Consider the following 57,671-nt stretch of genomic DNA (forward strand, 5'->3'; position numbering starts at 1 on the left):
CGGCGACGCATTCAGGGCTAGGCAGCATGGGGCTCACGGGGCAATAGGTGGAAAGCGAGGGCGCGATTATACCGGGCTGCCGGCAGACCACCAGTCACCTGCCTTGATATGCGTCAAGACCCGCGCTTGCGACCAGCATCTATAGTTGTGAAACGACCCTATGTTCATCCAGTGGAGATCCCGACCATGCAAGACGTCCGCAGCATTCTGGTGGTGATTGAGCCCTCGCCCGACGAAAGCCTGGCCCTCAAGCGCGCCAAGCTGATTGCCGGGGTCACCCAGGCCCATCTGCATTTGCTGATCTGCGACAAGAAGCATGATCACGCCTCAATGTTGAGTGTGCTGAAGTCCGGCCTGCTGGCCGACGGTTTCAGCGTCACCACCGAACAGGCGTGGAACGACACCCTGCATGACACCATCATCGAGGTGCAGCAGGCAGAAGGCTGCAACCTGGTGATCAAGCAGCACTTCAACGACAACCCGCTGAAAAAATTCCTGCTCACCCCCGACGACTGGAAGCTCCTGCGCCAGTGCCCAAGTGCGGTGCTGCTGGTAAAAACCAAGAAACCCTGGACAGGCGGCACCATCCTCGCGGCCATCGACGTCGGCAACAGCGACCCTGAGCACCGTCAGTTGCACGCCACCATCATCGATCATGGTTTTGACATCGCTGCTCTGGCCAAGGCGCAGCTGCATGTGGTCACCGCGCACCCCTCGCCGATGCTATCGTCCGCCGACCCGGTGTTCCAGCTCAAGGAAACCATCGAGAAGCGCTACCGCGAACAGTGCATGGCGTTCCAGGCCGAGTTCGATATCGACAACGAACACCTGCATATAGAAGAAGGCCCGGCGGATGTGCTGATTCCGCACATGGCACATAAACTGGAGGCTGCGGTGACGGTGATCGGCACGGTGGCACGCACCGGCTTCTCCGGAACGCTGATTGGCAATACCGCAGAAGTGGTGCTGGATGCGCTGGAGAGTGATGTGCTGGTGCTCAAGACCGATGAAATCATCGATCACCTGGTGGAGTTGGCCAATCGCGAAGGCTGACAGCGCCAACCTAATGTAGGAGCGAGCCTGCTCGCGATAAGGCCTCTAGCAACACCGCATCAACTTCATCGCGAGCAGGCTCGCTCCTACAGGGTTACGGCCGCTGCCCAAGGGCTCAACCCCCAATCCCATCCTTGAGAAACCCCGGCGCGATGTAGCGCTGGTAGTGGGCTTCGGACAGCAGGAAAAATTCCCGATCAATGGCATCGCGCAGTTCCGGCAGGTTCCAGTCGCGAAACTCCGGGAGCAGGACCATGCCGTAAGCTTCCAGGTTGTTGATCACCCGGGCGCCCCGGGCAATCAGCTGGTAGGCCCAGCAATAGGCCGACTGGTGGGGCACGAAACGGATCTTGCGCGACTCCAGTTGCTGGCGCAGGCGCCCGGCATCGAAAATTTCCAGCTTGCCGGCCATTACCTGCACCAACAGTTGCTCAAGACGCAACCACACCGCGGTTTTCTGCTCCTCGTTGTAGCCGTTCCAGTGGATCACTTCATGGTGGAAACGCTTGCAGCCGCGGCACACCAGGTCGCCGTAGACCGTGGAGCAGAGGCCGATGCAAGGGGTCTTGATAGTCTGATTGGGCATAGGTAGGCAGGACGCGAAAAAGCAGAACAGGCCGGCATGTTAGCCCTTTGTCGGGCATTGATCACCCCTCAAACTTCAGGGCCTAAGCCACTCGGGTGCTGTCAGCGGGAAACCTATGCGGCGTCATTCTCCACCAAAGTCCAATAAGCGCCGACTTACCTTTAAATTTTTTTTGCCGTAGAATCAGCCTGCCTTTTTAGGCGCCAATGTCCGTTAGAAGCTGTTTTCAAAGCGTCACGAGCACAGTCGTTCCTTCAGAGCGGTGTTGGCGAAGGGTTTTTCCAGCGGGGAAAAGCCTGACGCCAACCCTCATCAGCTCCCCGTTCTGCAGGCGTAAAACTTTGAAAGCAGCTTCTGTAAGGAATTGTCGGTAATTCTGGCTAAGTGGCCCACAACGTCACGCAGCGCATGAGTACGGCAATTTCGGGATGAGCGTCCCGGACACCCATTTGGGACCACTGATGAGGGTAATAACTGTGCTTGAAGCCTACCGCAAACATATCGAAGAGCGCGCAGCACTGGGTATCGTTCCCCAGCCGCTTAACGCCGAACAAACTGCAGGCCTGGTCGAGCTGCTGAAGAATCCCCCGGCTGGCGAAGAAGCATTCCTCGTTGACCTGATCACCAATCGCGTTCCACCAGGAGTGGACGAAGCGGCCTACGTCAAGGCTGGCTTCCTGTCCGCCATCGCCAAAGGCGAAGCCTCTTCCCCCCTGATCAGCAAGCAGCGCGCCGTTGAACTGCTGGGCACCATGCAGGGCGGCTACAACATCGAGACCCTGGTCAACCTGCTGGACGACGCCGAGCTGGCGCCAGTCGCGGCCCAGGAACTCAAGCACACCCTGCTGATGTTCGATTCGTTCCACGATGTGGCCGAACGCGCCAAAAAAGGCAACGTTCACGCTCAAGGCGTCCTGCAATCCTGGGCTGACGGCGAGTGGTTCCTCAAGCGTCCGACCCTGGCCGACAAGATCAGCCTGCGCGTGTTCAAGGTGACTGGCGAAACCAACACCGACGACCTGTCCCCTGCTCCTGATGCCTGGTCCCGCCCAGACATCCCGCTGCACGCCCTGGCCATGCTGAAAATGGCCCGTGAAGGCATCGTGCCGGACGTTCAAGGCGTCACCGGTCCGATGAAGCAGATCGAAGAAATGCGCGGCCAAGGCTTCCCGATCGCCTACGTGGGCGACGTGGTCGGTACCGGTTCCTCGCGTAAATCGGCCACCAACTCCGTACTGTGGTTCTTCGGCGACGACGTTCCTTACGTGCCGAACAAGCGCGGCGGCGGTTTCTGCTTCGGCAGCAAGATCGCTCCAATCTTCTACAACACCATGGAAGATGCCGGCGCACTGCCAATCGAATTCGACGTATCCAACATGCACATGGGCGACGTGATCGACCTGTACCCGCATGCTGGCAAAGTCTGCAAGCACGGCACTGACGAAGTCCTCACCACCTTCGAAATGAAGACCCCTGTGCTGTTGGACGAAGTCCGTGCTGGCGGCCGCATCCCACTGATCATCGGCCGCGGCCTGACCGAGAAGGCTCGCGCCGAACTGGGTCTGCCTGCGTTCGACCTGTTCAAGAAGCCGGAAGCTCCGGCTGAAAGCACCAAGGGCTACACCCTGGCGCAGAAAATGGTCGGCAAGGCGTGCGGCGTAGAAGGCGTGCGTCCTGGCACCTACTGCGAACCGAAGATGACCACCGTAGGTTCTCAGGACACCACCGGTCCAATGACCCGTGACGAACTGAAAGACCTGGCGTGCCTGGGCTTCTCGGCTGACCTGGTAATGCAGTCGTTCTGCCACACCGCGGCTTATCCAAAGCCGATCGACGTGACCACCCACCACACCCTGCCTGACTTCATCATGACCCGTGGCGGCGTATCCCTGCGTCCGGGCGACGGCATCATCCACTCGTGGCTGAACCGCATGCTGCTGCCAGACACCGTCGGTACCGGTGGTGACTCCCACACCCGTTTCCCGATGGGCATTTCGTTCCCGGCCGGCTCCGGCCTGGTAGCGTTCGCCGCAGCCACTGGCGTGATGCCACTGGACATGCCGGAATCGATCCTGGTGCGCTTCAAAGGCGAAATGCAACCGGGCGTCACCCTGCGTGACCTGGTTCACGCCATTCCTTACTACGCGATCCAGGCTGGCCTGCTGACCGTAGAGAAGAAAGGCAAGAAGAACGCCTTCTCCGGCCGCATCCTGGAAATCGAGGGCCTGGACAACCTGAGCATCGAGCAAGCCTTCGAGCTGTCCGACGCCTCGGCTGAACGTTCGGCTGCCGGTTGCACCATCAAGCTGTCGAAAGAGTCGATCACCGAGTACCTGCAGTCCAACATCACCCTGCTGCGCTGGATGATCGGCGAAGGCTACGGCGATGTACGTACCCTGGAACGTCGCGCCCAAGCGATGGAAGCCTGGATTGCCAACCCTGAACTGATGGTTGCCGATGCCGACGCGGAATACGCCGAAATCATCGAAATCGACCTGGCCGAGATCAAGGAGCCAGTTCTCTGCGCGCCGAACGATCCGGACGACGCCCGTCTGCTGTCCAGCGTTGCTGGCGAGAAGATCGACGAAGTGTTCATCGGTTCGTGCATGACCAACATCGGTCACTTCCGCGCTGCCGGTAAACTGCTGGATCAGGTCAAAGGTCAGCTGCCAACCCGTCTGTGGCTGTCGCCGCCGACCAAGATGGACGCTCACCAACTGACCGAAGAAGGCTACTACGGCATCTATGGCAAGGCTGGCGCGCGCATGGAAATGCCGGGCTGCTCGCTGTGCATGGGTAACCAGGCACGTGTAGAGCCGAACTCGACAGTTGTGTCGACGTCGACCCGTAACTTCCCGAACCGTCTGGGTGACGGCGCGAACGTCTACCTGGCCTCGGCTGAGCTGGCGTCGGTGGCTTCGATCCTGGGTCGCCTGCCGACCGTCGAGGAGTACATGGAATACGCGGGCAAGATTGACAGCATGGCGGCCGACGTTTACCGCTACCTGTCCTTCGACCAAATCGCCGAGTTCCGTGAAGCTGCAGCGAACGCCAAGATTCCGGTCGTTCAAGCCTAAGGCTGACTCGTTGTAGAAAACGCCGCGCGCCGTGAGGTACGCGGCGTTTTTTATGCCTGCAGTTTCAGCGCGTGCTCGACGGCCCCATCCACACTCAAGCCACTGAGGATCACCCCATTGCCCTCCACCTCTGGCAGCGCCGAAAGTGCCGTCAGCGCATCGTGTTTGAGCCGTGCGAGGATCAGCCGCTGGCCTTGCTGATGCATCTGCCGGAAGAAATCCTGCATCGCCTCGATGCTGGTGCCGTCCAGGTTCGGTGACTCTTCCAGGCTGAGGATGACCGTGTGCAGCGGCACTGCTGAATGACGAACCAGACGCAGGGCGCCACCGAGGATACGTTCGACGTTGGCGAAGAACAGCGCTTCGCTGGGCCGCACGATGAGGATGCCCGGCTCGGTTTTCGCGCTCGGGTGACGCTGCAGGTCGACGAAGTCGTGGCCGTCATCGATGCGACCGAGGATCTGAATATCCGCCGCCGACAGCTGCTTGAGCATCAACAACACGCTGATCGCCACCGATACCAGCAGGCCGTCGAGCACGCCGAGGGTCAAGACCGCCCCCACCGCGCAAATTACCAGCAACCGATCACGACGCCAGACAAAGTAGCGACCCAACGGCTGCAGACTCAAACCGCGTCCCAACGCATGCATGACAATCGCCGCCAGCACCGGCTCGGGCGTCAAGGCGATCCACGGCAACACCGTCAGCACGATGATCAGCACCACCAACGCCGCTACGCCGCCGGCCCAACGCGACATGGCGCCCGCCGCTTCGTTGGCCGAAGTGGCCGAATACCCGGCGCCGGTCGGCATGCCATGGAACAGGCCGGACAGCAGATTGCTGGCGCCGAGCGCCAACAGGTCGCGGTTGGAGGTGACACGGTCGCCATGCTTCAGCGCATAGGCACTGATCGAGCCATAGGACTCCGCATACAGGATCATCACCAGCGCCAACCCCACCTCCCCCAGCCGCAACCAGTCGGCGAACGGCAACACCGGCAGGTTTGGCACTTCGAGGCTGAGTTCGATCACCCCGATCAGCTTCACGCCGTGAGCAGGCAAGTCCAGCCACTGCCCGGCGGCGATGCCGATCACCACCACCAACAGGCCACCGGGCACCCGTGGGAAGCGTGAAAACAGGCCGAGCAGCAACAGGGCCGAGCCGGCCACCGCCGCAGCCGTCCAGTTCCATTGCGGCACTTGTTCCAGCAGTTGCGGGGCGAAGCGCACCAGGTTGGCGTCGGTCAAGTGCACGCCGACCACACTCGCCACCTGCTTGAGGATGATGGTCAGTGCCAGGCCGAAGGCAAAGCCGCGCAGCACCGGCTTGGCGATAAACGAGGTGACGCTACCGAAGCGAAAGATCCCGGCCAGCACAAATAACCCGCCCGTCACCAGCACCAGGCCGACCGCCAGGGTTGACCGCAGTTGCGGGTCACCGTTGGCCAGGGTTGCCGTCGCCGCAGCCAGCACCGCCGCCGAGGATGAGGTAGCGGAGACGATGGCAAAGCGGCTGGTGCCCAGCAGGCCGTAACACAGAAGACCGGCAAACAGCGCGATCACCCCGGCCTGGGGTGCCAGCGCGGCAATGGTCGAGTAAGCCACCGCTTCCGGCAGCAGCAGGCCGGCAATCGATAATCCGGCGAGCACATCGCGCCAGCGGTTGGCGGTTTCGATAGTTTGAGGGGGGTTGGACAATCCACTGTCTCCAGACGAAAAAAAACCGCTGCGCGTGTGATACGCGCAGCGGCCACTGTAGCTTAAAGCGCAGGATCGCCTGGAGCGGATCCTGCTCAATAATCGGTATTTGCGCCGATCACGCGGTCAGCGAGTAGATCAGTGCGGTGATCGCCACCAGACCGACTGCGGTGACAAACACGTTGGACGCCTGGCCACGGTACTTGGCCATCGCCGGCACCTTGCGCACCGCGTACATCGGCATCAGGAACAGGATTGCCGCGATCACCGGGCCACCGAGGGTCTCGATCATGCCGAGGATGCTCGGGTTGAGGGTGGCAACGATCCAGCAGACCACCAGCATGAACGCTGCGGTCATGCGATCCAGTGCCTTGGCACCTGGGCGCTTGCCGCTTTTCACGATCAGGCCCTTGAGGCCTTCGCTGGCGCCGATGTAGTGGCCGAGGAACGACTTGGAGATCGCCACGAAGGCAATCAACGGCGCCGCGAAGGCAATGGTCGGATTGCTGAAGTGGTTGGCCAGGTACGACAGGATCGACAGGTTCTGTGCCTTGGCTTCAGCCAGTTGTGCCGGCGACAGGGTCAGCACGCAGCTGAAGACGAAGAACAGCACCATCGCCACCATCAGCAGATGGGCACGCGAGAGGATCTGCGAACTGCGTTCTTCGGCATGGCCGCCGTAGCGACGCTTCTGGTCCACGGCGAAGGCCGAGATGATCGGCGAGTGGTTGAACGAGAACACCATCACCGGGATCGCCAGCCACAGGGTATGCAGCAGCGCCGAAGGCTCCGGCACAGTGGAGGCGGTGCTGAGGATGCCGCCGTTCCAGTGCGGCACCAGGAACACCGCGAGGAACAGCAGCGCGACGATGAACGGGTAGACCATCAGGCTCATGGCCTTGACGATGACCTGCTCGCCGCAGCGGACCACGGCCAGCAGGCCGAGGATCAGCACAAAGGAGAGCACGGCCCGTGGCGGCGGCATGATGTGCAACTGGTGCTCAAGGAAGCTGCCGACGGTGTTAGTCAGGGCCACGCTGTAGATCAGCAGGATCGGGAAGATCGCGAAGAAATACAGCAGCGTGATCAGGGCACCGGCCTTGATCCCGAAATGCTCTTCGACCACTTCGGTGATGTCGGCGCCTTCGCGACCGGACAACACGAAGCGGGTCAGGCCACGGTGCGCGTAATAGGTCATGGGGAATGCCAGCAGCGCCAGGATCAGTAGCGGCCAGAAACCGCCAAGGCCTGCGTTGATCGGCAAAAACAAGGTACCCGCACCAATCGCCGTGCCAAACAGCCCGAGCATCCACGTGGTGTCCTGACGATTCCAGCCGCTGACACTGACTGGTACCGCCGCTTCATAGCGTTCATCAACGCTATTGGCCTGATCATTCATCCGGTCGGATCTCCGCATTCCGGTATTTGCCACTCGGTCAGGACGAGTCAGAAAATGCTGACAGGCAGCGCCCTGGCCGAAACAGGGCGCGATTGTCCGGTATTAATCAACAGAAGCAAAGACTTAGCTGAGGAGCGGTGGTGCGGATCAGATCAATGACAGGGGTTCTATTCTGCGGAAGCGGAGGCGGAGGCGGAGGCGTTGGCGTTGATACTGAAATTTGTAGCAGCGGCGTTTAAATGCTGGGCTCAGCCAATAGCTGCACATTTCTGGCTCGTTGCGGGCAATCGGCGACGACGTTCAGGATCGAGAGCAGGCGCTGATAAAGTATTCGCCAATGCTAGATGCAACCACCTTGGCCCGAGCCACTCAGGGGAAACCGTTATTCGATGAAATCCTTGAGCAACACGGTGCTTTCTAAATCGGGACTGAACGAATTACAACGCAACATCATCTATCAATTTATATAGACAGGGACAACCCGACAATCCGAACACAACTAAAACAAGACAAAACATTACTTAAAATAAAAAGCACTTATTTGTTACAAGCCACCACCCCACTATTGAGCAACAGGTCTTCCAGGACTATATTTTTTGCGCTTTTAATGCTGACAGCTAATAAACAGCAATCTGCAAAATCCTGAGAAGGCGATAACCTCATGCAAAAAAACAAGATGACGTTTAAATGCCTGCTTCTCGCGGCGCTGCTATGTCCACTTAGTAGCTTTGCGCAGCAACCCCCGGCCACTGCTGATATCCAGGAACTGGCCTCCTCTGCTCGATGGCTGACAACCAAGGTGTATATCGAGGGCGCCCCTCAAACGGACGTGAAAGAGCATTATCCAGGCGCGGTTGGAATATCGACGTGGGACCCGAAACTAAATCGCTACGAGTTTTTTTACACTGACACAGGCGAATCCAAGTACAGCAATGGCGGCGGCGGGTACTTTTTCATCACCGGCGATCATAAGACCCACATCCTGGTACCCGATGTCGGGCCAACCAAGACAGTGGTCAGGCGCTTGGAAACCTTGAATCGAAGTGAGTTCACTTACTCTCGTGAAGTCCCCCACCACACGGGAAAAGACACCCCCCCTGTGCGCATCTATGTCGTTCATGCCCCTTACACTGGCTCAGTAGAAACTAAATCCGCGCTTAAGCCAGGCACACCTGCCACCAACTAATATCAATCGATCACCTTTGTGCTATCGACCTGAGAGCCCCCAGCCGAATTGCAACTTCCTTTGAAATTTCTCAACTACCAAAACAAAACATGGAGAGTCACCGTGCAGAAAACAATCAGAGCACTGCTGGTACCCACACTACTTGTTACTTCGGTCTTCTGCAGTGCGGCCAGCGCACAGCCCACAACAACTCCCGCCGCAAAACATGCCGCTGCTACGCCAGAAAATGCAGTTATGCTGACTGTTTTTTTAAAACATGATCAATCAAGACCCTTGGGCGAACTGAAAGCTCAGCTTGCCAGCCAAGGATTTTACAAGACATTTCCACCTGCGGGAGTCGAAGTTGTCAGTTGGAACATCATGATGGGCATCGGGCAAGTGGTCACAATACGACTTCCAGCCTCTCGCTTGGCTGAAGTAAATCTCGCACTCGAAAATACGGCGTGGGGAGCATACAGGACCGAGTTTTATCCGACCTATGATTTCAAAGCCATTGCACTGGCGGAGCAAAACAGGGCAAACCAGTCGCCAACAGCCCAGTGACATTGCAGCAGCACACTGCCTTTGCAGTGTGCTGCGCATAGACGTCACTGCGCTTGCGGTAGACCAGCGTCATGAATTTGCTTCTTGCGCGAAGCAGGCCAGACTGGAAAACACCGCAACTGCGATTAACCACCATTGCCAAGTGGTTCTGGAATCAGCACTCTGAAACGACGCATGACGCCCGCCACGCAGCCGACTACAGGAGTAAAGCAATGCCCGCAACCGTCCTGGTACTGGTTGAAACCATCAACGACTACCTGCCGATTCTCGAACACCAAGGCTTTCACCTGATCCTCGCCCCCACCCCCACCGAACGCACCCAGGCCATCAGCACCTACGGCGGGCAAATCGATGCCGTGCTGACTCGCGGGCCATTGGGGCTGTATGCCGAAGAAATCGCCGCCCTGCCCAACCTGAAGATCATCTGCGTGATCGGCGCCGGCTACGAGCAGGTCGATCTGCAGGCCGCCAGCAACCGGGGCATTCGCGTGACCAATGGTGCGGGGGTCAACGCCTCATCGGTGGCAGACCATGCCATGGCCCTGTTGTTGGCACTGGTGCGTGACATTCCCCGGGCCGATTCGGCAGTGCGCCGCGGTGAATGGCCGAAAATCATGCGCCCGTCCCTCGCTGGCAAGCGCCTGGGCATACTCGGGCTCGGTGCGGTAGGCATGGCTATCGCCAAGCGCGCGGCCAGCGGTTTTGACATGAGCGTCAGTTATCACAACCGCCAGGTACGCAACGACGTGCCCTATGACTTCTGCTCCACTCCCACCGAACTGGCGCGGGCTTCGGACTTTCTGATGGTCTGCACCCCGGGCGGCCTCGGCACCCAGCACCTGATCAACAAGCAGGCGCTGGACGCCCTCGGCCCCCACGGTTTTATCGTCAACATCGCCCGCGCCAGCGTGATCGTCACCAGCGACTTGATCAGCGCCCTGGAACACCGCCGGATCGCCGGCGCCGCCCTGGATGTGTTCGATGACGAACCCCAGGTACCGGATGCGCTCAAGGTCCTGAGCAATGTGATTCTCACGCCCCACGTCGCCGGCCTGTCGCCCGAAGCGACCCAGGGCACCGTGGAATTGGTGGGGCAGAACCTGCAGGCGTTCTTCTCCAATCGCCCGCTGCTGACCCCCATAGAACTACCGCCGGCGATTCGGCGCGCGATGCGCTGAAGCAGTTTTCAAACGCCTGTATCAAAAACAATGATTAACCGGCAACACGCTCACCTATAACGGGACGCCATGGTTGTGGGTGCCGGGTGGGCGCATTAGATTAGCCAATAATTCCTGCCATCCAGAATAAGCAGAAGGGATAAGCATGGCGCTTAACGACCAGTCCACCCGTATTCGCGAAGGCGAAGAACTCGATGCCAGCCTGATCGATCCGTATCTCAAGGCTCAGATCCCGGGTTTGAGCGGCTTGCCGCGGATCAGTCAGTTTCCCGGCGGCGCGTCGAACCTGACGTACCTGCTCGAATACCCGGAGCAGGAGTTCGTCCTGCGCCGCCCACCGTTTGGCCACAAGGCCAAGTCCGCCCACGACATGGGCCGCGAGTTCCGCATTCTCAACCAGCTCAAGGATGGCTTCCCGTATTGCCCGAAGGCTTACGTGCACTGCACCGATGAATCGGTGATCGGCGACGAGTTCTACGTGATGGAACGGGTCAAGGGCATCATCCTGCGCTCGGAGTTGCCGCCGGAGTTGGGCCTGGATGCACCGCGCACCGAGGCGCTGTGCAAGAGTTTCATCGACAAGTTGGTGGAGCTGCACCGTGTCGATTACAGCGCCTGCGGCCTGGCCGACCTGGGCAAGCCTGAAGGGTATGTGGCGCGGCAGATCCGTGGCTGGAGCGAACGTTACGACAAGGCCCTGACCCCGGATGCGCCGAGCTGGGAGGCGGTCAAGGCCTGGCTCAACGACAAGATGCCGGCCGATCACCCGACCTCGAGCATCGTGCACAACGACTACCGTTTCGATAACGTGATCCTCGACCCGAACAACCCGATGCAAATCATTGGGGTGCTGGACTGGGAGTTGACCACCCTCGGCGATCCGTTGATGGACCTGGGCAACAGCCTCGCCTACTGGATCGAAGCCGGCGACCCGCCACCGGTGCAACTGATGCGCCGCCAGCCAAGCCATGCCCCGGGCATGCTCAGCCGCCAGGAATTCGTCGACTACTACGCCGAACGCTCGGGTATTCGCATCGATAATTTCGATTTCTACTACACCTACGGGCTGTTCCGCCTGGCCGGTATCGTGCAGCAGATCTATTACCGCTTCTTCCATGGCCAGACCCAGGACAAACGCTTCGCGCAGTTCATCTCGATGAACAAACTGCTGGAGCAGATGAGCCTGCAAGTGATCCACAAATCCAGCCTCTGACTGCACTCCCGGCGCCACGCCCCTCACAAGGAAACACCATGTCCAAGACTCAGTTGTTCGACCTCGACGGCAAGATCGCATTTGTCTCCGGTGCCAGCCGCGGTATCGGTGAGGCCATTGCCCGACTGCTGGCCCAGCAAGGTGCCCACGTGATCGTGTCGAGCCGCAAGCTCGAGGGTTGCCAGCACGTGGCTGACGCCATCATCGCCGACGGCGGCAAGGCCACTGCAATTGCTTGCCACATCGGGGAAATGGAGCAGATCAGCCAGGTCTTCGCCGGCATTCGCGAGCAGTTCGGCCGCCTGGATATCCTGGTCAACAACGCGGCGACCAACCCGCAGTTCTGCAACGTGCTGGATACGGACCTGGGCGCGTTCCAGAAAACCGTCGATGTGAATATCCGGGGTTATTTCTTCATGTCGGTGGAAGCCGGCAAGCTGATGCGTGAAAACGGTGGCGGCAGCATCATCAACGTGGCGTCGATCAATGGCATCTCACCAGGGATCTTCCAGGGCATCTACTCGGTGACCAAGGCTGCGGTGATCAACATGACCAAGGTATTCGCCAAAGAGTGCGCGCAGTTCGGCATTCGCTGCAACGCCCTGCTGCCAGGCCTGACCGACACCAAGTTCGCCTCGGCGCTGGTCAAGAACGACGCCATCCTCAATACCGCCCTGCAACAGATCCCGCTCAAGCGCGTCGCCGCACCGAGTGAAATGGCCGGCGCGGTGCTGTACCTGGCCAGTGATGCATCCAGCTATACCACTGGGATATCACTGAATGTGGATGGTGGTTTTTTGTCTTAAGGAAGCGCCATACCGCTTTTTTAGGGGCAAGCCTGCTCGCGATGAACGTTAACGATAATGCAGGCATCCTGAATGTTCGCGGAGCTCTCAGGTTCTTCGCGAGCAAGCTCGCTACAGGGGATGCGCTGTGCCCTTTCAAATCACCACATTACGCACAAACCGCACCGCCTCATCCCCATCATTGCGATACACATGGGTGAAATTGCTGGCGAAGCTGATGAACTCGCCACAGCCCAGCACTCGCACCTCATCCCCCAGCACCAGGGTCAGGCTGCCCTGGAAGACATACACCTGCTCGCTCCAGCCTTCGGCATCGGCGGCAGACAGGTAGACCTCGCCCGGCTCCAGTTGCCACTGCCACAACTCGACCTCACGGCTGGCGTTGGCCTTGGCTAGCAGCACCGCATGGCTGCCGGGAATGGTCCCGGCCCAGGCCAGTTCGTTGATTCGGCCTGGGTCCCGTGAGTCGGGGGCCTGGATCAGATCGCTGAAGGCCACGTCCAGCGCTTCGGCCACCCGGTCGAGGGTGGTCAGGCTGACATTTTTCTCGCCGGCCTCAATCGCCACCAGCATCCGCCGGCTGACCCCGGAGATTTCTGCCAGCGCGCCCTGGCTCAGCCCGGCGGCATGGCGCAGGCGGCGGACGTTGAGGCTGACATGTTGCAGGACCGAGGCGCGCTGGCCATTTTCTTTGTGCACTATATTGCTCATCTATAAGGATTGCCCAGTGTAGCGCTTTCCCGGAAGCCGTTGATCACTGTCTTTATGCAACGACCCACGACGGATTCTTCACCTGTCAAATTGGCATCACCCCGCCCAATTCGGCTTTTTCCTTCTACTTTGTAGGATTCTGCCATAGCTTGGCAGTTGGTGATCGCTGGCACGGCACGTATGATCCCTTACAAACTTCCGCAGATTAGAAGCCTATGTCCCTGATAGTTCTACTGCTTCTGCCTTTTATTGGCAGCTGTCTGGCGGCCTTGCTGCCGCACAATGCACGCAATGCTGAATCACTTCTGGCTGGTTTGGTCGCCCTCGCGGGTACCGTCCAGGTAGCCTTGCTGTACCCGCAAATCGCCGACGGCGGGGTGATTCGAGAAGAATTCGCCTGGCTGCCCAGCCTGGGGTTGAACTTTGTCCTGCGCATGGACGGCTTCGCCTGGCTGTTTTCCATGCTCGTGCTGGGCATCGGTACCCTGGTGTCGCTGTACGCCCGCTACTACATGTCGCCGGACGACCCGGTGCCGCGCTTCTTCGCATTTTTCCTGGCGTTCATGGGCGCCATGCTCGGGCTGGTGATTTCCGGCAACCTGATTCAGATCGTATTTTTCTGGGAACTGACCAGCCTCTTCTCATTCCTGTTGATTGGCTATTGGCACCACCGCGCCGACGCCCGACGTGGCGCCTACATGGCGTTGATGGTGACCGGTGCCGGTGGCTTGTGCCTGCTGGCGGGGGTCATGCTGCTTGGCCATGTCGTCGGCAGCTATGACCTGGACCAGGTCCTGGCCGCCGGCGATATGATTCGCGCCCATGCCCTCTACCCCATCCTGCTACCCCTGATCCTGATCGGCGCCCTGAGCAAAAGTGCGCAATTCCCCTTCCACTTCTGGCTTCCCCACGCCATGGCCGCACCGACACCGGTGTCGGCGTACCTGCACTCGGCGACCATGGTCAAGGCCGGGGTGTTTCTCCTGGCGCGGCTGTGGCCGTCGCTGTCCGGCAGCGAAGAATGGTTCTACATCGTCAGCGGCGCCGGCGCCTGCACCCTGTTGCTCGGCGCCTACTGCGCGATGTTCCAGAACGACCTCAAGGGCCTGCTGGCCTACTCGACCATCAGCCACCTCGGCCTGATCACCCTGCTGCTCGGCCTGAACAGCCCGCTGGCTGCCGTCGCCGCGGTGTTCCACATCCTCAACCACGCCACATTCAAGGCTTCGCTGTTCATGGCGGCGGGGATCATCGACCACGAAAGCGGCACCCGTGACATTCGCAAGCTCAGCGGTTTGATCCGCCTGGTCCCGTTCACCGCCACCCTGGCCATGGTCGCCAGCGCCTCGATGGCCGGCGTGCCACTGCTCAACGGTTTCCTCTCGAAAGAAATGTTCTTCGCCGAAACCGTGTTCATCAACGCCACTGCCTGGGTCGAGACCAGCCTGCCGATCATCGCCACCATCGCCGGCACCTTCAGCGTCGCCTACTCCCTGCGTTTCACCGTCGACGTGTTCTTCGGCCCAACCGCCACCGACTTGCCCCACACGCCCCACGAGCCGCCACGCTGGATGCGCGCACCGGTCGAGTTGCTGGTGTTCACCTGCCTGCTGGTGGGAATTTTCCCGGCCCAGGTGGTCGGCCCGCTGCTCGCTGCCGCCGCATTGCCGGTGGTGGGCGGAACCCTGCCTGAATACAGCCTGGCGATCTGGCACGGCTTGAATGCGCCGATGATCATGAGCCTGATCGCCATGTCCGGCGGCATCGTCCTCTACCTGCTACTGCGCAATCAGTTCCGCCACGGACGCTTCAAGTACCCGCCGCTGGTGGGCCGATTCAATGGCAAACGCCTGTTCGAGCGTGGCCTGGTACTGCTGATGCGCCTGGCGCGACGCCTGGAACGCCGGGTCAGCACCAAGCGCCTGCAGGCACAGTTGTTCCTGCTGGTGCTGGCGGCAGTGGCCGCCGGGCTGATCCCGATGCTGCACAGCAGCCTGACCTGGGGCGACCGGCCGAAGATTCCTGGCTCGATCGTCTTCGTTACCCTGTGGCTGCTGGCGATTGCCTGCGCCCTGGGTGCCGCCTGGCAGGCCAAGTACCACCGGCTGGCGGCCCTGACCATGGTCAGCGTCTGCGGCCTGATGACCTGCATCACCTTCGTCTGGTTCTCGGCGCCGGACCTGGCCCTGACCCAATTGGTGGTCGAAGTGGTGACCACCGTGCTGATCCTGCTCGGCTTGCGCTGGCTGCCACGGCGGATCGAGGAAGTCTCGCCACTGCCCGGCAGCGAAACCCGGGCAAGGGTGCGGCGCCTGCGCGACCTGGCGTTGTCGATTGCCGTCGGCCTGGGCATGGCGCTGCTGTCCTATGCCATGCTGACCCGCCAGACCCCCAACGATATCTCGTCGTTCTACCTCAGCCGCGCGCTCCCCGAAGGCGGCGGCAGCAACGTGGTCAACGTGATGCTGGTGGACTTCCGTGGCTTCGACACCCTCGGGGAAATCACCGTCCTGGCGGCGGTGGCTCTGACGGTGTTCGCCCTGCTGCGGCGCTTCCGCCCGCCGAAAGAAAGCATGCAACTGCCGGCGCAACAACGCTTGCTGGCACCGGACGTGGTCACCGACCTGGTGAACCCGCGCCAGGCCAGCGACACCGCATTGGGCTTCATGATGGTCCCGGCGGTGCTGGTGCGCCTGCTGCTGCCGATCGCCCTGGTGGTGTCGTTCTACCTGTTCATGCGCGGGCACAACCAGCCGGGTGGCGGTTTCGTCGCCGGGCTGGTGATGTCGGTGGCATTCATCCTGCAATACATGGTGGCCGGTACCCAGTGGGTCGAGGCCCAGATGAGTTTGCGGCCGTTGCGCTGGATGGGCGTAGGCCTGTTGTTCGCCACCGTCACCGGGCTGGGGGCGATGGCCGTCGGCTATCCGTTCCTGACCACCCACACCTGGCACTTCAGCCTGCCGCTGCTGGGTGACATCCATATCGCCAGCGCGCTGTTCTTCGACGTCGGTGTGTACGCCGTGGTGGTGGGTTCGACGCTGCTGATCCTGACCGCCCTGGCGCACCAATCGGTGCGTGGCCACAAGCCAAGCCAGAGCAAACCCGTAATCGCGCCAGGAGCCGCCTGATGGAAGAAGTCATCGCAATTGCCATTGGCGTACTCGCGGCCTCCGGGGTCTGGCTGGTGCTGCGGCCCCGGACATTCCAGGTGGTCATGGGCCTGTGCCTGCTGTCCTACGGGGTCAACCTGTTCATCTTCAGCATGGGCAGCCTGTTTATCGGCAAGGAGCCGATCATCAAGGACGGCGTGCCCCAGGACCTGCTGCACTACACCGACCCGTTGCCCCAGGCACTGGTGCTCACCGCCATCGTCATCAGCTTCGCCATGACCGCGCTGTTTCTGGTGGTGCTGCTGGCGTCCCGGGGCCTGACCGGTACCGACCATGTCGACGGCCGGGAGCCTAAAGAATGAACTGGATGCAACATCTGATCGCCGCCCCCATCCTCCTGCCGTTGCTGACCGCCGCGCTGATGCTGTTGCTGGGCGAGAAACACCGGCCGCTGAAGGCCCGGCTGAACCTGTTCTCCAGCCTGATCGGCCTGGGTATTTCGGTGATGCTGCTGATCTGGACCCAGAAAATCGGCGAGCCAGGCTCGATTGGCGTGTACCTGCCGGGCAACTGGCAGGTGCCGTTCGGCATCGTGCTGGTGGTCGATCGCCTGTCGGCCTTGATGCTGGTGCTGACCGGGATCATCGGCGTGAGCGCGCTGCTGTTCGCCATGGCCCGCTGGGACGGTGCTGGCGCCAGTTTCCACGCGCTGTTCCAGATTCAGTTGATGGGCCTGTACGGCGCCTTCCTCACCGCCGACCTGTTTAACCTGTTCGTGTTCTTCGAAGTGCTGCTCGCCGCCTCTTACGGGCTGATGCTGCATGGTTCGGGGCGCACCCGGGTGTCCGCCGGCCTGCACTACATTGCGATCAACCTGCTGGCCTCCTCATTGTTCCTGATTGGCGCGGCGCTGATCTACGGCGTCACCGGCACCTTGAACATGGCCGACCTGGCGCTGAAGATCCCGTTGGTACCGGAAGCCGATCGCGGCCTGCTGCATGCCGGCGCCGGGATTCTCGCGGTGGCCTTTTTGGCCAAGGCCGGGATGTGGCCGCTGAACTTCTGGCTGGTGCCGGCCTACTCCTCGGTCAGCGCGCCGGTGGCGGCGATGTTCGCGATCATGACCAAGGTTGGCGTCTACACACTGCTGCGCCTGTGGACCCTGCTGTTCTCCGGCCAAGCCGGGGCCTCGGCGTATTTTGGCGGCGACTGGCTGATCTACGGCGGCATGGCGACCATCGTCTGCGCGGCGCTGGCGATCCTCTCGGCGCGGCGCCTGGAGCGCATGGCCAGCCTGAGCATCCTGGTCTCGGCAGGGATCCTGCTGTCGGCCATCGGCTTTGCCCAGCCCAACCTGGTGGCAGCGGCGCTGTTCTACCTGGTCAGCTCGACACTGGCGTTGAGCGCGCTGTTCCTTCTGGCGGAACTGATCGAACGCTCACGCAACGCCGTGGAACCGCCTCTGGACGACGAAAACGAAGCCCTGCCGCAGCCTCTGCCTGGCGCTCCATTGACCAAGGGCATCAACCTCGACGACGAGCAGCAGGCGGTGGTCGGCCAGGTGATTCCCTGGACCATGGCCTTCCTCGGCCTGAGCTTCATCGCCTGCGCCCTGCTGATCATCGGCATGCCGCCGCTTTCAGGCTTTATCGGCAAGCTCAGCCTGCTCGGCGCCCTGCTCAACCCGCTGGGGCTTGGCGCCTCGTCGACCCAGCCGGTGTCGGCGGCCGCCTGGAGCCTGCTGGTGTTGTTGATTGTCTCCGGGCTGACCTCGCTGATCGCCTTCTCGCGCCTGGGCATCCAGCGCTTCTGGTCGCCGGAAGAACGCCCGTCACCCGTGCTGCGACGTCTGGAATGCGTGCCGATCTTCGCCCTGCTGGGCCTGAGCATCCTGCTGACGTTCAAGGCCGAACCGCTGATGCGCTTCACCCAGGCCGCGGCCAATAGCCTGAACGATCCCCAGCAGTACGTGATGGCGGTGCTCGGCACCCGCGCCGTGCCCAGCCCCGAAGCCCGGGCCGCGTTGCAGGAGGTGCAACCATGAGACGCCTGTTTCCTGCCCCGTGGTTTTCCCTGGCGCTGTGGCTGCTGTGGCTGCTGCTGAATCTGTCGGTCAGCCCCGGCAACCTGCTGCTCGGGGCGCTGCTGGCGTTCTGTGCGCCGCTGATGATGCGCAAACTGCGGCCGTTGCCTGTGCGCATTCGCCGGCCTGGGGTGATTCTGCGCCTGTTCCTGCTGGTCGGCCGTGATGTGCTGGTGTCCAATGTGGCCGTGGCCTGGGGCGTGCTCAACGCCGGGCGCCGGGCGCCACGCTCGGCCTTCGTCAAAGTGCCGCTGGACCTGCGTGACGCCAACGGTCTGGCGGCCTTGTCGATGATCACCACGGTGGTGCCGGGCACAGTCTGGTCGGAGCTGGCGCTGGACCGTAGCATTCTGCTGTTGCACGTGTTCGACCTGGACGACGAAGCGCTGTTTATCGAGCACTTCAAGACCACTTACGAGCGCCCCCTGATGGAGATCTTCGAATGAGCGCCCTGCTCTCCAACGCGATCCTCTGCAGCCTGTTCCTGTTCTCGCTGGCGATGATCCTGACCCTGATCCGCCTGTTTAAGGGCCCGTCGGCCCAGGACCGCGTCCTCGCCCTCGACTACCTGTACATCATCGCCATGCTGATGATGTTGGTGCTGGGCATCCGCTATGCCAGTGACACCTACTTCGAGGCCGCGCTGTTGATTGCACTGTTCGGCTTCGTCGGCTCGTTTGCCCTGGCGAAATTCCTTCTGCGTGGCGAGGTGATCGAATGAATGCGCTTGAGCAACTGCCGCTCTGGGTCGAATTGACGGTGGCCATCCTGCTGGTGCTCAGCAGCCTGTTCGCCTTGATCGGCGCTATCGGCTTGCTGCGTTTGAAAGAGTTTTTCCGGCGCATGCACCCACCGGCACTGGCCTCCACACTGGGTGCCTGGTGCGTGGCGCTGGCCTCAATCATTTATTTTTCCGCGCTCAAGTCCAGCCCCGTGCTGCACGCGTGGCTGATCCCGATTTTGCTGGCGATCACCATGCCTGTGACCACCCTGCTATTGGCCCGCGCTGCGCTGTTCCGCAAGCGCATGGCGGGCGATGATGTACCGGCTGAAATCAGCAGCCGACGCAGCGAAAGCGGCAGTTGACTTAAACCCAGGCAACCGCCAGCAGACCGGCCCCCAGCACCACGCACAGGGGCGAGTAGGCCCAGGTGTCGAGGCGGGCGAACTTCGAGCCCGCCCGCTCCTTGAAAAAGCCCACCAGTTCCGAATCGCCAATGGCCCTGGCGAACATCAGCAAGGCCATGGCGCTGATCAGCCATTGCAGCGACCAGTGCTCTATCTGCGGCACGAACAGCCCGACCCGCAGGCTGACAATCAGTGCCACCAGCAGCAGCCCGACGGCCACTGCCAGGGTCAGCAGTGCGGAAGGTTTGAACGCCGGGCGCAACCCCTGCCCTTCTCGTCCCGGTATCTGCGGTATGACGACGTCTGTCGCCCATTGCCCACCCAAGGCCCAATACACGTGGATCAAGCTGATCAGCACCAGGGCAGCAGCGATCCACTGAGCAAGCACGAAGGTCATGATCGAAATTCCTCGCAACGTTGGCAGAGCAAACAGCCTAGTCCAGTGCGAATGTCATCGCCTTGCGCTTTGTCAATGTTCGGTGCCGGTCGTCGGCTAAAGAGCGATCGCCACTTTGTCGGCGATGTCCTTGGGCAGCCAGGCCTTCCACACGTCCGGATGCGCCTTCATAAAGGTTTCGGCGGCCTGGCGCGGGGTGCTGTGTTGTTCGCTCATCTGTGCCAGCGCCTTGTTCAGCGGATCGATGGGCAGGTCGACCTTGCTGAAGAACTCGGCCAGGTGCGGGTACTGTTTCTGGAACGGTGTAGACACACCGATCGACAGCTTGGAGGCCAGCGAACGGGTCGGTTGGGGATTGGGGTTATCGGCATCGGTCAGGGTCTTCCAGGCCTCAGCGTCAAATGGCGGCTCTTCCAGTTGGATCAGCTTGAAACGCCCCAGCAAGGGCGTCGGTGACCAGTAGTAGAACAGCACCGGCTTGCCGCGCCGGATCGACGAGGTGATTTCCGCATCCAGCGCCGCGCCCGAGCCGCTGCGGAAATTCACATAGCTATCGCTCAGGCCATAGGCCTTGAGTTTTTGCTGGTTGACCACTTCCGAGGTCCAGCCGATCGGGCTATTGAGGAAGCGCCCCTTGCCGGGGGTTTCCGGATCGGCGAACACATCCTTGTAACGCTTCAGGTCCGCGACGCTGCGCAGGTCGGGCGCCAGGGGCTTGATGCCTTTGGCAGGGTCACCCTTGACCACGTACTCCGGCACCCACCAACCCTCGGTGGCGCCCTTGACGGGATCGCCCAGGCTCACCACCTTGCCTTCTGCCTCGGCCTTGACCCACACCGGACTGCGCCCGGCCCACTCCTCGCCAATCACCTGGATGTCGTTGTTGGCCAGGGCGGTTTCCAGGGTAATGGTGGTGCCTGGAAGGGTGTCGGTTGGCAGGTCGTAACCCTTCTCGACAATGATCCGCAAAATGTCGGTAATCAGACTGCCGCTTTCCCAATTCAGGTCGGCGAAATGGATCGGCGCCTGGGCAGCACTGGCCGCAGCGGGCGTGCCCAGCAGCCCCATGGCGGTCAGGGTACTGGCCAGTAGCAGTCGAAATCCTTTCATGCCTTGCACCTCGTTCTGTTCACAGCGATGACAGGACGGCTTGGCGAAGAACAATCGCCAACCTCTGCTTGTTCAGTCAGTGGACTGTAGTAGAGGTTCCTGACATCGATGCAACGAGGCTTACTCGGCTGACGGTTCCTGCAAGCGCTGCAACTCTCTGCGGACCATGCTCGCGTATTCCGGCGGCCGCAGCAGGTAGAGCTGTGCGGCCACCCAGTTCAGCCAGGCGCCCTGCATCTGCGCCTTTTGCGCGAACAACTCGACTGCCTTGGCGCGTGCGCCCTGCAGGTTCTGTTCGTGGAATTCGGCGCGGGACAGGCTCATTTACTCGCTGGCCTTGAACGATACCAACTCACCCTTGCGGAACTTCGCGGCCTTGGCCGTTACCGCTTTGAGGGTCTTGGTCAGGCCTTCCTGCAATTGCTGGTTGGCGGCGAACACAGTGACCACGCTGTGGCCTTCCTTGAATACAATCGCATGACCATCGGCGGTGGTGACAAAGGCGTAATCGCCAAGACCATAAACGGTCAACTTGATCTCGCGGAACTTGATTTCCATCTTGCCACCTTCACGGCTGGGTAATACCGCCGCGCGAAAGTGATCGCCTACCTTGAGTTCAAGTCGTTGCTTGTCGTCCACCACCAGCGCCGACTCGGTGTCGATCTCGGCGACGTATATACCTTCGGGGGTTTGTTCGGTGATGTAGACGAAGCGCGATTGGAACTGTTTAACCAGCTTTGCGCGCAGATCACCGAGCACAAACAAAGCGTGCATATCGAGATTACTTACTGCCAACGAAATATCCCCAATTCTGAAAATGACACTGTCCGTGAAAAAAACGGGCAATCAATAACGGCCATACCGAACTGTTGCAGCCATGACCAGACTCTAACCTTGAAGTCGCAGGGCGATCACTTCAGTGCGTAACGGGAGCAGGCTACTGGATTGCCTGTCCTTGCGTCTTGCCCGACTGTCGTCAGATGTTGAAGGAATTTATCCCTCTAACAGTCAGAAAAACTAGAAATATCAACTTTAGGGAGAAAACCCTACGTAAAAAACACCTTCTCTGACATATCGCCGGAAAAAAATTGCTTTAGATAAGCAGCGGCCTCCGTCAGTGGAGGCAATTCTAGAGCAGCCATGCACTTCTCGACTACCGAAAGTGTTGTGCAACCGTCGGCAACCCATGGAAAAGGAATTCATATGCGCCCACAAACCACTTCAAGTCATAACCCGCCAATCGCACTCTATCGGCCCCACACTCCGCAACACGGGAGCTGCAACGAACAGCAAGCGGACGTTGAACCGTCGGTTCAACTGCGTTATCAGGTGACCTTGGCGGGGAATAGTTTCTTTCATATCACAGAAATCGCCACGGGTCGCGTAAGAGGATTCCGCGCCAATCACAACGAAGCCTGCGCACTCGCCCGTCAACTCGAAGTCAATCATTGAATAACAGCCCACACCTTCGGCGCAGTCTACTGGTCAATCAAACGACCTGACTGCGCCCACTGCGGCGCTTTATCGAAGACCTACCGACCCGCCTGCTGTTGCCATGCCGTTGGCTCGACGTTCAATTGCGCCAGCCACGCGGACCTGCATTCCTGCGCTTCACTGCGACTGGCAAATGCGGTACCGCATTGCTCGCCATTGAGCAGCACGACCCAACACACTCGCTTTCCCAGCGCGCGCATTCCGGCCGGCACACCACTGCCTATCATGACCGCGACATCAACCTTGCATTGCATGGATCTACCTCAGGATATTCATTAGCCTGCTAACTATTTTAATGAAATCACAGAGAGATAAATAGCCATATGCCTGCACTATTCAGTTGCGCAGTCGGTAACAATGCCGTGGCAGCGCGCCTGCAAAATCGGCCCACGACGAAATGCAAAGATCGCAGCCCACCCTTACGCCCGGGGTTCATTCACCGGACGATGGGGCAGGCTGCGATCTTTGTGCGACAGCCCAGACGGGCTGAGACAGCGAATCAGGCTTGACGCTGGTGCTTGTCGATTTGCTCGTGACGCTCTTGAGCTTCGATGCAGTACTTGGTGGTCGGGCTGATCAGCAGGCGCTTCAGGCCAATCGGCTCGCCGCTGTCGTCACACCAGCCAAAGCTGTCGTCGCCGATACGCTCCAGGGCGCGCTCGAGTTGTGGCAGCATGCGCTGGTCACGGTCGATGGCGTTCACCAGCCAGGTGCGTTCTTCTTCGACCGAAGCCGCGTCAGCCGGGTCTGCCGGGGAGTCCAGGCTTTCAATGGCGATACGGTTCTGCTCGATACGCTCGTGGGTTTCCACCTTCATGTTTTGCAGCAGCTCTGTGAAATAAGCCTGTTGCTCGGCATTCATGTAGTCATCCGCCGGCATGGCCAGCAACTTATCCTTTGTCATTGATTTCTCTATAAAAAATACGTGCATTAAGGCGAATCAGGGAGCGTTCCGGTCGACCTGCAACGGTCTCGGAAAGGCGCCATACATTCCAAGCGCCACCCGGCACTCAATTTACGAGGGGCGGCAGTCTAAGGCCGAGTGACAGCCTCAGCAACTGAAAAGACAGGGAATTTGTCAGACAAAGCCCGGAAATTGCTCTGCGGCAAGCTTTGGGGCGGTTATCGGAGTGTGTTTATAGCAAGAAATTCCCTGCAATGGCTGTATATAGAAGACCAACGGCTGCCAGCCCCGAAAGGCCCTTTGGATCACCGTGGATTTAGCGCTAGAGTCAGACACTCGCCACCCAACGTCCAAGGAGCTGCACATGAAATTGATCGGAATGCTCGACTCACCCTACGTAAGGCGCGTCGCCATCAGCCTCAAGACGCTGGACATCCCATTCGAGCACGCGGCGATCTCGGTATTTCGCGGCTTCGAGGCATTTCAGGCAATCAACCCGGTGGTCAAGGCGCCCACCCTGGTGCTGGATGATGGCGAAGTACTGATGGATTCCAGCCTGATCATCGAGTACCTGGAAGCCTTGACCGGTCCTGGCAACAGCCTGTTGCCCAGCGCCCTGCCCCAACGCCTGCGCGCACTGCGCCTGATTGGCCTGGCGCTGGCGGCGTGCGAAAAGTCGGTGCAGATTTATTACGAACGCAACCTGCGTCCCGAAGAGAAACAACACGCGCCTTGGCTCGAGCGCGTCAGTGGCCAATTGCACGCGGCGTATTCGGCGCTGGAGCAGGAGCTTGAGAAGCAGCCGCTGAGGATGGATGGTCGCCTGGAGCAGGACGGTATCACCCTGGCCGTGGCCTGGAGCTTTACGCAGTGGGTGGTGGCGGATCAGGTGGATGTGGTGCAATTTCCGAGGATCAGTGAGTTCACGGCCTATGCGGAGCAGTTGCCGGCGTTTATTGAGGCGCCGTTGGACTGATTTTCTGGCCTGTATGCTCGGACCTCACCGCTGTCAAGCCAGCACCCCCCAACTCAAACCGTCCCCGCAGTCACCCGCTGCACCAACCCGTCAGCATGGCAGATAACCCGATTACGCCCGGTGGTCTTGGCCGCGTACAGCGCCAGGTCGGCGTCGCTCAGCCATTGGGTGGCGTCGCTGTGCATCGGATTGAAGGCGGCCAGGCCGATGCTCAGGCTGACTTGCAGCGCAGGATTGTGCTCGTAGCCAAGGCCGGCAAAACGATCGCGCAGCGCGTCCATGACTTGCACGGCACGGGCCAGCGGTACATCGGGGAGGATCACGCAGAACTCGTCGCCGCCATAACGTCCGGCGATGTCGGTGGCACGCAGGTTCTGTTTGAGGATTTTGCTCAACTGGCGCAGCACGATGTCACCGGCGACGTGACCGTAGGTGTCATTGATGGCCTTGAAGTGGTCGATATCGATCAGCGCGATCGCCCCGCCACTCTGTTGGCGCTGGCAACGCTGGAACTCTATTTCCAGAGCATCTTTCCACGCCCCGTGATTCAACAGGCCGGTCAGGCTGTCGGTGCGACTCAGGGCGAGCAGTTGGCGCCGGCTTTGACTCAGCGCGTGGGTCTGACGAAAGCACACCCAACCCAGCGCCAGTGGGTAAAGCGTCAGCAATGGCAGGCAGGCGTAAAGCTGCAGGGGGCTGGTGGCCGGTATCGAGGCCGGAAAAAACAGCAGCAGCCCAACCCCCAGGCCGAGCAACTGGGCCAAGGTACCAAGCAGCAGAAAGCGCACGCCCCCAAGGGCCACATTACCCATGGCCATCATCGACAAGGTCACGACACTGGGCAGCGGATTGAACTGCATGGCTGCCACCCAGAAGCCGCCCATCAGCGAATCGATCAGCAGACTGCGCTTTTCCGCGTGAAACACCGACGCCGAACGACGAGCCCATTGATAGGCCAGGTGCGGCCACAACAGGCCGTTGAACAGCATCAGCGCCACCAGCCAGTTGGGCGGGTCGAGCGGCAGGACTGCCGCACCTACGCACAGCAGGCCCAGCAGCACCCCCAGGGTGCGCGAGCGGTATTGCCTCCTGGCCAATAACAGTCCCTTGCCGACAACAGATTGCATGGGCCCAACGCTCCTTTTGGCTGCAGCAGGGAATCCACCAGCAACGGCTCACCCACTCGGGAATAGCATCGAGTCTATCAGGGCAACGTCAAATAGCCATCACCGGCGACCAGGCGAAAGATTGACTATAAATGAAAGGGAATGATTGCACCCTGGGCCCGTAGGCAGTCTGCACATTGAGCGAGGAGGCGCATGCACAGCTATCAGGTGCTGATCATCGGCAGCGGGTTTGGCGGCCAGTGTGCGGCAGTCAACCTGCTGAAGGCGGGAATCAGTGATTTCCGCCTGCTGGAACGACGGGATTTTTTTGGCGGTACCTGGTGCCAGAACACCTACCCCGGTGCCGCAGTGGATGTACCTTCGCCTCTCTACTCGCTGTCGTTCGCCTCCTGGCGCTGGACGCAGATGTTTGCCGAACAGGCCGAACTGCAGCAATACACCCAGTACGTCGTCGATCACTTCCAATTGCGCGACAAGGTCGAATTGCAGGCCAATGTCGAGCGCGTCGAGTGGGATCAGGATGCCCGGCAATGGCAGGTCTTCACCCGCGACAAAGGTATTTTCCGTGGGCAGTTCCTGATTAATGCCTCCGGGCCGTTGAGCCAACCGGTTGTCCCGCCCTTCAAGGGCCTGCAGCGCTTTGCCGGCAAGAGCTTTCACAGCAACGCCTGGGATCACAACTACGACTATCGCAACCGACGCGTGGCCATTGTCGGCAGCGGCGCCAGTGCCGCACAGATCATTCCCGCGCTGGCGCCGCAGGTGGCGCAGCTGCATGTCTTCCAGCGCAGCGCCCACTGGGTGCTGCCCCGCGCCGACCGCCGCTTCGGCCGCTTTCAGCGCTGGCTACTGGGTATCAAGCCGGCCTACACCCTGTTGCGCTGGCTGATTTACTGGCAATTCGAAACCCGGGTGATTGCCTTCAAGTACTCCACCAGCGCCTTGAAACTGGTCCAGGGCCAGGCGTTGCGCCACCTCAAGCGCCAGGTGCCGGACGCCGAGTTGCGCAGGAAACTCACCCCGGATTTCACCATCGGCTGCAAGCGGGTGATCCTCTCCAGCACCCTGTACCCGGCCCTGAGCCGCAGCAACGTCACGTTGCATGGCCGTGACCAGGGCATCGCCGCCCTGGATGAGCGCGGCATCCAGACTCTCGACGGCCAGCACATCGACCTCGACCTGATCGTCTGGGCCACCGGTTACGACGCCACTGACGGTGTGATCGCCTACCCTGTACTGGGCAAACACGGCGCCCGCCTGAGTGACGCCTGGGCGCAGTACCCGCGCGCCTACCTGGGCACCAGCCTGCCGGACTTCCCCAACCTGTTCATCGTCACCGGCCCCAACACCGGCATCGGCCATACTTCAGCGCTGTTTATCATCGAGTCGCAGATGAACTACATCCTCGACTGCATCCGCACCCTCAAGGATCAGGGGTTGCGCAGCATCGAGGTGCGCCGGGAGGCGGAGCAGGCCTATACGCAGATGATTCACCAGGAGATGGCACGCACCGTGTGGCAATCCGGCGGCTGCCACAGTTGGTACCAAAGCAAAAGCGGCCACGTGATCGCCATGTTTCCCGGCTTCAGTTTCAGCTACCACCAATTGACCCGACGGCTGAAACCGGCCGACCATATTTTGTCCTGAGTGTTTTAGGGAGAAGTCGATGTTCGTCGTGCTGATCGTTGTCGCACTGCTTGTGTTATGGACCTGGCGCACCTGGCCGCGACTCGGCCACCTCATCTACGACGCGAGCATCGCTCTGGAGGCGCGCCTGTATCGCCTGGATAAAATCACCATGCCGATCGCCGAGATGGGCATGGTGACCTACCAGGCCGGCCCCGACACGCCCGACCGAACCATCCTGATGCTCCACGGTTTCAGTGCCGACAAAAGCATCTGGCTGCGCTTCGCCAAGCATTTTGTCGACGATTGCCGGGTGATCATTCCGGACCTCGCCGGGCATGGCGAAACCGGGTTCAAGGCGGGTGGCGGCTACGACATCCCGGTCCAGGCCGAGCGGATGATCCAGTTGCTCGACGTCTGCGGCATCGGCAAGGTGCACCTGATCGGCAACTCCATGGGCGGCTACATCGCCGCCTGGCTGGCCGCTACCCATCCCGGGCGCGTCGCCTCGCTGACCCTGCTCGATGCCGCCGGCCTCCCTTCGCCCGAGCCCAGCGACATGGGGCGCATGCTGGAGGCCGGGCGCAATCCGTTCCTGGTCAATTCAGCGGCCGACTTCCGGCAACTCTACGGCATGACCATGGCTTCCCCGCCCTGGGTGCCGCGCATTGTCCTGGCCGCGATTGCCGAGCGCTATCAGGAGCGGCGCGAGGAACTGGCGGAAATCTTCGACGACTTCCACGCCAGCGAACCCATGACCGCACGCCTGTCAGCGATCCTCGCGCCGACCCTGGTGGTCTGGGGACGCAAGGACCGCCTGCTGCATGTCAGCAGCGCGCAACTCTGGGCCAATGGCATTCCTGGGGCGCGCCTGGAAATCCTCGAGGGCATCGGCCACATGCCGATGGTCGAACGCCCGCGAGACATGGCCGCCCTTTACCGGGAGTTTCTCGAGCGGCCACGCCGATAAGCGCCAGGCACCAGTCATTTGCAGAATGAAGTTCTGAAGAAACTTCGTTTGCCAGCCCGCACAGTGCCGAACAGAATCGGCCTACTCCACTGTCACCGTGCCGGGATGCAAATTGATGAACACGCCGAACCTCGTCAGCCCTGACCTGATCCGCCAACGCTTCTCGCGGGCAATGTCAGACATGTACCGCGAAGAAGTGCCGCTGTACGGCGCACTGATGGAACTGGTGGCGCAGACCAACGCCCAGGTGCTGGAACAGCAGCCGGCGATCGCCCGGCAATTGCACAGCACCGGCGAAATCCAACGCCTGGACCTGGAACGCCATGGCGCGATCCGCGTCGGCACCGCCGAAGAACTGGCCACCCTGTGCCGGCTGTTCGCGGTCATGGGCATGCAGCCGGTGGGTTACTACGACCTTACACCGGCCGGGGTCCCGGTGCATTCCACGGCATTCCGCGCAGTGCATGAAAGTGCCTTGCAGGTCAGCCCGTTCCGGGTGTTCACCTCGCTGCTGCGCCTGGAACTGATTGAAAATTCCGAACTGCGCCACTTTGCCGAGTCGGTGCTGGCGCAACGTTCGATCTTCACCACCAAGGCCCTCGAACTGATCGCCCACGCCGAACAGCATGGCGGTCTCGACGAGCAGCAGGTCGAACAGTTTGTCGCGCAGGCCCTGGAAACCTTCCGCTGGCACCACCGCGCCACGGTCACGGCCGAGCAATACCAGCAGCTCAGCGCCCAGCATCGCTTGATCGCCGACGTGGTCGCATTCAAGGGCCCGCACATCAATCACCTGACCCCGCGCACCCTGGACATCGATATCGTGCAGGCGCAAATGCCGGTCCACGGCATCACACCCAAGGCGGTGATCGAAGGCCCACCGCGTCGGCAATGCCCGATCCTGTTGCGCCAGACCAGCTTCAAGGCGCTGGACGAAGCCATTGCCTTCACCGACCAGCAACAGGCCAGCGGCAGCCACAGCGCACGCTTCGGCGAAATCGAACAACGTGGCGCAGCCCTCACCCCCCAAGGTCGCGCCCTCTACGACCGCCTGCTCAATGCCGCCCGCGATGAACTCAAGGCGTTCCCCAACGAGGCCAATGCTCAGCGCTACAACCGCCTGATGCAGCAGCACTTCGAGGCCTTCCCGGACACCTGGGCCGAGTTGCGCGAGCAAGGCCTCGCGTACTTTCGCTACTTCGTCAGCGAGCAGGGCCAGGCCGCGTCCGCCGCCGAGTTGCAGGGCCTGGACCTGGACGCCCTGCTCGACGCCGGTTACCTGTACATGGAGCCGCTGGTGTATGAAGACTTTTTGCCGGTCAGTGCCGCAGGGATATTCCAGTCGAATCTGGGGGACGCCGCACAAAGTCACTACGCCCAACACGCCAACCAGGCCGCATTCGAGCAGGCCCTGGGGCGCAGGACTATCGACGAGTTGGGTTTGTATGCGCAGACACAACAGCGTTCGATAGACGACTGTCTATCCGCGTTGAAATCATCAGGAAAGTAGTCCGGACATTCGAGTCAATAGTACTTTCGAATGTTGTTTGTCGAACGTTGGGAGGAAGTTCGCCCAGTATTCTGGCCTCGGCAATCCTTGCACTGGTAAAGAGCCAAAATACTGGGCGAACGGCGGTAATATTAATGCAAACTGGCAGATATGTCCGTTGTAAATTTCTGAACATTTCTCACAACCTATTTCACCAATGCCCATAAACGAAAAAAAGCGAACCCCGGCCTCGGCGGGTGTCGCTTTTTTTTCGTAGCGCAGCGTTTAACGCAGGGTCGTCACCTTCAACACATCGGTGTAAACCACGTTCACGCTCTGATCGACCTTGAGGTCTTTCAGCTTGGCTTGCAGCTCGGGTTTTTCCACGACCACCGTCTTTTTCAGGCCCTCAGGATTTTGCAGCGTCACTTCATTTTTCTTCACGTCGATGGCGGTGATTTTCAACTGCACCTTGACCTGACGATAAGCGGTGCCACCTGGATTAGGGTTGTCCGCCGTGGCACGGATTTCGCCAACGCGCTCGACCGTGCCGGGCAAGCCTTTATCGATATCGGTGTCGAGCAGCGCGACGACCGAGCGCACGACATCCAGTCTCACCGTGTCGCCCGCCTTCAAATTACCCAGGTCCTTGGCCTGCTCACTGAGTTGGATCGAGACCGGCTTGCCCCCGTTACCTTCAAGCACGACGAGGTGATTGGCCGCATCGACGGAGACCACCTTGGTCTCTATCTGATTGGCGACCACCACTTCGGAAAATGGAATTTCGGCAGCGTAGGCACACAGGCTGCCGGTGGACAGCAGCGTCGCGAGGGTAATGGCTTTGGTCAGTGCATGAAGCTTCATGGTGATACCTTCCCTGTACTAAGAAATGGGGACATTGACTGTCAGCTCTAGCCTAAAGTCTGGTGTGCTGAGTGAGCATAGACATAGATCAGTAGATTTCCTGAAACATCCGGCGCTTGCGTGCAATTGGCGCATTCAGTAGCCGGTCATTTCCAGATAACCGCTGCCGCCGTGGCTCCCGTTCAACTGCACCGGCCCTTCCCAGTAAGGAATCCGCAAGTCCATCCAGGCATTCGGGTTCAACGCGGAGGCGCTGATGTCCAGGCCATGTGCCGCAATCCTCAACTGCCAGCGCGTCGGCAGGGTGCGGCCCGCAACCGTTGTGTTGGCCAGCGGCGTCAGGCTCACATCGGCGCCAGTCAACGGGCTGGCCTGCCCCTGGGGGTCGATCCAGGTGCCGCTCACGTACGCCTGACCGTCCGTTTGCCGCACGCGGAACAGCATCACCTGCGCGCCACTGTCGAGGTGCAGGGAAAACCAGTCCCAACCGCTTTGCCCGGCGCTGAGCGGCTGGCTGCTCCACTCACGGTCGAGCCAGGCCGGGCCGCCGACCTCATACACGGTGCCGTCGATTTCCAGGCTGCCGCTGGCGGCCAGAAATGGCTGGCTGTAGTAATACGACGCCTGGCCCTGCGCGGATTTGCGGCTGTAGCCCTGATCCCCTTGCAACACCAACGGACGGTTGGAAGTCAGCTGCAAGCGGTAGCTGAAACCCTTGCCGCTGGCCTCGACCCGTAACGCGGCCAAGGGATCGCCAGACGCGGATTGGCTGCTCAGGCGCCAGTCATCGATCCATGCGGCAAAGGGCACGGTGCTCACCCCCGCCTGGCCGATGCCGCCTCGGGCATAGCGTTCGGCGGCATGTTGGGTGGTGGCCGAAGTCACTGCGGCGTGGCCCAGCCAGACCACCTGGCTGGCCCAGCCGGGTTGCTCCGCAGCGGCCTTCAGGGCATTACGGAACAAGGTCCACTGCACGCCGAATTCGCGGCCTTCGGCATCCTTGAGGTTGGCGGTGAGGTACCACCATTCGACGCGGTAACCGTCATGCGCACCGTGGTCGGCGGGGAAGCTAAACACCCGCCCCGGCGTGACCTGACTGAATGCCGCCGCTTCGCTGCCCAGCCCGGCGAAGCCTTGCCCGGTGTCGGCGGGCTGATCACAGCCGCTCAACAGCAGCAATACCGTCAGCAGCCACTTAATCCTCATGGGCGAAGCTCCTGAGCAGGTCCGCAGGCTGGGTGCGGTACAGGCTGAACAGCGGCCAGCCCGAGGCCAACAGGGTCGCCAACATGGCCAATCCCAGCAGTTGCGCCAACTGCCACGGGAACACCCGCATCGGCAAGCGCCAGCCGAAGGCCTGCACGTTGATCACCGTGTTCAGGCACCAGGCCAGGACCCATCCCAAGGGTACCGCGAGAAGCAGGGTCAAGAGTGCCAACAGCCAGGTCTGGCCAAGGTTGAGCAACATCAGTTGCCGCCGCGTGACGCCCATCGCCCACAACGGCGCCAACTGCCCCAGGCGACTTTGGCTCTGGGTCAACAGGCTGATGAACAATGCGACGCCCGCCACGCCCAGGGTCAGGCTGTTGAGCGCGGCGGTGGCGGCAAAGGTGCGCTCGAACACCTGGCTCGACCAGCCCTTGAGACGGGCTTGATCGACTATTCGGCTGTCGTCGATGGCCACGTTGGCGTGCAGGGCCGTCAGCAATGCCGGTATCGCGCTCGGCTCCAGGTACAGGTTGAAGCGATTGGGGCTAAGCGTGGGCCAGTGCTGCAGCAAGTGCTCGGCACTCACCAGCAGGTGGCCCTTGGGGTTGCCATAGTCGGCGTAGATGCCAATCAATTGCGGCGACCATTGCCCTTGGGGTGTGGTGATGGTCAGCCGGTCGCCCAGGCGCAGCTTGAGGCGCCGCGCCAGTTGCTCACTGAGCATCAGCGTGTCCTGCGTTGCCAGTTGGTCCCAGGGGGCGTCGCCCAGGGCTTCGAGCAATGGCCAATGCTGACGATAGGTCGGATGGTCGATCACCCCGTACAGGTCCGCCGGCCAGCCCTGCAGCGTCAGCGAGGCCTGCCAATTGGGCAGTACGGTCGCGAGGCTCTGTTGCGCCAACCATTGCTGCACCTGTAGCGCCTGCGCAGGGTTCTGTGGGCTGATGTACAACTCGGCGCTCAGGCGTTGCTCCAGCCAGTCGCTGAAGGTCTGGCGAAAACCGGCGGTCATGCTCCCGGCACCGATGTTGGCGGCCAGCGCCAGCAGCAGCGCCATCAACGCCAGGCTCAACGCCGGCAACTGCTGCCGGCAATCGGCGACAAACCATTGGCCGAGCACCGAGCGAGTGTGGCGTCTGGCGCGGTGCAGCAGCGCATCGAGCAGCACCGGCAAGCCCAGTGCCGCCGCCAACAACAGCGCCGCCAGCAGGACAAATCCACTGCTCAGGCTGTCGCCCCAACCCCAGGACAGCAACCCAATCAGTGCCGCAATCGAAGCCACCAGAGCCTGACGCCGCAACCAGCGGCCATGGGCCTGACGCCAGGCCTGGGGATCGGCCAGGGCCAACAGCGGCAAGCGCGCCGCACGCAATAAACTGTCGACCCCGGCCAGCAACGCACCGAACAGGCTGACGCCAAGGCCACCGAGCCACCACCAGGGACTGAGACTCAACTGCCCCGCCACTTCAGCGCCGTACAATCCACGCAGACTGGCAGCGACATCCGGCAGCAACACGCTGGCCAACAGGTAGCCGCTGACCACACCGAACAGCCCGCCCAGCAGGGCCAGGGCGCCCAACTCCAGACTCAGGCACAGCACCAGCATCGGCACGCTGACGCCGCAGGCGCGCAGGGTTCTGAACAGGCCACGGCGCTGCTCCAGCGCCAGGCCAATGGCGGCATGGACGATGAACAAACCGACGACAAAGGAAAGGAACCCCAGGGCGTCGAGATTCAGATGAAAACTTTCGGTGAGACGCGCCAGATTGTTTTCATCACTGCCGTGATTCAACTGCAAGCGCGTATGAAAGGCTTCGGGTAAGGGCCGGTCGCTGGTGGCGAATTCCTTGGGCAGCAACAGACGTGAAACCTGCCCGGGCAAAGCCAGAACCTGCTGCGCGACGCCGATGTCCACCAGCAGCACACCGGGGGCCATATCCGCCTGACTGTGCAGTGCAGGCAGCGCCTGGCCGTTGCTGGCCTGGGGTTGATCGCCCTCGCGCAGCCCCAACGCCTGCAGGGTCTGCGGGGCAATCCAGGTGCGCCCCGGCGGGCTGATGAAGTCAACCATTTGTGGCAGATCCAGAGACTGACCGGCGAGTGCCGAGCCCACCGGCAGCGACAAGGGTTCGATGCCCAGCAGTTGCAAGCGCTGCCCTTCGTGCCCCTTGAGCGACAGCCGTCCCTGCAACGTCGGCGATACCGGCCAGCCGGCCTGACGCAGTGCGACAAACCAGTCCTGGGAAAAATTCGCCCCATCCGGCGCAGTCAAACTGGCCTGGGGCTCGCCGCCAATCAACTGATTGGCCCGCGCGTAACTGTCGCGCGCCTGAGTGTTCAGGGCTTGCACCCCGGTCAACAATCCGGTGGCCAGCCACAGGCCGGTCAGCACGCTGAAAAACTGCACCGGGTGCTGGCGCCAATGACTGAGCAGTGCGCGCAGGGTTTCGCGCAGAACGTTCATGACGGCGGGCCAGGGTCGACCAGGCGGCCACCTTGTAGCATCACGCGCTGGGCCAATCGCGCCGCCACCCGCGGACTGTGGGTGACCATCAGCAAGCGCGTCGAGGTGCCGGCCAGCAATTCCAGCATCAAGTCGAGCACTTCGTCGCTGCTGTGCTCATCGAGGCTGCCGGTAGGCTCATCGGCCAGCAACAAGCACGGGCGCGACGCCAAGGCCCGCCCCAATGCCACCCGCTGCTGCTGACCACCGGACAACTGCTCGGGATAACGCTGGAGCAAATCCCCCAGCCCCAGACGCTCCACCAGTTGCGCCAGCCACCCCTGATCCAGGCGCCCGGCCAACCGCGCCTGAAACGCCAGATTGTCCTCGACCCGCAAACTGCCAATCAGGTTGAACTGCTGGAACACCAGGCCAATCTGCAGCCGCCGCCAATTCGCCAACTGACGCTCGCTCATCAACGCCAGCGCCTGCCCATCCAGTGTAATCTCGCCGCGATCCACCCGATCGAGCCCCGCCACCAGGTGCAGCAAGGTACTCTTGCCGCTCCCCGACTCCCCCATCAACGCCAGACTGCTCCCCGCCTCCAGTCGCAGATCGACACCCTGCAAGACCGGCAGCGGGCCTTGGGCCGTGGAGTAGCTTTTGAAGACGTCTCGGACCTCAAGCATTGGCGTAGTTCGCAGAGTGGAGGCGGAGAAGTCAGCATAGGAGCTGCACGCCGCACGCCGCAAGCTTGTCGCTTACTTCAGAACTTCCCCCCAAGCGGATACTCGACGGCCAGGCGAATCTGGTTGGCATCCAGCTCCGCTTGCGCGGCGTTGCCACGATGCACCGCGTGACGCAGGGTAAACGCCAAGTTCTTCGCCACCCCGGACTGCACCACGTACTTGGCCTGCACGTCGCGCTCCCAGTGTTTGCCTCCCTTGCCGTATCCCAGCCAGCTGTAACCGCCATTGGGGTCCATGTGACTGCCGTCGATGCCACTGCCGCGCACGTAGAGTGCACCGAACGTCAGACCGGGCACGCCATAGCCGGCCAGGTTCAGATCGTAACGGGCTTGCCAGGACGCTTCCTGCGGGGCGTTGAAGTCCGACAACGCCACGGCATTGCTCAGGTAGATCGCACCGCGAGTGACATAGTCGTAGGGCGTGTCGCCGTCGACCTTTTGATACCCCACGCCAAAGCTGTGGGCACCGAACCTGTAGGTCGTCAGCAAACTCCAGGTGGTGTTGTCGATCCGCCCTGACAACGCTTTGCCGGTGTCCTGCGTGTGGTACAGATTCAGGTCGAAGGTGAGGTCCTGACCCTGTGCCGTGGGCAGGGTGTAGAGCGCACCCAGGTACTGTTGACGCCAGGTGTCGTCGTAGACGGCGCTGAACAGACTGGCATTGAGCCCTTTGATTGCCGTGTTGCGTACCCCGACCAGGTCAAAGCTGTTGCCCTGCCTGGCGTTGGAGTAATTGACCACAAAGCCCTGGTCGTGGCTGCTGGCATTGCGGTCCGTGCTTTCGGTGAAGTGCCCGCCGTACAAGGTAGTCGCGGGCAATTCGCGACTGGTCAACAGCCAGCCGGTGGCGGTTTCGGGCAACAGGCGGCTGTCGGATGAACCGAACACCGGGGTTTTCACCCGCTGCTCGCCATAACGCAATTCCGTCGAGGAGAAACGCAACTTGGCCACGGCGCCGCCGCGACTGAATTCATCCTTCGGATGGCCCTCATTGTCGACGCCCAGCAGCCGCGCCTTGCCTGCTCGCCCGCCGCCGCTGTCCAGTTCCCACCCGGAGTAGGCGTGAGCGTCAACACCGAAGCCTACCGTCCCTCTAGTGAAACCCGAGGTGAAGTCGGCCATCAGCCCGTAGGCCCATTCTTCGGCAAGGTCACTGCGTTCGGCGCGGGGTTTGTAGGCGTTGCGCGCGCCGTTGCTCAGCGAGCCATGTTCGTAGTCGCGACGGTCATAGACACTGCGGTTGAGCAGATTCCACTGACTGTCCTCGACGAATCCCTTGGCGGTGTCTTGTTCTGACGCGCAGGCGAGCAGCGACTGCCCGCCCAATGCTAATAGCAGGGTGTGTGTCGATAAAGTTTTCAAGGTGCAACTCCACAGAACCAGGATCTGCAAGGTGTCCCGCCGGCCGGCGGGACACCGTTGGGTGCCTCAGAGGTATTTGAGGATCGCAATGTCGCGACGGCGCTGCTTCAGCGCCGCGAACCAGCGCGTCGGGAAGAACAGCAAGACCCCGAGAATCGCACTCCACAACCAGACCATGGGCAGATCATCGAAGCCGTAGTACTGGCCCTGGTTGGCACCCCAGATGGCGACTGCGACCAGGTACATGGCCTTGAGCACGTACAAATGCAGGAGGTAGAAGAACATCGGCGCCCCGCCATAAATCGCCAGCGTCGAGGTCGTCCAGCGATCCTGGAGCTTCTCGAACAGTGCAAGCAGAAGCAGACTCAACCCCAGGGTCGGCATCAGGAACATCAGCGAAGGTGGATACTTCTTGGCGCTCATGAAGCTCATGAACGTGCGCAACGAATCACCGGTCTGCACCCAAGGCTTCTCGCCATAAACGTTCAGGTAACGGATGAACACAAACGCCACGAGCAGGCCCGCGCCAAGTTTGAGCAGACGGGACAAACGCTCGCTGGGATCCATGTCCTTGCCAAACCACGGCCCGATGGCCCAGCCCAGCACGATCACGCCAATCCACGGCAATACCGGGTAGGTGGTGCGAGCACGGGTGAACTCGGTGATGTCGATAAATACGCGCTGATGCAGAATCGACCACGGCACAAAGAACGGCGACTCAGGCCCCACCGTGACGTTATCGAACAGGTTGTGCCCTGCGACAATCGCCACCCCGAGCACGATCAGCCAACTGCGCTTGAAGTGCAGCAGTCCGGCCAGCACGATCATGCAGATGCCGATGCACCAGATCACCTGCAACCAGAGGGTCTTGGGCGGAAACTCAGCGTTCCAGGCAAAACACACGAAGGTGATTTCCAGAAACACCAGGAACAATCCGCGCTTGAGCAGAAACACCGAGGTTTCACTGGCGGTGTGTTTCTGGCTGTAGAGCCACGCCGACAGACCGGTCAGGAAGATAAACGCCGGGGCGCAAATCTCGCTGAGCATCCGGGTGAAATACAGGTCCGGCGTCACGCTTAACGCGTCAATCGGATCGGTGACCTGACGGTGCAGCAGGAAGGTTTCCCGTACATGGTCAATCAACATCAACAGCATGACAAAACCGCGCAGCGCGTCGATCGCCAACATCCGCGTGTTGGCCTTTACAGCGGGGGTAGCCAGCGCCGGGGAAATACTTCCCGCCTGCCCGGCCAATCCTGAAGATTGGGACATAGTGCTCACTCCTGGAGGAACGTGGGGTCAGGCCTGTTTTTTCAACCGGGCGATCTCGGAGGCTGGCAGCTGCGACGGTGCCCGCGGCAACGATGGCTGACCCTGGGTGCGATAGAACGACAGCGTCGAGCTGAAGCTCTTCAGGTCAAACGGCTCGGTTTTACCATCGGGGCCGACCCGCTCACCGGCGCTGCGATCCTTGTATTCGACGGCGACCACATAGGTCCCTTGCCATGGCAAATCGAAACTGACCTTGCCGTTCTTGTCGGTGCGCCGAGTGACCACTTCACCCGACCCGACTTCCAGCACCACGTCCTGCTCGGCGAGCGGTTTGTGTGCGTAGAACACCTGGAATTGCGCGGTGTTGCCGTCGACCTGGCCGGTGGGCACGATGTCCAGCGCCAGCTCCGGTACCCGGGCACGCAAGTCACCGACCCAGCGCGTGGCGGGTGTCCAGTAGGTCTTCAGGGTCTTGCCCGCTTCATGCAGATCGAAGATCGGATAATGCGCGTCCTGTGCCAGCAGTGAATCATCGCCGGCGCCCTGGTGGGCCACCGCGAAGGCCTGACGCTGCAAGGTCAGGGGCAGTGCCCGGGAGGGAGTACCTGCCGGCCAACCCTGAAGTTGCACGAACCGGTCCATCCCGCCCGGTGTGACTTCCAGCACGTTTTTCTCATACTCGCCGTAGTACAACGACAGCGGTTGCCCCGGTGGTTGTTCGTACCAGATCTGGTGTGCTTCGCTGCTGGCGGCCAGCAGGAAGACGCCGTAACCCAATAGTGCTTTTGCGTTGCTCATTCGCATTTTTTTTCGCTCCGATTGGTGTTATTCAACGATTCGTTGCTGGCGCTTCATCCTTGCGGAATCAGCGACTTTCACAAACCGCGCCCCACTTCCTGCAAGCATTACAACGCAGGGACTTTGACGATTTGTTCCGTAATGGGCGGGTGCGGGGCGATCGGAAACTGTTTTTGCCGGTCGAAACAGATGTTTATGCGGCTTGCGCGAGGATGAGGCGGGTTTGCGGGTTTGCGCGGCGAGATGTCCAAACACGGTGCATTGCGCGCCGCAGCACTAATTGCAGGAGCCAGCCTGCTGGCGATGAAGTTGATGCGGTGTGACTGATGGCCCCATCGCTGACAGGGCTCACAGAGAGGATGCTTCAGTGCCGCAGCAGCTTGCGCAGCGGTACGCCGTCCTTGAGCACGGGGGATTTGATGACGATGTAGCTGAAGTATTTGGAGATGCCGATGTTCTTGTCCAGCAGGCTTTCGATCACTTCCTGATAGTGCTGGATACTGCGGGTCATGAAGCGCACCAGATAATCGTAGCCACCGCTGATCAGATGGCATTCGAGCACTTCATCCACCAGGCGAATGTTCGACTCGAACTTGGCGAAGTCTTCGCGCTTGTGGTCGCTCAAGGTGATTTCCGTGAAGACCGTCACCGACTCGGTGATCTTCGCCAGGTTCAAGTGCGCCTTGTAGCTGGAGATGTAGCCGGCCGACTCCAGCCGCTTGACCCGTTGCAGACAGGGGCTGGCCGATAACCCCACGGCATCGGCCAAGCTGACATTGGTCATGCGCCCGTCTTTCTGCAGCTCTACCAGGATGCTGATGTCGATGCGGTCCAGTTTGACTAAACCTTCCATTGCGTACCTCGTGACTGCCATTTGTAAGACAATCTTCTAGCAAAATCAGCGCCGTAAAGACAGCTGATGCTGAGCGACCAGATCAGCCATGCTGTTAATGCAATACGCCGTGGCACACGGCTTGGGTTGCTGGCGCCGTCCGCGACAGATCAGGCACACGTCGGTATCCACCGCGTCGCTGGCGGGAGGCCGGGTCACCAGCAGAATTCCGGCCGGCTCGAGATCGTTGGCCTGCAACCAATCCGGGTCCTTCAGCGGGTCGCTGGCCAGGGAAATGAAATCGTCGGCCATGATCCCCAGGCGCTCGCAGAGTACACCGCGATCCTCGGCATCCCGGTCACCCTTGACCAGCAGCCGGTAGAACTTGCGCAAGTACAACATCGCGCCCGGTGCATCTTCGAACAGCGACCAGCCAGCCGCCGAGCGGGCGAAGCTCATGCCCTCTTCCCAACTGGCTTTGAGCCCCCAGCGCTCGGCCAACTGGCGATGGGCGAAACACAGCAATCCACTGAAGCCTAGCTCACCAAAGCGTGGATACAGCGCCCGCACCACCTCATTGTATTCAGCCAGCACCTGCTCCTTGTCCGGCTGCCCGCCCCGACTGTCCAGCAGCGGTTGCAACGCGGCCCAGACGCCTGAGTCGCGGTCGACCAGGACTTCATCGCAGTCAATGAGCAGCGCTTGATAATCAGTCAGCCCCATGGTGTACACAGCCTCCAATGATGCATTCCATCAACCCATGCTCCATAAACGCTCACGGGCGATGCCTGACGACACCGTCCCGGAGCGGGTAGCACGTCAGTTCAATACCCGTGCCAAAGCCGTTTGCAGAATCTGCAGCGCTTCCTCGACCTGGGCCGGAGTCGCCACCAAGGGTGCGAGGAACCGCATCACGTTGCGATGCACGCCACACTTGATCACCAGCAAGCCACCCTTGCGCGCTTCGTCGATCAGCCGCTGATTGAGGTCGGCGTCGGGTGTGCGCGCTTCGTCGTTCTTGATCAGCTCAATCGCCAACATGAAGCCGGTGCCGCGCACGTCGCCGATCTGTGGGTAGCGCCCTTGCAAGCCCAGCAACCCCTGGCGCAACTGCTCACCCAGCGCTTCACCGCGCGCCAGCAATTGCTCTTCTTCATAAGCCTCGATGACCGCCAATGCCGCCGCGCAGGACAACGCATTACCACCGTAGGTGCCGCCCAGGCCGCCAGGCAACGGAGCGTCCATGATCTCGGCCTTGCCGACCACGCCGGATAACGGCAGACCACCTGCCAGGCTCTTGGCCACGGTCACCAGGTCGGGCTGAATGTCCGCATGCTGGAAGCCGAACCATTTGCCGGTACGCCCAAACCCGGTCTGGATTTCATCGAGAATCAACACAATGCCGTGCTTCTGCGTCAGGGCGCGCAGCTTCTGCAGAAACTCCTTCGGCGCCGTGAGAAAGCCACCGTCGCCCTGCACCGGCTCGATGATGATGGCGGCCACTCGCTCGGGTGCGACTTGCGTGGCGAACAATTCGTCCAGCGCCTGAAGCGCCATCTCGCCGCTGACGCCACGGTAGGCGTTGGGGTACGGCGTGTGGAAGACCTCCGGCGCGAAGGGGCCGAAGTTCTGTTTGTACGGCTGGCTCATGCCGGTGAGGGTGGTGCCCAGCAACGTGCGACCGTGAAAACCGCCACGAAAGGCAATGACTGCGGAACGGTTGGTGTGTGCCCGGGCGATTTTCACCGCGTTTTCCACGGCTTCGGCGCCGGAGGTGAAGAACGCGGCCTTGTAGGGTTCTTGACCGCCGATCATTTCGCACAGGCGCTGGGCCAGATTCAGGTACGGCTTATAGGCAACGACCTGGAAGCAGGCATGGGAAACCTTCTGCAGTTGCGACTGCACCGCCGCGACCACTTTGGGGTGGTTATGCCCGATATTCAACACGCCGATGCCGCCGACAAAATCCAGGTAACGCTTGCCGTCCACATCCCACAGCTCGGCACCTTGGGCACGATCGATCACCAAAGGATGAGCGGTCACCAGGCCCCGCGGCACGAATTGTTCGCGCTGACGGAGCAAATGAGGGGTTTGGTCGACTTGGCTGTTCATGGCATTTCCCATCGTGAGTCCGGCAGCCCGGAGGTGATTGCAGATGGTGTTCAGATTACGTGCTGCGCGGAACGAACTACGCCGAACTTGCGCCCTGAGAAATTCGGATCGACTGTTTTCACCCTGCCAAACGGCAGATTCCATCACCCCGCCGAATCTGCTGCGATGCGGCCGATCTGGCGTGGCGCGAACCGTTTGAATCAATGCTTTCGACAGATCCTGCGCTGCCTTTTGCGCGATCATGGGATCACCTTCATACCTCCAGGAACTGACCATGGCCCTGCTTTACAAAGCTGACCCGGTGCGCGGCGAACAATGGAAAGCGCTGTTCGCCGAACACGCCCCGGATATCGAATGGCGCGCCTGGCCGGACATCGGCAATCCCGACGACATCGAGTACCTGGCCGCATGGCAGGCACCGGACGATCTGGAAACCAGGTTGCCGAATCTACGGGTGCTGTTCGCGTTGTCCGCCGGCGTCGATCAACTCGACCTCGCGAGCCTGCCAGCGCACTTACCCGTGGTGCGCCTGCTGGATCCCGGCATAACCCGCGGCATGTGCGAGTACGCCAGCTTTGCCGTACTCAGCCTGCACCGGGACATGCTGCGTTATCGCCAGCAGCAGGTGGCTCGCTGTTGGCAGGCGCACATGCTGCAGCCCGCGCACACACGTCGGGTTGGCGTGATGGGGCTCGGTGCGCAGGCCCAACAGATTCTCACGACCTTGCAACCGCTGGGGTTCAAACTCAAAGGCTGGGCTCGCAGCGCTCATCACATCCCGGGTGTGGAGTGCTATGCCGGTAGCGAGCAACTGCCGGCGTTTCTCAGCCAATGCGACATTCTGTTGTGCGTGCTGCCATTGACCGAGCAGACCCAGGGTATTCTCGATCGCCAGCTGTTCCAACAACTGCCGCGCGGCGCGGCGTTGATCAACATGGGCCGTGGCGGACATCTCGTAGAAAGTGATCTGCTGGAAGCGCTGGACAGCGGCCAACTTGGCGGCGCGGTACTGGATGTATTGCAGGAAGAACCGGCGCCGGCCGATCACCCGTTCTGGGACCATCCACAGATTCTGCTGACGCCGCATATCGCGGCGATGACTCAGCCTGAGAGCGCGTTTGGGGTGTTGCTGGACAATATCCGACGCTTCGAGCGGGGTGAGCCAATGGTCGGCCAGATTGACCGTGAGCAGGGTTATTGAGTTAAACCATGATCCCCCTGTAGGAGCGAGCCTGCTCGCGATTGCAACCTGTCAGCCAACATTGATGCAACTGACAGACCGCTATCGCGAGCAGGCTCGCTCCTACAAGGGTTGTGGTGGATCAGAGCAGATCGGCGATGGCTTTGCCCACATCCTGTGTCGAGCCCTTCCCGCCCAGATCCGGGGTGATCGGCCCGTCAGCGATGACCCGCTCGATCGCCTGCAAAATCCCGTCATGCGCCGCGCGATAACGCTCGTCGCCATTGCCGAGGAAATCGAGCATCAGCGCTCCGGACCAGATCATCGCGATCGGATTGGCGATGTTCTGCCCGTAGATGTCCGGTGCCGAACCATGCACCGGCTCGAACAGCGACGGGAACCGCCGCTCGGGATCGAGGTTGGCCGATGGCGCGATGCCGATGGTCCCGGCGCAGGCCGGACCGAGGTCAGAGAGGATGTCGCCGAACAGGTTCGACGCCACCACCACATCGAAGCGATCCGGCTGCAGAACGAAGCGCGCACACAAGATATCGATGTGCTGCTTGTCCCAGGTGATTTGCGGGTACTTGGCCGCCATCAGTGCGGTGCGCTCATCCCAATAGGGCATGCTGATGGAAATCCCGTTGGACTTGGTCGCCGCCGTCAGCCGCTTGCGTGGCCGGGTCTGGGCCAGATCGAAAGCGAACTTGAGAATCCGGTCGACACCACGGCGGGTAAACACCGACTCTTGCAGCACGAATTCATGCTCGGTGCCTTCGAACATCTTGCCGCCGACCGACGAATACTCGCCTTCGGTGTTTTCGCGGATCACCACGAAGTCGATGTCCCCCGGCGCGCGGCCGGCCAACGGGCACGGCACCCCGGGAAACAGCCGCACCGGACGAATGTTCACGTACTGGTCGAAGTCACGCCGGAACTTGAGCAACGAGCCCCACAGGGAAATATGGTCGGGCACCTTGTCCGGCCAACCGACGGCGCCGAAGTAAATGGCGTCGAAACCCTTGAGCTGTTCGAACCAGTCTTCGGGCATCATCTGCCCATGTTCCAGGTAGTAATCGCAGTGCGCCCAGTCGAGCACTTCGATGCTCAACTCCAGCTGCCATTTCTTCGCCGCCTGCTCCAGCACCCGCAACCCTTCCGGCAGGACTTCCTTGCCAATACCATCGCCAGCAATCGCGGCGATCTTGAATACCTTGCTCATCAGTTGTGCTTCCCCGTGTCAGTGAATTACAAGCCGCCGATGTGGAAGGCTTTGACTTCAAGGTATTCGTCCAGGCCGTATTTGCTGCCTTCGCGACCCAGGCCCGATTGCTTGATGCCGCCGAACGGCGCGACCTCCATGGAAATGATCCCGGTATTGAGGCCGACCATGCCGAACTCAAGCGCCTCGCCGAACCGCCAGGAGCGCCGCAGATCCTGAGTGAAATAGTAGGCACCCAGACCGTAAGGCGTGGCATTGGCCAGCGCGAGGGCTTCGGCTTCGTCGGTGAAACGCATCAACGGCGCCACCGGGCCGAAGGTTTCCTCATTGGCCAGGAGCATGCCGGCATGGGCATCGCCCAACACCGTCGGCTGCACGAATTGACCGTCGCCGCGTGGAATACCGCCGCACAGCAATTGCGCGCCCTGGCTCAGGGCATCGTCGATGTGCCGCGCGACTTTGCTCACGGCGGCCTGATTGATCAGCGGGCCGATGGTCACATCGGCTTCCAGGCCATTGCCGACACGCAGCTTGCCGACTTCCTCGACCAGCCGTTGGGCGAAGCGCTCATAGATTCCGTCCTGCACCAGGATCCGATTGGCGCAGACACAGGTCTGCCCGGCGTTGCGAAACTTGCTGAGCATGATCCCGGCCACGGCCTGTTCAAGGTCCGCATCGTCAAAGACAATGAACGGCGCGTTGCCGCCCAGCTCCAGGCTCAAGCGCTTGATGTGTTCTGCGCTCTGACGCATCAGCAAGCGGCCCACGGCGGTGGAGCCGGTGAACGAAATCTTACGCACGGTCGGGTTGCCGGTCAGCTCTTCGCCAATGCCGGCGGGCATGCCGCTCAGCACGTTGAACACCCCGGCCGGAATCCCGACGCGTTCGGCCAGTACCGCCAGTGCGAGCGCCGAGAGCGGCGTCAGGTCAGACGGCTTGACGATGATCGGGCAGCCGGCAGCCAGTGCCGGAGCGCACTTGCGAGTGATCATCGCGTTGGGGAAGTTCCACGGGGTGATTGCCGCGCAGACACCCACCGGTTGCTTGAGGGTCAACAATCGACGGTCGCCACTGGGGGCCGGCATGGTTTCGCCGTAGACCCGCCGAGCCTCTTCGGCAAACCATTTGACGAAGCCGGCGCCATAACGAATCTCGCCCTTGGCCTCGTTCAACGGCTTGCCCTGTTCACTGGTCATGATCAGCGCCAGGTCATCGAGGTTGTCGATCATGGCTTGATACCAGCGCTCCAGCAGCGCCGCGCGCTCCGCCGCCGGACGTGCACGCCAGGCAGGCCAGGCCTTGTCCGCCGCCTCGATGGCACGCCGGGTTTCCCCGCCTTGCATCGCCGGCACGCGAGCGAGCAGTTCGCCGCTGGCCGGGTCGATGACATCCAGAGTCGCACCGTCATCGGCGCCAATCCACTGCCCGTCGACATAGGCGAGCTCCGCCAAAAGGCTGGGGTCTTTCAAACGATTCTTGAGCATGGTCGCGTCCTGATCCGAAACAGACTTTCAGTCTAGGGAGACGTGACAGATAAGGATGCCGAAAGCGCCTGGCGGACGGTGTTGGATGCTGAAATTGGCGGAGCAACGGCAGATTTGCATGTCCCATCCAATCCCTTGCAGGCGCTGGCTTGTCGCGCCGCCGCATCGCAGTGAAGATCGTCAACGATGACGCTGCTGTCCTGAATGCACGCGGCGGTCTCAGGTTTTTTGCGGCGGGGGATCTCCTACAGTTTCAGCGAACCGAGCAACCCACCCAGGAAACGCTCCCCGGCCTGCATCTGGCTGATTTCGATAAACTCGTCCGGCTTGTGTGCCTGCTCGATCGAACCCGGGCCACAGACCACCACCGGCACATCCAGACGCTGCCGGAACAAGCCGCCTTCGGTGCCGAAAGAGACCTTGGACGTCGCGGTATCCGGCGCCGCGAAGTTTTTCAGGAAGCGCACTGCTTCGACGCTCGGGTGAGTATCCAGGCCGGGATAGACATTGAGGGTTTCAATCTCGATGGCCGCCACGCTGGAGAGCTTTTTGGCTTCGCGCACAATCATCTCGGCGCCTTCCTGCATCTGCGCCAGAATCTGCTCCAGGTCATCGCCCGGCAAGTTGCGCACCTCGAAATCCAGGGTGCACAGGTTGGGCACGATGTTCAGCGCACGACCGCCGCCGATCTGCCCGACATGCACCGTGCTGTAAGGCACATCGTAATCGCCATCCCGCGCGCCCTCGGCTTGCAACTGCTGCTGGCTCTGGCGCAACAGCGCGATAAAGTCGCTGGCCACGTGAATCGCGTTGACCGACAGCGGCGCCAGCGAGGAATGCGCCTCCAGGCCCCGACAGTAGGTTCGGTACGAGCCCTTGCCCTTGTGCCCGAGGACGAACTGCATGTTGGTCGGCTCACCGATCAAACACAAAAACGGCCGCACCGGTGCCAGGTGCAGCACGTCCAGCAAGCGCCGCACACCCACACAGCCGATCTCTTCGTCGTGGGACAACGCCAGTTGCAGCGGTCGGCTCAGGGAATGGTCGGCCGCCTCGAGCATGGCGTCGATGGCCAGGGCAATGAAGCCCTTCATGTCGCAACTGCCACGCCCGTAAATCCGTCCATCCTGCACCGTCGCTGCAAAGGCGGGAAAGGTCCAGGCCTGGCCGGCCGCCGGCACCACGTCGGTGTGTCCGGAGAGCAGTATCCCCGGCTTGTCCTGCGGGCCGGTACTGGCGAACAGGTTGGCCTTCTTCGCGGTGGCATCCTTGACGATCAGCGACTCGATGCCCTTGCTCAGCAGCAGATCGCGCACATACTCGATCAGGGCCATGTTCGACTCCGAAGAGACCGTGTCGAAGGCCATCAGGCGTGTGAGAATTTCCAGTACACGGGGTTTCATGAGGCTTGGCTCCGCTGCTCGGCTAAGTGGGCAAATCGGCGAATCGAGAACGGCTCGATCAAGGTGCTGGTACTGCCCGTGCTGATCAGCTCAGCCATCACGTCACCCACCCCCGGGCCCAGCTGGAAGCCGTGTCCGCAGAAGCCGAAGGCGTAGTACAAACCATCGACCTTGCCACTGGGGCCCATGATCGGCAGCGAGTCCGGCAGATAGCTTTCGATGCCGCTCCAGACCCGGATGATGTTGAGGTTCTCGGCGCCTGGCAGCAGGCGACGCATCTGCCGGATCTGGTTGAGGATGCTGCGCGGCTCAACGTATGCCCGACGATTGAGCATGTCCGGTTTACTGCGATAGCCGCCGCCGATGACGATGTTGCCACGGGCAATCTGGCGGAAATAAATCACTTCCTCGGGAATTTTGGTGTACACCCCGATCACCGTCGGCAAGGCATAGGGCACCGGCTCGGTGACCGCCATCTGTGGGCCGTGGGTGTCGAGCGGCACCGGTTCGCCGAACTGCTCGGACAGTTTCTGCCCCCACGCACCGGCGGTGATCAGCAACTGGGCAGCGCAGAACTGACGACCATCGGTGGTGCTCACGCGGAACTCGCCGCCGACCTTCTGCACTTCGGCCACTTCCGTCTGCTCTTCGATGCGTGCGCCGAGTCGCCGTGCCGCCCGGGCAAACGCCGGGGCGGCCAGACGTGGATTGGCGTGACCATCGTGGGGGGCATAGGAGCCACCCTTGACGTCCGGCCCGAGGAACGGAAAACGCTGGTGCAACTCGGCGCCGCGATAGATTTTCAGGTCCAGCTGCGCCGCTTCCGGTGCAGCGGCATAGGCCTCCAGCTCAGGGATTTCGTCTTCGCGATAACACACCCGCATGTGGCCGCTGGCGATGAATTCCAGGTCATCGTCGATCAGTTCCGGCAAGCGCTTCCACAGTGCCCAGGAACGGTTGGCCAATTCCAGTTGCCCCAGGTAGCGCCCCTGGCGCCGGACATTGCCGAAGTTCACACCGCTGGCGTACTGACCGATCTGGTCGCGCTCCAGCAGGGTCACGGACTGTCCGCGTTGGCGCAGGAAAAACGCCGAGGCCGCGCCCATGAGGCCACCGCCGATAATCAGCACATCGCTTTTTTGCGGACTCATGAAGGCTCCTCGATAATCACCATCGGCAAGGGTTTGACCGGGGCTTGGCCGCGTTGCCGGCCGACCTGCTGGACACTGACGCCCGCCGCCGCGGCGATGACTTCGGCCCCGGCCTGGGAGCAGTAACGCCCCTGGCAGCGGCCCATGCCGACCCGGCTGAAGGCTTTCGCCCGGTTGACCTCGCAAGCGCCCTTCTCACTGACGGTGCGGCGCAATTCACCGGCGCTGATCATCTCGCAACGACAAACGATGGCGCTGTCGGGCAAGGCCTTGGCTTGCTCGGCGGGCCAGGGAAACGCCTGGGCCAGGCCGAGGCGGAACTGGTCCATTGCTGCCAGGGCCTGACGCTGCTGATCACGCACGCCGGCGTTGACCGGTTGCTGCAGATCTTCCAGCAGCGCCATCGCCACCAGCCGCCCGGCATGTTCGGCGGCGTCTGCACCGCGAATTTTCGAGCCGTCACCGGCAGCGTAGACACCGTTGACCGTGGTCCGGCCTTCTTCGTCCACCGACAGCCACCATTGGCCGGACGCCTCGTCGAAGCGCATGCGGCAACCGGCCAGATCCGCCAACTGGGTTTCCGGACGCAAGTGGTAACCGAGGGCCACCGCGTCGCAGTCAAGGTTCAATGTCTCGCCGCGCGCGGTGAGCACCCGCACGCCGCTGACGCCATTGGCCGCATCGCCCAGTACCTGCTGCGGGCGAACGCCCAGGTGCACCGGGATCTTCGCCCGGTACAACTGCGCCAGCAGTTTCATGCCGGTGAACAGCACGCCGGGGCGAGCCAGCAATTTTGGCAACGCGCCGATGCGTTTGCTCAGCGCCGACGTGTCGAGCACCGCCGCCACCTTGGCCCCCGCCTTGAGGTATTGGCTGGCGACCAGGTACAGCAACGGCCCGCTGCCCATGAACACCACGCTGTGACCAATCGACACCGCCTGCGACTTGAGCGCAATCTGCGCCCCGCCAAGGCTGTAGGTGCCCGCCAACTGCCAGCCTTCGATCGGCATCAAGCGGTCGGTGGCGCCGGTGCAGAGGATCAGCGCGTCGTAGTCCACCGTCGAGTGGTGCCCCTGGCTGACGCAGTACAGTTGCCCCGGCGTCAGGTTCCACACCAGCGTGTCCGGGCGATAGTCAATACGCTCGCGCAAACGGTCGAAGCTTTCGTGGAGGTTTTGCGCCTTTGCGGCTTCGCTGCCATACAGGGCGCTGTAGTCGCGGGTAAAACCCTGGGGTTGACGGCGGTAGATCTGTCCGCCATCGCGGCGATTTTCATCGATCAGGATCGGCGTGATTCCCGCCGCCAGCAGGGTCTCGGCGCAGCGAACCCCGGCCGGCCCGGCACCGACGATGACAACTTTCCTGGAGCTCAACCGCGCAGTGGCCATGTCGCCTCCGGTTGTGTGGTGACAATATCCAGCCCTTCGCGGACTTCGTTGGAGCAGGCTCGCAGACGTTCACCGGCGCGAGTCCAGACCCAGCAATCCTGGCAGGCGCCCATCAGGCAGAAGCCGGCGCGGCGGCCCGAGTCGAACTCCGACTGGCGCAACGCATTGCCCTGGGTCAGCAACGCGACCATCAGGGTGTCGCCTTGCAGCGCCTCGACCGGCGCGCCGTCGACCTTCAAGCTGACGGTCGGTCTGCCCTGCTCCGCCAGCCTCACAAAACGCCCCTTCATGCGTAGGCTCCCTGGGTCATGGTGATCAAATTCTGCTGGGTCCTGCTCAACTCGGCGCCATCGTGGTGACAGAGAATTTCACTGCCGCCGTCGATGTTGCGTCGGTTTGGCGCCGTTCGATTGCACAGGCCGTCGACTCGCACTGGGCAACGATTGAGGAAGGTGCAAAGCTCCGCCACGTTGGCCTTCGGGCCGATCGGTGGCAACGCCTCGCAGGCGGTGCCGCAGTTTTCCAGCCAGCCCTGCCGCAGTTCCGGCACCGAATGTATCAACAGGTCGGTGTACGGATGGAACGGCGCCTGGGTAAACGATTGCCGGCTGCCGGCTTCGACTTTGTGCCCGCTGTACATCACCACGATGTCGTCGCACAGCGCCCGCACGGTGGAAATGTCATGGCTGATGAACAGGTAGGAAACCCCCAGTTGCTGGCGCAGGTCGCGCAGCAGTTCGAGAATCGCCGCACCCACCACGGTATCCAGCGCCGAGGTCACTTCATCGCAGAGGATCAGATCCGGCTTGGCGGCCAGCGCGCGCGCCAGGTTGACCCGTTGTTTTTGCCCGCCCGACAGCTCGTTCGGCCGGCGTTCGGCCAGGGTCCGGGGCAAGCGCACCAGATCCAGCAATTCGCCGACGCGCTCGCGCAATGCCGCGCCCTTGAGACCGAAATACATCTTCAGTGGCCGGCTCAGGATAGTGCTGATGCTGTGCATCGGGTTCAGCGCCGTGTCGGCGTTCTGGAAGACCATCTGGATCCGCCGGAACTGATCATCGGTACGCGTCGACAGGCTGCCGCCCAGAGGTTTGCCATCAAACGTCAAGCCGCCCAGGGCCGGCGTCAGCAACCCCGCCACCACCCGCGCCAGGGTCGATTTGCCCGAGCCCGACTCACCGATCACACCGATGGCCTGGCCCCGGCGGACCGTCAGATCGATGTCTTCCAGCACCCGAATCGACGGCATGCCCTGGGCATTCTTGTTGCCGTAACCGGCGGTCAGGCCCTTGATGGTCAGCAGCGGTTCGTCTTCGGCAACGTCGCTCGGCGGACGAATTGTGGTGTCCGGCCGCGCCGCCGCCAACAGGCTGCGGGTGTATTCGTGGGCCGGCCCTTTGAGCAACGGCGCGGTGGCGCTCTGCTCGAAAATCCGCCCACCGTTGAGCACGACGATCTGATCGGCCATTTGCGCGACGACCGCCAGATCGTGGGACACGTAGACCGCCGTCGCGCCACGCTCGCGCACCACACGCTTGAAAGCGCGGAGCACGTCGATCTGGGTCGTCACGTCGAGGGCCGTGGTCGGTTCGTCGAGCACCACCAGCAACGGATCGCTGATCAGCGCCATGGCTGCCATCACCCGTTGCAACTGTCCGCCAGACACCTGGTGCGGGTAGCGCTGACCGATGTTGTCCGGATCCGGCAGGGCCAGGTCGCGGAACAGTTCGATGGCCTTGGCTTCGAGCACGGCGCGGGTGCCCAGGTCATGGATCAACGCCCCTTCCACCACCTGATCGATCAGTTTTTTCGCCGGGTTGAATGCCGCCGCCGCACTTTGCGCGATGTACGACACCCGATTGCCGCGCAGGCCCTGCAACTCATGCTCACTCAACGCAAGCATATTGTGCTCGCCGACCTGCACCACGCCACCGGACAGCCGGCAACCACGCCGGGCGTAACCCAGCAGGGCCAGGGCAATGGTGGTCTTGCCGGATCCGGACTCGCCGATCAGCGCCAGCACTTCACCTTTTTTCAGGGCGAAGCTTACGCCTTTGACGATTTCCGTTTCACCGCGCTCGCCACAGGCGACCACACGCAGGTCTTCAACTCGAATCAATTCACTCATTTCAATGCCCTCCCGTACGGCGACTACGTCGGGACGACAGTCTGTCGATAAACAGATTCACACCGATGGTCAGGGTGCCGATGGCCAGCGCCGGAATCACGATGGCCGGGGCGCCCTGGTTGAGGCCGCCGATGTTTTCCCGCACCAGCGAGCCGAGATCGGCATCCGGCGGTTGCACGCCGAGGCCGAGGAAGCTCATGCCGCTGAGCAGCAAGACGATGAAGCCAAAACGCAGGCCCAGGTCAGTCAGCACCGGGTTGAGCATGTTCGGCAGGATTTCCACACAGGCAATGTACAACCGACGTTCGCCACGGGTACGGGCGACTTGCACGTACTCCAGCGCTTCAATGTTCACCGCCATGCTGCGGGCGATGCGGAACGCGCCAGGGGTGAAACTCAGCACCGCGGTGCAGACCAGCAAAGTCACTGAAGAGCCAAACGCGGAGACCATGATCAGCGCCAGCATCTTGCTCGGAATCGAGATAAAGGCATCCATCAAGCGACTGATGACTTCGTCCAGCCACTTCGGTGACACCACCGACAGCAGCGCACAACCGGTGCCCAGGCCGCTGGCCAGGACGGCTGCGATCAGCGCCAGACCCACGGTGAAGCGGGCGCCGACCAGCACACGGCTGAGCATGTCGCGGCCCAGATAGTCGGTGCCGAATGGGTAAAGGGCGCTGATGCTGTCAAAGACATTGTCGGAGACCACTTCGCCCACCGGGTGCGGCGCCAGCCACGGCCCGAGAAACGCCACCAGCAGCCAGATGACGCACATAGCAGCCCCGATCAGGCCCAGCCACGCCGGGCCATGAGACACCTTGCCCACCGACAGGTCGGGCGCTGCAGGCGTCGATTTCACAATGAGATTGTTCATTGGTTTCTCAGCCTCGGATTGGACAGAATCGCGCACAGGTCGGCAATCAACACCAACCCCAGGTACGCCGTGCAAAACAGCATGGTGCAGGCCTGGACCAGCGCCATGTCACGATTGGTCACGGCATCGACCATCAAGCTGGCGATACCGGGATAGTTGAAGATCGTTTCGACAATCACCACCCCGCCCAGCAGGTACGACAGGCTCAGGGCAATTGCGTTGGCAATCGGGCCGATGGCGTTGGGCAGCGCATGGCGCAGCACAATGCGCATCGGACTGACACCTTTGAGCCTGGCCATCTCCACGTATGGACTGTCGAGCTGGTCGATCACCGCCGCCCGGGTCATGCGCGCCATTTGCGCGACGATGACGCAACACAGGGTCATCACCGGCAGTGCGTAAGTGCGCAGGAATTGCCAGGGCGAGGTGATGTCGCTGGCATAGGACAGCGCCGACAACCAGCCCAGGTTCACCGCGAAAATCAGCACTGCCAGGGTCGCCACCAGGAACTCCGGAACGGCGACCATGGCCAGGGTGAAGAAGCTCAGGAAGCTGTCGATACGCCCGCCGCGGCCCATGGCCGAGCCGATGCCCAGGATCAGCGCCACCGGCACCGAGACCAGCGCCGTGGCGGCAGCCAACATCAGCGTGTTGGGCACCCGACCGGCCATCAGTTCGCCGACCGGCATGGCGTTGGAGACCGACAGCCCCATGTCGCCACTGAGCAGGTTCATCAACCAGTGCAGGTAACGCACCACACCCGGTTGATCGAGCCCCAGTTTCAGGCGCAATGCCGCCACCTGTTCCGGCGTGGCGAACTGCCCGAGCGATTGCTGCGCCGCGTCTCCGGGAAGGACTGCCGTGATCGCGAACACGACCATCGACACGATCAACAAAGTCACGATCGCGGCGCCCAGACGCCGGCCGATCAACCACAGTGTGTTGCTATTCATCGCCTACCCTCCTGCACTGTCCCTGACGTACTACCTGACCACCCATCAAGCATCCAGCCAGACCTGTTCGGCGAACATGTAGCCCATGAAACCACCCAGCGGGTTGCTGCCGTAGCCCTTGATACGCTGGTCCACCCCATCGATGTTGCTGATGAACACCGGAACGCCGATACCACAGTGGTCATGCACCAGCGTCTGCATGTCCGCGTACATTTTGCTGCGCTTGGCATCGTCGGTTTCACCGCGCGCCAGCATCAGCAACTGATCGAACTGCTCGTTCTGCCAGCCGGACTCGTTCCAGGGGGCCTTGGACTGGAAGAACTGCGAGAACATCACGTCGGCATTCGGCCGCGGGTTGATGTTGCCGAAGCTCAACGGGTGCTTCATCCAGTGGTTGGACCAGTAGCCGTCGCTCGGCAACCGGTTAACGTCGAGCTTGAGCCCGGCCTGCTTCGCCGATTGCTGCAACAGCACGGCGATGTCCACCGAGCCGGTGGCAGCTGGGGAAGCGACCAGCGGCATGCTGATGTTTTCCATGCCGGCTTTCTTCAGCAGGAATTTGGCTTTTTCCGGGTCATAGACGGTCTGCGGCAGATCGGCGTTGTAGTAACGCGAACCGGGCGCGATCGGATGGTCGTTACCCACGACGGCGAAACCACGGAAGACCGCCGACTTGACCTGCTCGCGGTCCAGAAGGTGCTTCATGGCCTGGGTAAATTCGGCACTTTTGCCCGGCATCTGATCCTGACGAATGATCAAGTCAGTGTAGTTGCCCGACGGTGCATCGACGACTCGGTGCTTGGCGCTGGCCTTGATCCGGCTGGTGGAACGCGGGTTAACCTCGTTGATCATGTGCACGTCGCCGGACAGCAACGCGTTGACTCGCGAAGGCTCGTCGGAAATCGCGATGAACTCGATCTCGTCGAGGTACGGCAGGCCCGGTTTCCAGTAGCCGGTGTTGCGCGCTGCAATCGAACGTACGCCCGGCTTGAATTCCTTGACCTTGAACGGCCCGGTGCCGATGCCCTGATTGAAGTCGGTGGTGCCTTCCGGAACGATCAGCAAATGCGACACGGCGAGGATCGACGGCAGTTCGGAGTTTGGCGCGCTCAGGCGGATCTGCACTTCGTTGGTGCCCGTCGCCTTGATCTCGGCAAACTGCTCCATCAACGGCATGATCTTGGAGCCGGTCAGCGGATCCTTGTGGCGCGACAGCGAGAACACCACGTCGGCAGCGCTCAGGGTTTTGCCGTTGTGGAAGGTCACGTCCTTGCGCAGGGTGATGGTCCACAGCGTGGCATCGGTGTTGTCGATGCGCTCGGCCAGCTCCAGTTGGGGCACCAGGTGCGAATCGAAACGGGTCAGACCGTTGTAGAACATGAAGTGGCGCACGTAGTCGGTCGACAACGCACCTTTAGCCGGATCGAGGGTGTCGGCGGTCGAGCTGGACATCCCGGCAACGCGAATTCGTCCACCCGGCTTGCCTTTTCCAGCCGGCGTGGCTTCCTCGGCGAAGAGCTTGCCGGCGGCACTGAACAGGCTGCCGGTACCCGCTGCGGCGACACCCGCCACCCCGAGCATCTGCAGCGCACTGCGACGCGACATGCCGCGGTTGAGGCCCTCGAACACGCGCAGGCTTTCCTGGCCGGAGATCAGTTTGGGGTCGTTATTGTTGTCAGTCATCACTGTTGTACCTGTCGAAAAAGAGAAGGTTCGAGTGCTCGCGGATGTCCGGAGCGTCCTGGAAACGCAAACGACGGTGGCGCCACAACATCAACTCAATGCAAATAGTCCTGGAAGCGGTAGTAAGCGCCCACGAACGGCAGGAACCACGGCTTGCCGAAATGCCCGGGGATCGCCGGCCAGTCGAGTTCCCGCCAGGGGTTGGCCTCGGCCTTCCCGGCCATCACGTCGGCCATGACCTGGCCCATGTGCACCGACATCTGCACGCCATGGCCGCTGTAGCCCATGGAGTGAAAAACACCGCCGTGCTGGCCGGCCCGAGGCAAGCGGTCGGACGTCATGTCCACCAGCCCGCCCCAGCAATAATCGATCTTGACGCTGGCCAATTGCGGGAACATCTGCACCATCGCCGCCTGCAGCACTTTGCCGCTCTTGGCATCGTTGACGCTGTCGGACATGGCAAACCGCGCACGACCGCCGAACAGCAGACGGTTGTCCGGCGTCAGGCGGAAGTAGTTGCCGATCATCCGGCTGGTGACATAGGCACGATGGCCCGGCAGCATTTGGTCAATCAGCGCTTGCGGCAGCACTTCGGTGGCAATCACGAAACTGCCCACCGGCACGATCCGCCGCCGATACCAACCCAGGCCTCCGTGCTGACAGGCACCGGTGGCCAGCAGCACTTGCCCGGCGTGCAGCGAACCCTTGCTGGTATTGACCTGATAGCCACCAGCCCGGGCTTTCCAATCCAGCACCGAAGTGCCTTGATGGACCAGCGCGCCGTGACGCACCGCGGCCTCGGCCAGACCCACGCCGAAGCGCCCGACGTGCATTTGCACACCGTTGCGCTGCAGCAAGGCGCCATGGAACTGCGCCGAATTGACTTCGGCGCGGGTCTGCTCGGCGGACAGCAACTCGACATCGGCATCGACTTCCCGGCGAATCAATTCGCAGGTCCGTGCCAGGCCTTCGTAGTGCATCGGCTTGGCGGCCAACTTGAGCTTGCCGTTGCGCACCAGGTCACAAGCGATCTGCTCCTGCTGCACCAACGACACCACGCTCTGCACTGCGCTCTCATAGGCCTGGTAGTAGGCTCGGGCCTTGTCGGCACCGAGACTGGCACTCAGGCCGGCGTAATCCTGGGCGACCCCGGTATTGCACTGGCCACCATTGCGGCCAGAGGCTTCGCCGATCACCCGCCCCGCTTCCAGGACCACCACACTGGCCCCCTGCAGGGCCAATGCCCGAGCCGCCGCCAAGCCGGTGAAACCACCACCGACGATGGCCACGTCGACCTGCCCGGGCAATGCGCCGAGCTGTGCGCCGGTGAAGGCCGGTGCCGTGTCGAGCCAGTAGGATTCGCTGCCCATGTTTAATCCCTATGCCAATAAGCCAATGCCAGAAAGAGTGCCGTTACAGACCGACCAGCCCGGCCAGACCACCAATATCCGCAATCTGCTGGTAGCCATAGAAGGCATTGCCCGGCACTTCATGACCGCGCGCGACGAAGGCCTTGTTCTTGATCTTCATATCGTGAGCCGGCATCAAGTCGTAACGGAAGCTGGAGGACACATGCAAGATGTCTTCCGGACCGCAGTTGAGGTTGTCGAGCATGAATTCGAACGCGGCCAGACGTGGCTTGTAGGCCTGTGCCTGTTCGGCGGTGAAGACCTTGTGGAACGGCGCGCCGAGCTTGTCGACGTTGGACATGATCTGGCTGTCGCTGGCGTTGGAGAAAATCACCAGAGGGATCTTGTCGGCGATTTTCGACAGGCCGGCTGGCACGTCCGGGTGCGGGCCCCAGGTTGGCACGGCGTCGTAATACAGCTGACCTTCGTCGCGGTATTCGACGCCCCAGCGCTTGCAGGTCCGTACCAGGGCAGTCTTGAGAATTTCGTCGTAAGGCCTCCAGTCACCCATGACCTGGTCCAGGCGATAGGCCGAGAAATCCTTGACGAACTGATCCATCTGCTCCGCAGGGACGCGATCGGCGAACAGCTCGCGGGTCATCGTGCCCATGTGGAAATTGGTCAGCGTACCGTAGCAGTCGAACGTAATGAATTTGGGGCGAAGAAAGCTCATTGAGTGCGGTCCTGAAGTTCGTTGAGGTCATGGCGCGACAAGCATTCGCTTCGATTGCGAAGCAGTGATGCAACGCTGCAGCACACCGTCATTACAACACTGTGAAATCAGCAGATGGCGTTAAAAGCGATCTGCGTTCGATACAAATCACCGTTTTAGCCGCCCCCCTCAGCAGACTTTGCGGTGCGCACAAGCCTTGGGCAAACCCCATATTTATGCGCACTTATTGGGCCCTCACAACCCATTTATACGCGCGCGCGTGGTCCATCACCGCAGAAACTGCGCCGAGCGCCGGGATTGTTGGTGCACCTGCCGGCACATCACTGTTTCGCTGCGGCGCACGGCAGATCCAGCTGAGCAACCGCATCCGAAGCGCAGCATTTTCAACTGCAGAAAACCCTGCCTGGACGATGGGTCTCACTGCCTGGCAAACAGCCTTTTAACGGCGCTGATTCGTCCGAGCATTTGCTGCCGACAGCGCCGGGCAATTTAGTAGTAACTGTCGTCTGGCGGCCTGCGCTTCGCGGAATCTACCGAATACTTCTGCCCCCCTTGCCATGCCGTCATTCAGATGGGATACAGGCGTCATCACGCCGGACAACCGGTTGCTCGCG

General features: G+C 61.4%; 52 protein-coding genes. 19 read left to right on the forward strand and 33 right to left on the reverse strand.

Features of this window, described 5'->3' with window-relative positions; genetic code table 11:
- Positions 1-186 precede the first annotated feature (186 nt).
- Positions 187-1,053: a universal stress protein gene (locus KW062_RS18345; protein WP_105754900.1), complete on the forward strand. Its 867-nt coding sequence runs from the start codon at positions 187-189 to the stop codon at positions 1,051-1,053.
- 115 nt (positions 1,054-1,168) lie between these two features.
- On the opposite strand, the gene KW062_RS18350 is transcribed toward KW062_RS18345, so the two are convergent.
- Complete coding sequence (locus KW062_RS18350) at positions 1,169-1,639, reverse strand: DUF1289 domain-containing protein (RefSeq protein WP_027616214.1); 471 nt, start codon at positions 1,637-1,639, stop codon at positions 1,169-1,171.
- 476 nt (positions 1,640-2,115) lie between these two features.
- On the opposite strand from KW062_RS18350, the gene acnB reads away from it, so the two are divergent.
- Positions 2,116-4,716: a bifunctional aconitate hydratase 2/2-methylisocitrate dehydratase gene (gene acnB / locus KW062_RS18355; RefSeq protein ID WP_027616213.1), complete on the forward strand. Its 2,601-nt coding sequence runs from the start codon at positions 2,116-2,118 to the stop codon at positions 4,714-4,716.
- Between the two features lie 50 nt (positions 4,717-4,766).
- Here acnB and KW062_RS18360 read toward each other — a convergent pair whose 3' ends face one another.
- Both KW062_RS18360 and KW062_RS18365 read right to left on the reverse strand, forming a co-directional pair.
- Entirely contained in the window at positions 4,767-6,413 is a 1,647-nt protein-coding gene (locus KW062_RS18360; RefSeq protein ID WP_105754901.1) for a SulP family inorganic anion transporter, read from the reverse strand.
- Positions 6,414-6,531: 118 nt separating this feature from the next.
- Positions 6,532-7,812, reverse strand: a complete 1,281-nt coding sequence (locus tag KW062_RS18365) for an HAAAP family serine/threonine permease (RefSeq protein WP_027616211.1) — start codon at positions 7,810-7,812, stop codon at positions 6,532-6,534.
- Between the two features lie 661 nt (positions 7,813-8,473).
- Here KW062_RS18365 and KW062_RS18370 point away from each other — a divergent pair.
- The 5 genes from KW062_RS18370 to KW062_RS18390 all read left to right on the forward strand — a co-directional run bounded on the left by KW062_RS18370 (position 8,474) and on the right by KW062_RS18390 (position 12,738).
- The gene (locus KW062_RS18370) at positions 8,474-8,998 is read left to right on the forward strand and encodes a DUF4822 domain-containing protein (protein ID WP_105754902.1); all 525 of its coding nucleotides are present in this window, start codon (positions 8,474-8,476) and stop codon (positions 8,996-8,998) included.
- Positions 8,999-9,100: 102 nt separating this feature from the next.
- Entirely contained in the window at positions 9,101-9,541 is a 441-nt protein-coding gene (locus tag KW062_RS18375) for a hypothetical protein (RefSeq protein WP_081786269.1), read from the forward strand.
- A 212-nt stretch (positions 9,542-9,753) separates the two neighbouring features.
- Positions 9,754-10,719 (forward strand): 2-hydroxyacid dehydrogenase, encoded by a 966-nt coding sequence (locus KW062_RS18380; protein WP_105754903.1) that lies wholly within the window; start codon positions 9,754-9,756, stop codon positions 10,717-10,719.
- Positions 10,720-10,864: 145 nt separating this feature from the next.
- Positions 10,865-11,932 (forward strand): phosphotransferase family protein, encoded by a 1,068-nt coding sequence (locus tag KW062_RS18385; protein ID WP_105754904.1) that lies wholly within the window; start codon positions 10,865-10,867, stop codon positions 11,930-11,932.
- 38 nt (positions 11,933-11,970) lie between these two features.
- The gene (locus tag KW062_RS18390) at positions 11,971-12,738 is read left to right on the forward strand and encodes an SDR family oxidoreductase (protein ID WP_105754905.1); all 768 of its coding nucleotides are present in this window, start codon (positions 11,971-11,973) and stop codon (positions 12,736-12,738) included.
- A 135-nt stretch (positions 12,739-12,873) separates the two neighbouring features.
- On the opposite strand, the gene KW062_RS18395 is transcribed toward KW062_RS18390, so the two are convergent.
- Complete coding sequence (locus KW062_RS18395; protein ID WP_027616206.1) at positions 12,874-13,437, reverse strand: helix-turn-helix domain-containing protein; 564 nt, start codon at positions 13,435-13,437, stop codon at positions 12,874-12,876.
- Between the two features lie 227 nt (positions 13,438-13,664).
- On the opposite strand from KW062_RS18395, the gene KW062_RS18400 reads away from it, so the two are divergent.
- From KW062_RS18400 to KW062_RS18425, 6 genes are read left to right on the forward strand one after another with little or no spacing between them, the layout of a single operon-like run.
- Entirely contained in the window at positions 13,665-16,580 is a 2,916-nt protein-coding gene (locus tag KW062_RS18400) for a monovalent cation/H+ antiporter subunit A (RefSeq protein ID WP_027616205.1), read from the forward strand.
- Complete coding sequence (locus KW062_RS18405; protein WP_003202835.1) at positions 16,580-16,924, forward strand: Na+/H+ antiporter subunit C; 345 nt, start codon at positions 16,580-16,582, stop codon at positions 16,922-16,924. The genes KW062_RS18400 and KW062_RS18405 overlap by 1 nt, the downstream gene beginning before the upstream one ends.
- A complete protein-coding gene (locus KW062_RS18410; RefSeq protein ID WP_105754906.1) occupies positions 16,921-18,606 on the forward strand; it encodes a monovalent cation/H+ antiporter subunit D in 1,686 nt (561 codons plus the stop codon). Before KW062_RS18405 ends, KW062_RS18410 begins: the two co-directional genes overlap by 4 nt.
- Positions 18,603-19,091 carry a Na+/H+ antiporter subunit E gene (locus KW062_RS18415; RefSeq protein ID WP_027616203.1) on the forward strand — a complete coding sequence of 163 codons (489 nt, stop codon included), beginning with the start codon at positions 18,603-18,605 and terminating at the stop codon, positions 19,089-19,091. The genes KW062_RS18410 and KW062_RS18415 overlap by 4 nt, the downstream gene beginning before the upstream one ends.
- A complete protein-coding gene (locus KW062_RS18420) occupies positions 19,088-19,366 on the forward strand; it encodes a K+/H+ antiporter subunit F (RefSeq protein ID WP_027616202.1) in 279 nt (92 codons plus the stop codon). The genes KW062_RS18415 and KW062_RS18420 overlap by 4 nt, the downstream gene beginning before the upstream one ends.
- Positions 19,363-19,731, forward strand: a complete 369-nt coding sequence (locus KW062_RS18425; protein WP_027616201.1) for a Na+/H+ antiporter subunit G — start codon at positions 19,363-19,365, stop codon at positions 19,729-19,731. The genes KW062_RS18420 and KW062_RS18425 overlap by 4 nt, the downstream gene beginning before the upstream one ends.
- 1 nt (position 19,732) lies before the next feature.
- Here the strand turns inward: KW062_RS18425 and KW062_RS18430 are convergent, their stop codons facing one another.
- The 4 genes from KW062_RS18430 to KW062_RS18445 all read right to left on the reverse strand — a co-directional run bounded on the left by KW062_RS18430 (position 19,733) and on the right by KW062_RS18445 (position 22,054).
- Complete coding sequence (locus KW062_RS18430; protein WP_027616200.1) at positions 19,733-20,170, reverse strand: DUF3995 domain-containing protein; 438 nt, start codon at positions 20,168-20,170, stop codon at positions 19,733-19,735.
- A 96-nt stretch (positions 20,171-20,266) separates the two neighbouring features.
- Complete coding sequence (locus tag KW062_RS18435) at positions 20,267-21,280, reverse strand: ABC transporter substrate-binding protein (RefSeq protein ID WP_105754907.1); 1,014 nt, start codon at positions 21,278-21,280, stop codon at positions 20,267-20,269.
- Between the two features lie 120 nt (positions 21,281-21,400).
- Positions 21,401-21,604, reverse strand: a complete 204-nt coding sequence (locus tag KW062_RS18440; RefSeq protein WP_027616198.1) for a hypothetical protein — start codon at positions 21,602-21,604, stop codon at positions 21,401-21,403.
- A complete protein-coding gene (locus tag KW062_RS18445) occupies positions 21,605-22,054 on the reverse strand; it encodes a hypothetical protein (protein WP_105754908.1) in 450 nt (149 codons plus the stop codon).
- Positions 22,055-22,483: 429 nt separating this feature from the next.
- On the opposite strand from KW062_RS18445, the gene KW062_RS29015 reads away from it, so the two are divergent.
- Positions 22,484-22,732 (forward strand): hypothetical protein, encoded by a 249-nt coding sequence (locus KW062_RS29015; RefSeq protein ID WP_105754909.1) that lies wholly within the window; start codon positions 22,484-22,486, stop codon positions 22,730-22,732.
- 80 nt (positions 22,733-22,812) lie between these two features.
- Here the strand turns inward: KW062_RS29015 and KW062_RS29020 are convergent, their stop codons facing one another.
- Together KW062_RS29020 and KW062_RS18450 are read right to left on the reverse strand one after the other, a co-directional pair.
- On the reverse strand, positions 22,813-23,028 hold the full coding sequence (locus KW062_RS29020) for a hypothetical protein (RefSeq protein WP_027616195.1): 216 nt from the start codon (positions 23,026-23,028) through the stop codon (positions 22,813-22,815).
- A gap of 245 nt (positions 23,029-23,273) precedes the next feature.
- A complete protein-coding gene (locus KW062_RS18450) occupies positions 23,274-23,678 on the reverse strand; it encodes a TraR/DksA family transcriptional regulator (RefSeq protein ID WP_027616194.1) in 405 nt (134 codons plus the stop codon).
- Between the two features lie 364 nt (positions 23,679-24,042).
- On the opposite strand from KW062_RS18450, the gene KW062_RS18455 reads away from it, so the two are divergent.
- On the forward strand, positions 24,043-24,654 hold the full coding sequence (locus KW062_RS18455) for a glutathione S-transferase (RefSeq protein WP_105754910.1): 612 nt from the start codon (positions 24,043-24,045) through the stop codon (positions 24,652-24,654).
- Between the two features lie 53 nt (positions 24,655-24,707).
- Here KW062_RS18455 and KW062_RS18460 read toward each other — a convergent pair whose 3' ends face one another.
- Positions 24,708-25,781, reverse strand: a complete 1,074-nt coding sequence (locus KW062_RS18460) for a diguanylate cyclase (protein WP_105754911.1) — start codon at positions 25,779-25,781, stop codon at positions 24,708-24,710.
- 192 nt (positions 25,782-25,973) lie between these two features.
- On the opposite strand from KW062_RS18460, the gene KW062_RS18465 reads away from it, so the two are divergent.
- The 3 genes from KW062_RS18465 (at position 25,974) to hglS (ending at position 29,887) form a co-directional block, all read left to right on the forward strand.
- Entirely contained in the window at positions 25,974-27,428 is a 1,455-nt protein-coding gene (locus KW062_RS18465) for a flavin-containing monooxygenase (protein WP_027616191.1), read from the forward strand.
- 19 nt (positions 27,429-27,447) lie between these two features.
- Entirely contained in the window at positions 27,448-28,377 is a 930-nt protein-coding gene (locus tag KW062_RS18470; protein ID WP_105754912.1) for an alpha/beta fold hydrolase, read from the forward strand.
- A gap of 115 nt (positions 28,378-28,492) precedes the next feature.
- Positions 28,493-29,887 (forward strand): 2-oxoadipate dioxygenase/decarboxylase HglS, encoded by a 1,395-nt coding sequence (hglS, locus tag KW062_RS18475; RefSeq protein ID WP_105754913.1) that lies wholly within the window; start codon positions 28,493-28,495, stop codon positions 29,885-29,887.
- A 264-nt stretch (positions 29,888-30,151) separates the two neighbouring features.
- On the opposite strand, the gene KW062_RS18480 is transcribed toward hglS, so the two are convergent.
- From KW062_RS18480 to gabT, 10 genes are all read right to left on the reverse strand, one after another.
- Positions 30,152-30,730 carry a hypothetical protein gene (locus KW062_RS18480; protein ID WP_027616188.1) on the reverse strand — a complete coding sequence of 193 codons (579 nt, stop codon included), beginning with the start codon at positions 30,728-30,730 and terminating at the stop codon, positions 30,152-30,154.
- Between the two features lie 135 nt (positions 30,731-30,865).
- The gene (locus KW062_RS18485; RefSeq protein ID WP_105754914.1) at positions 30,866-31,936 is read right to left on the reverse strand and encodes a lipocalin-like domain-containing protein; all 1,071 of its coding nucleotides are present in this window, start codon (positions 31,934-31,936) and stop codon (positions 30,866-30,868) included.
- A complete protein-coding gene (locus tag KW062_RS18490) occupies positions 31,926-34,403 on the reverse strand; it encodes an ABC transporter permease (protein WP_105754915.1) in 2,478 nt (825 codons plus the stop codon). Before KW062_RS18490 ends, KW062_RS18485 begins: the two co-directional genes overlap by 11 nt.
- Entirely contained in the window at positions 34,400-35,071 is a 672-nt protein-coding gene (locus KW062_RS18495) for an ABC transporter ATP-binding protein (protein ID WP_027616185.1), read from the reverse strand. Before KW062_RS18495 ends, KW062_RS18490 begins: the two co-directional genes overlap by 4 nt.
- 77 nt (positions 35,072-35,148) lie before the next feature.
- Positions 35,149-36,492, reverse strand: coding sequence for an OprD family porin (locus KW062_RS18500; RefSeq protein ID WP_027616184.1), 1,344 nt, complete (start codon positions 36,490-36,492; stop codon positions 35,149-35,151).
- A 66-nt stretch (positions 36,493-36,558) separates the two neighbouring features.
- On the reverse strand, positions 36,559-37,764 hold the full coding sequence (locus KW062_RS18505) for a DUF1624 domain-containing protein (RefSeq protein ID WP_105754916.1): 1,206 nt from the start codon (positions 37,762-37,764) through the stop codon (positions 36,559-36,561).
- Positions 37,765-37,791: 27 nt separating this feature from the next.
- Entirely contained in the window at positions 37,792-38,562 is a 771-nt protein-coding gene (locus KW062_RS18510) for a DUF4198 domain-containing protein (RefSeq protein ID WP_256350813.1), read from the reverse strand.
- Positions 38,563-38,926: 364 nt separating this feature from the next.
- Positions 38,927-39,415: an Lrp/AsnC family transcriptional regulator gene (locus KW062_RS18515; protein WP_027616181.1), complete on the reverse strand. Its 489-nt coding sequence runs from the start codon at positions 39,413-39,415 to the stop codon at positions 38,927-38,929.
- Between the two features lie 45 nt (positions 39,416-39,460).
- On the reverse strand, positions 39,461-40,117 hold the full coding sequence (locus tag KW062_RS18520; protein ID WP_105754950.1) for an HAD family hydrolase: 657 nt from the start codon (positions 40,115-40,117) through the stop codon (positions 39,461-39,463).
- Positions 40,118-40,213: 96 nt separating this feature from the next.
- Positions 40,214-41,506, reverse strand: coding sequence for a 4-aminobutyrate--2-oxoglutarate transaminase (gabT, locus tag KW062_RS18525; protein ID WP_105754918.1), 1,293 nt, complete (start codon positions 41,504-41,506; stop codon positions 40,214-40,216).
- Between the two features lie 274 nt (positions 41,507-41,780).
- Between gabT and KW062_RS18530 the strand changes: the two genes are divergently transcribed.
- Complete coding sequence (locus KW062_RS18530; RefSeq protein WP_105754919.1) at positions 41,781-42,707, forward strand: 2-hydroxyacid dehydrogenase; 927 nt, start codon at positions 41,781-41,783, stop codon at positions 42,705-42,707.
- A 121-nt stretch (positions 42,708-42,828) separates the two neighbouring features.
- On the opposite strand, the gene KW062_RS18535 is transcribed toward KW062_RS18530, so the two are convergent.
- The 12 genes from KW062_RS18535 to KW062_RS18590 all read right to left on the reverse strand — a co-directional run bounded on the left by KW062_RS18535 (position 42,829) and on the right by KW062_RS18590 (position 57,057).
- Positions 42,829-43,908, reverse strand: a complete 1,080-nt coding sequence (locus KW062_RS18535; RefSeq protein ID WP_027616177.1) for a tartrate dehydrogenase — start codon at positions 43,906-43,908, stop codon at positions 42,829-42,831.
- Between the two features lie 26 nt (positions 43,909-43,934).
- Complete coding sequence (locus KW062_RS18540) at positions 43,935-45,392, reverse strand: NAD-dependent succinate-semialdehyde dehydrogenase (RefSeq protein ID WP_105754920.1); 1,458 nt, start codon at positions 45,390-45,392, stop codon at positions 43,935-43,937.
- Between the two features lie 245 nt (positions 45,393-45,637).
- Positions 45,638-46,795 (reverse strand): acetylornithine deacetylase, encoded by a 1,158-nt coding sequence (argE, locus tag KW062_RS18545; RefSeq protein ID WP_105754921.1) that lies wholly within the window; start codon positions 46,793-46,795, stop codon positions 45,638-45,640.
- Complete coding sequence (locus KW062_RS18550; protein ID WP_027616174.1) at positions 46,792-47,946, reverse strand: NAD(P)/FAD-dependent oxidoreductase; 1,155 nt, start codon at positions 47,944-47,946, stop codon at positions 46,792-46,794. The genes argE and KW062_RS18550 overlap by 4 nt, the downstream gene beginning before the upstream one ends.
- A complete protein-coding gene (locus KW062_RS18555) occupies positions 47,943-49,334 on the reverse strand; it encodes an FAD/NAD(P)-dependent oxidoreductase (RefSeq protein WP_027616173.1) in 1,392 nt (463 codons plus the stop codon). Before KW062_RS18555 ends, KW062_RS18550 begins: the two co-directional genes overlap by 4 nt.
- Positions 49,316-49,624, reverse strand: coding sequence for a (2Fe-2S)-binding protein (locus KW062_RS18560; RefSeq protein ID WP_027616172.1), 309 nt, complete (start codon positions 49,622-49,624; stop codon positions 49,316-49,318). Before KW062_RS18560 ends, KW062_RS18555 begins: the two co-directional genes overlap by 19 nt.
- Positions 49,621-51,462 carry an ABC transporter ATP-binding protein gene (locus KW062_RS18565; RefSeq protein WP_027616171.1) on the reverse strand — a complete coding sequence of 614 codons (1,842 nt, stop codon included), beginning with the start codon at positions 51,460-51,462 and terminating at the stop codon, positions 49,621-49,623. The genes KW062_RS18560 and KW062_RS18565 overlap by 4 nt, the downstream gene beginning before the upstream one ends.
- 1 nt (position 51,463) lies before the next feature.
- Positions 51,464-52,339, reverse strand: coding sequence for an ABC transporter permease (locus tag KW062_RS18570; protein WP_027616170.1), 876 nt, complete (start codon positions 52,337-52,339; stop codon positions 51,464-51,466).
- Entirely contained in the window at positions 52,336-53,292 is a 957-nt protein-coding gene (locus KW062_RS18575; RefSeq protein WP_027616169.1) for an ABC transporter permease, read from the reverse strand. Before KW062_RS18575 ends, KW062_RS18570 begins: the two co-directional genes overlap by 4 nt.
- A 45-nt stretch (positions 53,293-53,337) precedes the next feature.
- Positions 53,338-54,975 (reverse strand): ABC transporter substrate-binding protein, encoded by a 1,638-nt coding sequence (locus tag KW062_RS18580; RefSeq protein ID WP_027616168.1) that lies wholly within the window; start codon positions 54,973-54,975, stop codon positions 53,338-53,340.
- Between the two features lie 95 nt (positions 54,976-55,070).
- Entirely contained in the window at positions 55,071-56,345 is a 1,275-nt protein-coding gene (locus KW062_RS18585; protein WP_027616167.1) for an NAD(P)/FAD-dependent oxidoreductase, read from the reverse strand.
- Positions 56,346-56,388: 43 nt separating this feature from the next.
- Positions 56,389-57,057, reverse strand: a complete 669-nt coding sequence (locus tag KW062_RS18590) for a haloacid dehalogenase type II (RefSeq protein ID WP_105754922.1) — start codon at positions 57,055-57,057, stop codon at positions 56,389-56,391.
- Positions 57,058-57,671 lie beyond the last annotated feature (614 nt).

It is taken from the genome of Pseudomonas fluorescens (assembly GCF_019212185.1).
Taxonomy (GTDB): Bacteria; Pseudomonadota; Gammaproteobacteria; order Pseudomonadales; family Pseudomonadaceae; genus Aquipseudomonas.

Excerpts from the sequence above, each read along its gene's own strand:
- KW062_RS18550 (WP_027616174.1), bottom strand. The coding sequence starts at position 47,946 with ATGAGTCCGCAAAAAAGCGATGTGCTGATTATCGGCGGTGGCCTCATG.
- KW062_RS18390 (WP_105754905.1), top strand. The coding sequence starts at position 11,971 with ATGTCCAAGACTCAGTTGTTCGACCTCGACGGCAAGATCGCATTTGTC.
- KW062_RS18590 (WP_105754922.1), bottom strand. The coding sequence starts at position 57,057 with ATGAGCTTTCTTCGCCCCAAATTCATTACGTTCGACTGCTACGGTACG.
- KW062_RS18350 (WP_027616214.1), bottom strand. The coding sequence starts at position 1,639 with ATGCCCAATCAGACTATCAAGACCCCTTGCATCGGCCTCTGCTCCACG.
- KW062_RS18410 (WP_105754906.1), top strand. The coding sequence starts at position 16,921 with ATGAACTGGATGCAACATCTGATCGCCGCCCCCATCCTCCTGCCGTTG.
- KW062_RS18365 (WP_027616211.1), bottom strand. The coding sequence starts at position 7,812 with ATGAATGATCAGGCCAATAGCGTTGATGAACGCTATGAAGCGGCGGTA.
- KW062_RS18380 (WP_105754903.1), top strand. The coding sequence starts at position 9,754 with ATGCCCGCAACCGTCCTGGTACTGGTTGAAACCATCAACGACTACCTG.
- KW062_RS18435 (WP_105754907.1), bottom strand. The coding sequence starts at position 21,280 with ATGAAAGGATTTCGACTGCTACTGGCCAGTACCCTGACCGCCATGGGG.
- KW062_RS18460 (WP_105754911.1), bottom strand. The coding sequence starts at position 25,781 with ATGCAATCTGTTGTCGGCAAGGGACTGTTATTGGCCAGGAGGCAATAC.
- KW062_RS18530 (WP_105754919.1), top strand. The coding sequence starts at position 41,781 with ATGGCCCTGCTTTACAAAGCTGACCCGGTGCGCGGCGAACAATGGAAA.
- gabT (WP_105754918.1), bottom strand. The coding sequence starts at position 41,506 with ATGAACAGCCAAGTCGACCAAACCCCTCATTTGCTCCGTCAGCGCGAA.
- KW062_RS18480 (WP_027616188.1), bottom strand. The coding sequence starts at position 30,730 with ATGAAGCTTCATGCACTGACCAAAGCCATTACCCTCGCGACGCTGCTG.
- KW062_RS18515 (WP_027616181.1), bottom strand. The coding sequence starts at position 39,415 with ATGGAAGGTTTAGTCAAACTGGACCGCATCGACATCAGCATCCTGGTA.
- KW062_RS18570 (WP_027616170.1), bottom strand. The coding sequence starts at position 52,339 with ATGAACAATCTCATTGTGAAATCGACGCCTGCAGCGCCCGACCTGTCG.
- KW062_RS18440 (WP_027616198.1), bottom strand. The coding sequence starts at position 21,604 with ATGAGCCTGTCCCGCGCCGAATTCCACGAACAGAACCTGCAGGGCGCA.
- KW062_RS18430 (WP_027616200.1), bottom strand. The coding sequence starts at position 20,170 with ATGACCTTCGTGCTTGCTCAGTGGATCGCTGCTGCCCTGGTGCTGATC.
- KW062_RS18415 (WP_027616203.1), top strand. The coding sequence starts at position 18,603 with ATGAGACGCCTGTTTCCTGCCCCGTGGTTTTCCCTGGCGCTGTGGCTG.
- KW062_RS18400 (WP_027616205.1), top strand. The coding sequence starts at position 13,665 with ATGTCCCTGATAGTTCTACTGCTTCTGCCTTTTATTGGCAGCTGTCTG.
- KW062_RS18585 (WP_027616167.1), bottom strand. The coding sequence starts at position 56,345 with ATGGGCAGCGAATCCTACTGGCTCGACACGGCACCGGCCTTCACCGGC.
- KW062_RS18540 (WP_105754920.1), bottom strand. The coding sequence starts at position 45,392 with ATGCTCAAGAATCGTTTGAAAGACCCCAGCCTTTTGGCGGAGCTCGCC.
- KW062_RS18465 (WP_027616191.1), top strand. The coding sequence starts at position 25,974 with ATGCACAGCTATCAGGTGCTGATCATCGGCAGCGGGTTTGGCGGCCAG.
- KW062_RS18345 (WP_105754900.1), top strand. The coding sequence starts at position 187 with ATGCAAGACGTCCGCAGCATTCTGGTGGTGATTGAGCCCTCGCCCGAC.
- KW062_RS18505 (WP_105754916.1), bottom strand. The coding sequence starts at position 37,764 with ATGTCCCAATCTTCAGGATTGGCCGGGCAGGCGGGAAGTATTTCCCCG.
- argE (WP_105754921.1), bottom strand. The coding sequence starts at position 46,795 with ATGAAACCCCGTGTACTGGAAATTCTCACACGCCTGATGGCCTTCGAC.
- KW062_RS18510 (WP_256350813.1), bottom strand. The coding sequence starts at position 38,562 with ATGAGCAACGCAAAAGCACTATTGGGTTACGGCGTCTTCCTGCTGGCC.
- KW062_RS18575 (WP_027616169.1), bottom strand. The coding sequence starts at position 53,292 with ATGAATAGCAACACACTGTGGTTGATCGGCCGGCGTCTGGGCGCCGCG.
- KW062_RS18535 (WP_027616177.1), bottom strand. The coding sequence starts at position 43,908 with ATGAGCAAGGTATTCAAGATCGCCGCGATTGCTGGCGATGGTATTGGC.
- KW062_RS18580 (WP_027616168.1), bottom strand. The coding sequence starts at position 54,975 with ATGACTGACAACAATAACGACCCCAAACTGATCTCCGGCCAGGAAAGC.
- KW062_RS18405 (WP_003202835.1), top strand. The coding sequence starts at position 16,580 with ATGGAAGAAGTCATCGCAATTGCCATTGGCGTACTCGCGGCCTCCGGG.
- KW062_RS18490 (WP_105754915.1), bottom strand. The coding sequence starts at position 34,403 with ATGAACGTTCTGCGCGAAACCCTGCGCGCACTGCTCAGTCATTGGCGC.
- KW062_RS18495 (WP_027616185.1), bottom strand. The coding sequence starts at position 35,071 with ATGCTTGAGGTCCGAGACGTCTTCAAAAGCTACTCCACGGCCCAAGGC.
- hglS (WP_105754913.1), top strand. The coding sequence starts at position 28,493 with ATGAACACGCCGAACCTCGTCAGCCCTGACCTGATCCGCCAACGCTTC.
- KW062_RS18455 (WP_105754910.1), top strand. The coding sequence starts at position 24,043 with ATGAAATTGATCGGAATGCTCGACTCACCCTACGTAAGGCGCGTCGCC.
- KW062_RS18450 (WP_027616194.1), bottom strand. The coding sequence starts at position 23,678 with ATGACAAAGGATAAGTTGCTGGCCATGCCGGCGGATGACTACATGAAT.
- KW062_RS18420 (WP_027616202.1), top strand. The coding sequence starts at position 19,088 with ATGAGCGCCCTGCTCTCCAACGCGATCCTCTGCAGCCTGTTCCTGTTC.
- KW062_RS29020 (WP_027616195.1), bottom strand. The coding sequence starts at position 23,028 with ATGCAATGCAAGGTTGATGTCGCGGTCATGATAGGCAGTGGTGTGCCG.
- KW062_RS18520 (WP_105754950.1), bottom strand. The coding sequence starts at position 40,117 with ATGGGGCTGACTGATTATCAAGCGCTGCTCATTGACTGCGATGAAGTC.
- KW062_RS18565 (WP_027616171.1), bottom strand. The coding sequence starts at position 51,462 with ATGAGTGAATTGATTCGAGTTGAAGACCTGCGTGTGGTCGCCTGTGGC.
- KW062_RS18370 (WP_105754902.1), top strand. The coding sequence starts at position 8,474 with ATGCAAAAAAACAAGATGACGTTTAAATGCCTGCTTCTCGCGGCGCTG.
- KW062_RS29015 (WP_105754909.1), top strand. The coding sequence starts at position 22,484 with ATGCGCCCACAAACCACTTCAAGTCATAACCCGCCAATCGCACTCTAT.
- KW062_RS18470 (WP_105754912.1), top strand. The coding sequence starts at position 27,448 with ATGTTCGTCGTGCTGATCGTTGTCGCACTGCTTGTGTTATGGACCTGG.
- KW062_RS18425 (WP_027616201.1), top strand. The coding sequence starts at position 19,363 with ATGAATGCGCTTGAGCAACTGCCGCTCTGGGTCGAATTGACGGTGGCC.
- KW062_RS18485 (WP_105754914.1), bottom strand. The coding sequence starts at position 31,936 with ATGAGGATTAAGTGGCTGCTGACGGTATTGCTGCTGTTGAGCGGCTGT.
- KW062_RS18385 (WP_105754904.1), top strand. The coding sequence starts at position 10,865 with ATGGCGCTTAACGACCAGTCCACCCGTATTCGCGAAGGCGAAGAACTC.
- KW062_RS18560 (WP_027616172.1), bottom strand. The coding sequence starts at position 49,624 with ATGAAGGGGCGTTTTGTGAGGCTGGCGGAGCAGGGCAGACCGACCGTC.
- KW062_RS18555 (WP_027616173.1), bottom strand. The coding sequence starts at position 49,334 with ATGGCCACTGCGCGGTTGAGCTCCAGGAAAGTTGTCATCGTCGGTGCC.
- KW062_RS18445 (WP_105754908.1), bottom strand. The coding sequence starts at position 22,054 with ATGCACGCTTTGTTTGTGCTCGGTGATCTGCGCGCAAAGCTGGTTAAA.